The 56,491-nt window shown below is 68.8% G+C and carries 54 protein-coding genes and 1 tRNA gene (2 of these 55 only partly in view); 28 read left to right on the top strand and 27 right to left on the bottom strand.

Features of this window, described 5'->3' with window-relative positions; translation table 11 throughout:
- Positions 1–1,730 carry the end of a DEAD/DEAH box helicase gene (locus ACYVK3_RS07460; RefSeq protein ID WP_460496653.1) on the top strand. 3,145 nt of this gene lie to the left of the window's left edge, so the window shows 1,730 of its 4,875 coding nt (coding positions 3,146–4,875); the start codon falls outside the window, past its left edge; it ends in the stop codon at positions 1,728–1,730.
- Between the two features lie 50 nt (positions 1,731–1,780).
- Here the strand turns inward: ACYVK3_RS07460 and ACYVK3_RS07455 are convergent, their stop codons facing one another.
- From ACYVK3_RS07455 to ACYVK3_RS07445, 3 genes are read right to left on the bottom strand one after another with little or no spacing between them, the layout of a single operon-like run.
- On the bottom strand, positions 1,781–2,227 hold the full coding sequence (locus tag ACYVK3_RS07455; RefSeq protein WP_460496652.1) for a hypothetical protein: 447 nt from the start codon (positions 2,225–2,227) through the stop codon (positions 1,781–1,783).
- Positions 2,217–2,924 (bottom strand): hypothetical protein, encoded by a 708-nt coding sequence (locus ACYVK3_RS07450; RefSeq protein WP_460496651.1) that lies wholly within the window; start codon positions 2,922–2,924, stop codon positions 2,217–2,219. Before ACYVK3_RS07450 ends, ACYVK3_RS07455 begins: the two co-directional genes overlap by 11 nt.
- A 32-nt stretch (positions 2,925–2,956) precedes the next feature.
- Positions 2,957–3,214: a hypothetical protein gene (locus ACYVK3_RS07445; RefSeq protein WP_460496650.1), complete on the bottom strand. Its 258-nt coding sequence runs from the start codon at positions 3,212–3,214 to the stop codon at positions 2,957–2,959.
- Between the two features lie 477 nt (positions 3,215–3,691).
- Here ACYVK3_RS07445 and ACYVK3_RS07440 point away from each other — a divergent pair, with 477 nt between their 5' ends.
- The 7 genes from ACYVK3_RS07440 to ACYVK3_RS07410 all read left to right on the top strand — a co-directional run bounded on the left by ACYVK3_RS07440 (position 3,692) and on the right by ACYVK3_RS07410 (position 8,676).
- Positions 3,692–4,204, top strand: a complete 513-nt coding sequence (locus tag ACYVK3_RS07440; protein ID WP_460496649.1) for a hypothetical protein — start codon at positions 3,692–3,694, stop codon at positions 4,202–4,204.
- Complete coding sequence (locus ACYVK3_RS07435) at positions 4,201–4,578, top strand: hypothetical protein (RefSeq protein WP_460496648.1); 378 nt, start codon at positions 4,201–4,203, stop codon at positions 4,576–4,578. Before ACYVK3_RS07440 ends, ACYVK3_RS07435 begins: the two co-directional genes overlap by 4 nt.
- Before the next feature lie 4 nt (positions 4,579–4,582).
- Positions 4,583–5,092, top strand: a complete 510-nt coding sequence (locus tag ACYVK3_RS07430; RefSeq protein WP_460496646.1) for a hypothetical protein — start codon at positions 4,583–4,585, stop codon at positions 5,090–5,092.
- Positions 5,089–5,556, top strand: coding sequence for a hypothetical protein (locus ACYVK3_RS07425; protein ID WP_460496645.1), 468 nt, complete (start codon positions 5,089–5,091; stop codon positions 5,554–5,556). Before ACYVK3_RS07430 ends, ACYVK3_RS07425 begins: the two co-directional genes overlap by 4 nt.
- Before the next feature lie 127 nt (positions 5,557–5,683).
- Positions 5,684–6,481 (top strand): DNA primase, encoded by a 798-nt coding sequence (locus ACYVK3_RS07420; protein ID WP_460496644.1) that lies wholly within the window; start codon positions 5,684–5,686, stop codon positions 6,479–6,481.
- Between the two features lie 267 nt (positions 6,482–6,748).
- Positions 6,749–8,254 carry a hypothetical protein gene (locus ACYVK3_RS07415; protein WP_460496643.1) on the top strand — a complete coding sequence of 502 codons (1,506 nt, stop codon included), beginning with the start codon at positions 6,749–6,751 and terminating at the stop codon, positions 8,252–8,254.
- On the top strand, positions 8,251–8,676 hold the full coding sequence (locus ACYVK3_RS07410; protein WP_460496642.1) for a roadblock/LC7 domain-containing protein: 426 nt from the start codon (positions 8,251–8,253) through the stop codon (positions 8,674–8,676). The genes ACYVK3_RS07415 and ACYVK3_RS07410 overlap by 4 nt, the downstream gene beginning before the upstream one ends.
- A gap of 130 nt (positions 8,677–8,806) precedes the next feature.
- Here ACYVK3_RS07410 and ACYVK3_RS07405 read toward each other — a convergent pair whose 3' ends face one another.
- The 4 genes from ACYVK3_RS07405 to ACYVK3_RS07390 all read right to left on the bottom strand — a co-directional run bounded on the left by ACYVK3_RS07405 (position 8,807) and on the right by ACYVK3_RS07390 (position 13,543).
- Complete coding sequence (locus ACYVK3_RS07405) at positions 8,807–9,394, bottom strand: GTP-binding protein (RefSeq protein WP_241378919.1); 588 nt, start codon at positions 9,392–9,394, stop codon at positions 8,807–8,809.
- A 6-nt stretch (positions 9,395–9,400) separates the two neighbouring features.
- Entirely contained in the window at positions 9,401–9,781 is a 381-nt protein-coding gene (locus ACYVK3_RS07400) for a DUF742 domain-containing protein (RefSeq protein ID WP_460496641.1), read from the bottom strand.
- 228 nt (positions 9,782–10,009) lie between these two features.
- Positions 10,010–10,408 carry a roadblock/LC7 domain-containing protein gene (locus ACYVK3_RS07395; protein WP_199043577.1) on the bottom strand — a complete coding sequence of 133 codons (399 nt, stop codon included), beginning with the start codon at positions 10,406–10,408 and terminating at the stop codon, positions 10,010–10,012.
- A 42-nt stretch (positions 10,409–10,450) separates the two neighbouring features.
- Complete coding sequence (locus ACYVK3_RS07390) at positions 10,451–13,543, bottom strand: sensor histidine kinase (RefSeq protein WP_460496640.1); 3,093 nt, start codon at positions 13,541–13,543, stop codon at positions 10,451–10,453.
- 697 nt (positions 13,544–14,240) lie between these two features.
- Here ACYVK3_RS07390 and ACYVK3_RS07385 point away from each other — a divergent pair.
- The 3 genes from ACYVK3_RS07385 to ACYVK3_RS07375 all read left to right on the top strand — a co-directional run bounded on the left by ACYVK3_RS07385 (position 14,241) and on the right by ACYVK3_RS07375 (position 18,475).
- Entirely contained in the window at positions 14,241–14,855 is a 615-nt protein-coding gene (locus ACYVK3_RS07385) for an MHYT domain-containing protein (RefSeq protein WP_460496638.1), read from the top strand.
- Between the two features lie 81 nt (positions 14,856–14,936).
- Positions 14,937–15,911: an MHYT domain-containing protein gene (locus ACYVK3_RS07380; protein ID WP_460496637.1), complete on the top strand. Its 975-nt coding sequence runs from the start codon at positions 14,937–14,939 to the stop codon at positions 15,909–15,911.
- Between the two features lie 488 nt (positions 15,912–16,399).
- The gene (locus ACYVK3_RS07375) at positions 16,400–18,475 is read left to right on the top strand and encodes an HNH endonuclease (RefSeq protein ID WP_460496636.1); all 2,076 of its coding nucleotides are present in this window, start codon (positions 16,400–16,402) and stop codon (positions 18,473–18,475) included.
- Between the two features lie 151 nt (positions 18,476–18,626).
- Here ACYVK3_RS07375 and ACYVK3_RS07370 read toward each other — a convergent pair whose 3' ends face one another.
- The 8 genes from ACYVK3_RS07370 to ACYVK3_RS07335 form a co-directional block, all read right to left on the bottom strand.
- Positions 18,627–19,469, bottom strand: coding sequence for a class I SAM-dependent methyltransferase (locus ACYVK3_RS07370; protein ID WP_460496635.1), 843 nt, complete (start codon positions 19,467–19,469; stop codon positions 18,627–18,629).
- Positions 19,470–19,723: 254 nt separating this feature from the next.
- Complete coding sequence (gene ccsB / locus ACYVK3_RS07365) at positions 19,724–20,704, bottom strand: cytochrome C assembly family protein (protein ID WP_460496634.1); 981 nt, start codon at positions 20,702–20,704, stop codon at positions 19,724–19,726.
- The gene (gene resB / locus ACYVK3_RS07360) at positions 20,701–22,302 is read right to left on the bottom strand and encodes a cytochrome c biogenesis protein ResB (protein WP_460496633.1); all 1,602 of its coding nucleotides are present in this window, start codon (positions 22,300–22,302) and stop codon (positions 20,701–20,703) included. The genes ccsB and resB overlap by 4 nt, the downstream gene beginning before the upstream one ends.
- Complete coding sequence (locus ACYVK3_RS07355; RefSeq protein WP_460496632.1) at positions 22,299–23,054, bottom strand: cytochrome c biogenesis CcdA family protein; 756 nt, start codon at positions 23,052–23,054, stop codon at positions 22,299–22,301. The genes resB and ACYVK3_RS07355 overlap by 4 nt, the downstream gene beginning before the upstream one ends.
- Positions 23,051–23,650, bottom strand: coding sequence for a TlpA family protein disulfide reductase (locus ACYVK3_RS07350; protein ID WP_460496631.1), 600 nt, complete (start codon positions 23,648–23,650; stop codon positions 23,051–23,053). The genes ACYVK3_RS07355 and ACYVK3_RS07350 overlap by 4 nt, the downstream gene beginning before the upstream one ends.
- 2 nt (positions 23,651–23,652) lie before the next feature.
- Complete coding sequence (locus tag ACYVK3_RS07345; RefSeq protein ID WP_460496630.1) at positions 23,653–24,306, bottom strand: histidine phosphatase family protein; 654 nt, start codon at positions 24,304–24,306, stop codon at positions 23,653–23,655.
- Entirely contained in the window at positions 24,303–25,607 is a 1,305-nt protein-coding gene (hemL, locus tag ACYVK3_RS07340) for a glutamate-1-semialdehyde 2,1-aminomutase (protein WP_460496628.1), read from the bottom strand. The genes ACYVK3_RS07345 and hemL overlap by 4 nt, the downstream gene beginning before the upstream one ends.
- Before the next feature lie 12 nt (positions 25,608–25,619).
- On the bottom strand, positions 25,620–27,203 hold the full coding sequence (locus ACYVK3_RS07335; protein ID WP_460496627.1) for an adenylate/guanylate cyclase domain-containing protein: 1,584 nt from the start codon (positions 27,201–27,203) through the stop codon (positions 25,620–25,622).
- A 501-nt stretch (positions 27,204–27,704) separates the two neighbouring features.
- On the opposite strand from ACYVK3_RS07335, the gene ACYVK3_RS07330 reads away from it, so the two are divergent.
- The 5 genes from ACYVK3_RS07330 to ACYVK3_RS07310 all read left to right on the top strand — a co-directional run bounded on the left by ACYVK3_RS07330 (position 27,705) and on the right by ACYVK3_RS07310 (position 33,547).
- Positions 27,705–28,559, top strand: coding sequence for a lytic transglycosylase domain-containing protein (locus ACYVK3_RS07330; RefSeq protein WP_460496626.1), 855 nt, complete (start codon positions 27,705–27,707; stop codon positions 28,557–28,559).
- 144 nt (positions 28,560–28,703) lie between these two features.
- Positions 28,704–29,723 carry a GNAT family N-acetyltransferase gene (locus ACYVK3_RS07325; protein ID WP_460496625.1) on the top strand — a complete coding sequence of 340 codons (1,020 nt, stop codon included), beginning with the start codon at positions 28,704–28,706 and terminating at the stop codon, positions 29,721–29,723.
- A 97-nt stretch (positions 29,724–29,820) separates the two neighbouring features.
- A complete protein-coding gene (locus tag ACYVK3_RS07320; protein ID WP_460496624.1) occupies positions 29,821–31,605 on the top strand; it encodes a potassium channel family protein in 1,785 nt (594 codons plus the stop codon).
- A 161-nt stretch (positions 31,606–31,766) separates the two neighbouring features.
- On the top strand, positions 31,767–32,921 hold the full coding sequence (locus tag ACYVK3_RS07315) for a trypsin-like serine peptidase (protein ID WP_460496623.1): 1,155 nt from the start codon (positions 31,767–31,769) through the stop codon (positions 32,919–32,921).
- A 77-nt stretch (positions 32,922–32,998) separates the two neighbouring features.
- Complete coding sequence (locus tag ACYVK3_RS07310) at positions 32,999–33,547, top strand: hypothetical protein (protein WP_460496622.1); 549 nt, start codon at positions 32,999–33,001, stop codon at positions 33,545–33,547.
- A 60-nt stretch (positions 33,548–33,607) separates the two neighbouring features.
- On the opposite strand, the gene mqnC is transcribed toward ACYVK3_RS07310, so the two are convergent.
- The 6 genes from mqnC to ACYVK3_RS07280 all read right to left on the bottom strand — a co-directional run bounded on the left by mqnC (position 33,608) and on the right by ACYVK3_RS07280 (position 40,084).
- Entirely contained in the window at positions 33,608–34,759 is a 1,152-nt protein-coding gene (gene mqnC, locus ACYVK3_RS07305; protein WP_460496621.1) for a radical SAM protein, read from the bottom strand.
- An 18-nt stretch (positions 34,760–34,777) separates the two neighbouring features.
- Entirely contained in the window at positions 34,778–35,548 is a 771-nt protein-coding gene (locus tag ACYVK3_RS07300) for a ferredoxin reductase domain-containing protein (RefSeq protein ID WP_460496620.1), read from the bottom strand.
- A 37-nt stretch (positions 35,549–35,585) separates the two neighbouring features.
- Positions 35,586–36,446, bottom strand: a complete 861-nt coding sequence (locus ACYVK3_RS07295) for a menaquinone biosynthetic enzyme MqnA/MqnD family protein (protein WP_460496619.1) — start codon at positions 36,444–36,446, stop codon at positions 35,586–35,588.
- 45 nt (positions 36,447–36,491) lie between these two features.
- The gene (locus tag ACYVK3_RS07290; RefSeq protein WP_460496618.1) at positions 36,492–36,803 is read right to left on the bottom strand and encodes an HPr family phosphocarrier protein; all 312 of its coding nucleotides are present in this window, start codon (positions 36,801–36,803) and stop codon (positions 36,492–36,494) included.
- Between the two features lie 124 nt (positions 36,804–36,927).
- Positions 36,928–38,367 carry a hypothetical protein gene (locus ACYVK3_RS07285; protein WP_460496617.1) on the bottom strand — a complete coding sequence of 480 codons (1,440 nt, stop codon included), beginning with the start codon at positions 38,365–38,367 and terminating at the stop codon, positions 36,928–36,930.
- 235 nt (positions 38,368–38,602) lie between these two features.
- Entirely contained in the window at positions 38,603–40,084 is a 1,482-nt protein-coding gene (locus tag ACYVK3_RS07280) for a C40 family peptidase (RefSeq protein WP_460496616.1), read from the bottom strand.
- A 181-nt stretch (positions 40,085–40,265) separates the two neighbouring features.
- On the opposite strand from ACYVK3_RS07280, the gene mqnE reads away from it, so the two are divergent.
- The 3 genes from mqnE to ACYVK3_RS07265 are packed head-to-tail and all read left to right on the top strand — an operon-like array spanning position 40,266 to position 42,105.
- A complete protein-coding gene (gene mqnE / locus ACYVK3_RS07275; protein ID WP_460496615.1) occupies positions 40,266–41,441 on the top strand; it encodes an aminofutalosine synthase MqnE in 1,176 nt (391 codons plus the stop codon).
- Positions 41,441–41,854 carry a hypothetical protein gene (locus ACYVK3_RS07270; RefSeq protein ID WP_460496614.1) on the top strand — a complete coding sequence of 138 codons (414 nt, stop codon included), beginning with the start codon at positions 41,441–41,443 and terminating at the stop codon, positions 41,852–41,854. The genes mqnE and ACYVK3_RS07270 overlap by 1 nt, the downstream gene beginning before the upstream one ends.
- The gene (locus ACYVK3_RS07265; RefSeq protein ID WP_460496613.1) at positions 41,848–42,105 is read left to right on the top strand and encodes a DUF4229 domain-containing protein; all 258 of its coding nucleotides are present in this window, start codon (positions 41,848–41,850) and stop codon (positions 42,103–42,105) included. Before ACYVK3_RS07270 ends, ACYVK3_RS07265 begins: the two co-directional genes overlap by 7 nt.
- A gap of 39 nt (positions 42,106–42,144) precedes the next feature.
- Here ACYVK3_RS07265 and ACYVK3_RS07260 read toward each other — a convergent pair whose 3' ends face one another.
- Positions 42,145–42,894, bottom strand: a complete 750-nt coding sequence (locus ACYVK3_RS07260; RefSeq protein ID WP_460496612.1) for a Fic family protein — start codon at positions 42,892–42,894, stop codon at positions 42,145–42,147.
- Positions 42,895–43,180: 286 nt separating this feature from the next.
- On the opposite strand from ACYVK3_RS07260, the gene acs reads away from it, so the two are divergent.
- From acs to ACYVK3_RS07240, 4 genes are all read left to right on the top strand, one after another.
- Entirely contained in the window at positions 43,181–45,142 is a 1,962-nt protein-coding gene (acs, locus tag ACYVK3_RS07255; protein WP_460496611.1) for an acetate--CoA ligase, read from the top strand.
- 265 nt (positions 45,143–45,407) lie between these two features.
- The gene (nhaA, locus tag ACYVK3_RS07250; protein ID WP_460496610.1) at positions 45,408–46,688 is read left to right on the top strand and encodes a Na+/H+ antiporter NhaA; all 1,281 of its coding nucleotides are present in this window, start codon (positions 45,408–45,410) and stop codon (positions 46,686–46,688) included.
- A gap of 18 nt (positions 46,689–46,706) precedes the next feature.
- Positions 46,707–47,627 (top strand): alpha/beta fold hydrolase, encoded by a 921-nt coding sequence (locus tag ACYVK3_RS07245; protein ID WP_460496609.1) that lies wholly within the window; start codon positions 46,707–46,709, stop codon positions 47,625–47,627.
- Positions 47,628–47,686: 59 nt separating this feature from the next.
- Complete coding sequence (locus ACYVK3_RS07240; RefSeq protein ID WP_460496608.1) at positions 47,687–48,826, top strand: amidohydrolase; 1,140 nt, start codon at positions 47,687–47,689, stop codon at positions 48,824–48,826.
- 68 nt (positions 48,827–48,894) lie between these two features.
- Here ACYVK3_RS07240 and ACYVK3_RS07235 read toward each other — a convergent pair whose 3' ends face one another.
- Positions 48,895–49,092, bottom strand: coding sequence for a hypothetical protein (locus ACYVK3_RS07235; RefSeq protein WP_460496607.1), 198 nt, complete (start codon positions 49,090–49,092; stop codon positions 48,895–48,897).
- Between the two features lie 233 nt (positions 49,093–49,325).
- On the opposite strand from ACYVK3_RS07235, the gene ACYVK3_RS07230 reads away from it, so the two are divergent.
- A complete protein-coding gene (locus tag ACYVK3_RS07230; RefSeq protein ID WP_460496606.1) occupies positions 49,326–50,048 on the top strand; it encodes an SDR family oxidoreductase in 723 nt (240 codons plus the stop codon).
- A gap of 45 nt (positions 50,049–50,093) precedes the next feature.
- Here ACYVK3_RS07230 and ACYVK3_RS07225 read toward each other — a convergent pair whose 3' ends face one another.
- A complete protein-coding gene (locus ACYVK3_RS07225; protein ID WP_460496605.1) occupies positions 50,094–50,315 on the bottom strand; it encodes a CsbD family protein in 222 nt (73 codons plus the stop codon).
- Positions 50,316–50,773: 458 nt separating this feature from the next.
- Between ACYVK3_RS07225 and ACYVK3_RS07220 the strand changes: the two genes are divergently transcribed.
- Positions 50,774–50,971, top strand: a complete 198-nt coding sequence (locus ACYVK3_RS07220; RefSeq protein WP_460496604.1) for a hypothetical protein — start codon at positions 50,774–50,776, stop codon at positions 50,969–50,971.
- Between the two features lie 279 nt (positions 50,972–51,250).
- On the opposite strand, the gene ACYVK3_RS07215 is transcribed toward ACYVK3_RS07220, so the two are convergent.
- Positions 51,251–51,326, bottom strand: a tRNA-Lys gene (locus ACYVK3_RS07215).
- Positions 51,327–51,613: 287 nt separating this feature from the next.
- Between ACYVK3_RS07215 and ACYVK3_RS07210 the strand changes: the two genes are divergently transcribed.
- Positions 51,614–52,351 carry a YaaA family protein gene (locus ACYVK3_RS07210; protein WP_460496977.1) on the top strand — a complete coding sequence of 246 codons (738 nt, stop codon included), beginning with the start codon at positions 51,614–51,616 and terminating at the stop codon, positions 52,349–52,351.
- A 50-nt stretch (positions 52,352–52,401) separates the two neighbouring features.
- On the opposite strand, the gene ACYVK3_RS07205 is transcribed toward ACYVK3_RS07210, so the two are convergent.
- Positions 52,402–52,899 (bottom strand): inorganic diphosphatase, encoded by a 498-nt coding sequence (locus ACYVK3_RS07205; protein WP_460496603.1) that lies wholly within the window; start codon positions 52,897–52,899, stop codon positions 52,402–52,404.
- A gap of 56 nt (positions 52,900–52,955) precedes the next feature.
- Here ACYVK3_RS07205 and dacB point away from each other — a divergent pair, with 56 nt between their 5' ends.
- On the top strand, positions 52,956–54,383 hold the full coding sequence (gene dacB, locus ACYVK3_RS07200) for a D-alanyl-D-alanine carboxypeptidase/D-alanyl-D-alanine-endopeptidase (protein WP_460496602.1): 1,428 nt from the start codon (positions 52,956–52,958) through the stop codon (positions 54,381–54,383).
- 1 nt (position 54,384) lies between these two features.
- On the opposite strand, the gene ACYVK3_RS07195 is transcribed toward dacB, so the two are convergent.
- Positions 54,385–56,145, bottom strand: coding sequence for a carbohydrate-binding module family 20 domain-containing protein (locus ACYVK3_RS07195; protein ID WP_460496601.1), 1,761 nt, complete (start codon positions 56,143–56,145; stop codon positions 54,385–54,387).
- A 194-nt stretch (positions 56,146–56,339) separates the two neighbouring features.
- On the opposite strand from ACYVK3_RS07195, the gene ACYVK3_RS07190 reads away from it, so the two are divergent.
- On the top strand, positions 56,340–56,491 hold the 5' portion of the coding sequence (locus ACYVK3_RS07190) for a zinc-dependent metalloprotease (protein WP_460496600.1). The gene runs 955 nt beyond the window's last position; 152 of the gene's 1,107 nt are visible here — the first part of the coding sequence; it begins with the start codon at positions 56,340–56,342; its stop codon lies off the right edge, out of view.

Here is a 56,491-nt window from a genome sequence, read left to right as displayed (position 1 = left end):
ATATTGCCAACGCTGGTCCCGGAAACAAGACAAAGCTTTACGACTCCTACATCCGAGCAATTCGTTGGGCGTCTGATCGAATTAAGGACGAGGGCATAGTGTGTTTCGTCAGCAACAACGGATATATTGACGGAATTAGTACAGATGGCCTTCGAAAGTCCCTGATGGAGGAATTTGATGCCATCTACTGCTATGACTTGCGGGGTAACCAGAGGTCGTCGGGCGAACTTTCCCGACGCGAAGGAGGAAAGGTATTTGAGGGAGGAAGTCGAACAGGCGTAGCGATCCTCCTGCTTGTGAAAGGCGGCAAGGCACCGCGCAGTACGGGCGAATCTAAACTCCACTATCGCGACATCGGAAGCTATCTCACAGTGAGTCAAAAACTCGACGAGCTCTCCCGTCGAGACCTGGATACTATCGAATGGCGTCTGATCACACCCAGCGCCGAAGGCGACTGGATTAACCATCGAGACGACCGGTTTTCCACATTTCGACCCCTAGGGTCTAAGAATAACGCACTCAAAGACCGAGTCATATTCGCAGCGTATTCGAGCGGTCTAAACACGGCGCGAGATGCGTGGGTGTATAACTTTTCGCCTACAAAAATTCGGGCTAACATGAAGGCCATGATCGACTTCTACAATAAGCAAGTCGACTCGCTTCAAGCCCGCTTCAAGTCAGAGGGCATCACCAAACCCAGCGCGAAAGACGTCGAACGATTCGCCGACATGGATCTGAAGAAGATCAAATGGAATCGTGCGGATAAGACTCGGGCCGCAAAGCAAGAGAAGTATCAATTCTCAGCAAGCAGAATATTCGAATCGGCATACCGCCCCTTCACGAAGGAATGGGTCTACTTCGACTCGAAGCTCAACGACATGACATATCAGCTGCCGCAGATGTTCCCTACCACTGAGCAGAGGAACCTCGGATTCTATATTACAGGCACTGGCTCCAACGAACCATTCTCACTTCTCATGTTTGACGAAATACCGAATCTTCATGCCGTGGGCACCAGAAGTATGGGGCCATACTTCTCCAGGTACACCTATCGCGAGACTGCGGCCGACGGCATGCTTTTGAGAGAGCTCGGCAATGCTTACGAGCGCGTCGACAATGTTACTGATTCGGCGCTCCGAGACTACCGCCAGACTTACGAGGACTCGTCCATCGTCAAGGACGATATTTTCTACTATGCATATGGTCTCCTGCACTCCCCCGAGTACAGATCCGAGTTCGAAGCCGACTTGAAGAAGTCCCTGCCCCACATCCCCAAAGTGGTGGGATTCCATGAGTTTGCAGATGCCGGTCGGCGGCTAGCTGAGTTGCACCTCAACTATGAAAGTGTCCAACCGTATGCCGGTATCAACGAAAAGATCCACGCTCCGGACGATACTCCTCTCGCCGAGCTGTATCGTGTCGAGAAGAAGATGCGATTCGTCACCAAACAGGACAAGTCTGCGATCATCTACAACGCCTATGTCTCTCTGACGGATATTCCTATCGAAGCTTACCGGTATGAGCTCGGCGGGCGATCAGCCGTCGAATGGATCACCGATCGATACTACGTCAAGTCGGACGACAATAGTGGCATCGTCAACGATCCCAATGACTGGTCCGAAGATCCGCGCTACATCGTTGATCTGCTCAAGCGGGTCGTCACGGTGAGTCTGGAGACGATGAAGATCGTAGATTCCCTGCCGCCGCTCGACATTCTGCCGGAGCAGTAGCGGCTTCACTACAAAGGCGACAGGCAAACCCGCCGCCCCAACCAATGGACTTACCGGCCCTCCCGTTCCCACTGTTCCACCAGCTCCTCGGCGTCATCGAGGAACTGGTCAATATCAGACCTCACCAATGGATCTTCAGCGGAGATCTTCGCGACTGCGAGGACTTGGGTGCCGATGATGTCCTCGGCTACGATGCCTTCAAGTAGGTGTGTTTCCCCCGCGCTCCCCCTCAGAATGCCTTCAACGGTCAACGCCTTCAGCTGTACTCCAGTGTTCTCGTAGTTGCGGCACAACTCGATGGCAAAGGCGGCGAGCGAGTCTCTGCTGAGGTTGTCCTTGAACCTGCGTTCCATGAGCACAGCGAACACGGCGGAGACGAACTGGTTGAACTCAGCTCGCTCCTCGGCGGGCAGCGCCTCATTCATGGAGCTCGCAGCCTGGGTGTTGCCGGTCGCCAGCGCCTTGACCTGTTCACGATGTTTGCCCTTAACGGCCATCCTTGTCCTCCTTTGGTTTTGTAAGTTTCACGACGACAGCCGCCGCGCCGACAGCCCACACAAGGCTATTCCCGACGACATCGCCGACGTTGAGTCCCTGGCCCGGGACTTCGAGGAAGGACTCTGGCTGAGGAAGGTGCCCGTTCTCAGGCACCAACTGGACTGGCTTGGCATCAGAGATGTGGGTGGCGTTCCAGTGCATCTGAGCAGTCGTCTTTCCAGCATCCTTGATATCGCTGACCGCACGGGCAGCGTGACGGGTAGCAGCACGGAAGGAGTTTAGCTTTCCTGGCTCTTCCTCACGGTCTTCAAGCAGCTCCATGCCGGTAGGTTCATGCTCGAGTTCAGGCGGCACACTGGTGATCTCGACCTTGAAACCGTCTCGCCTGCCGCGCCACGTTATGGATCCATCCGGGTTGCGTTGAACGAAGCTGGCGTGTTCGCGTGAGCCTGGCCCCATCTTGCCGTGAACCGCGGACATCAGCTGCCAATGCGCCTTCACCAAGGTGCCTTCGAGCGCTTGACGAATGCTCTCTGCGTCTTCGAGTCGTTCGCTGACATCCTTGAATGACTTCGCTCGCTTCCCGAAGCCCCTGCCTCCCAATGACGCGGCGATCTGCTCGGTGTCGGCCTGGTCCTTCGTGATCGGCCCAGACAGCTCGGCCGCGCGCTCGATGGTGGCGGTGATCTGGTTCACCAGTTCGGGGAAACCACTCACAAGCGCGGGATCTAGGTGTGCTTGGCGGCTACAGCGGCGCTTGCCGCTTGCTCTAACTGGTTCGACAGTGCGGCGTTCTGTACCGCTGCCTGCTCCAAGGTTTCCTTCACGGTTGCGACCGCGCTGGCGAGCGCCTCGGCTCCCATTGACTGAACGATATTGAGGACTTCATCGTTCTGAGCCTTGCTCGCCTCGATCTGGGCGGCGAGCTGGTCAGCGGCTTCCTTGTTCGCCTGGATGCTTGAGATGACTTCGTCGATGGAGCCCACGGGGCGTGATCCGTTCTACTGCGCTTCGGTCGGGAATGGGTTACGCGGAGCACACTATCGCACTACGGCGAATCGGTGGGTTCCGGCCGCCACCAACCACACTCATCATTTTGAGGCAGCGCGCGTTTTGCTGGACAGTTTCGCACTACCTGTGTGCGAAGATGTCCGCACGCGCAGTGCGCGTATCCCAGATGAGAACTGAATATGGTCCGGTGGGCCGCCCCACTAGCTACCAACTTGTTCGGCGGCCCACCTTCACACCCTGAGAGGAAACCTCCCATGGTTGGTGTCAGCCTACGCCAGAAACCTGCGGGCGCGACAGAGCAAAACGCCCCCGCCATTCGACCCGTCTCCGGTACACCCGTCTGGGCGAGGGACGATCTCGCTCCCGGCACGCGGCGTCCGGCCTCGCCGTGGGACGCCTGGACAATCCCGCCGAAACTGGCACTGGCTACCAGCGCCCGCGCGTCTGCTCGCATGTCCGATGCTCACTCGTCCGGTGGACTCTCGTCTGGCACCAGCACAGCCGCCGCCGTCCGCAAGCCGAGCCCAGTCCCGTACCCGCAACCGGTCGAGCCCTCGCCTTCGCCGCCGTTCCAGCCTTGGCGCGTCGACTTCTCGCACCCCGAAGTGGTCGAGTATCCGGTGGCCGGACCGCCCGAAGCATCCGAGCCATCGACGGTCGCCAAGCGGCTGCTCCTGCTGCTCGGCCTCGCCTATCTCTTCCTCGCCGCGCTCGCCTCCGGGCTGGCCTACACCGGCTACTTCACCGCCACCGAAAGCGACGGAGCGGCGGACGACCGCGACGACCGGCCCAACCAGTTGCCGCCGTGTCCCCGCCCGCCGGTACGCGATCCGCACGCTCCCGGCCTCCACACCAGACCGGACGGCTCCCGATACCTGGTCATGCCGCTCCCGGCAGACCCACCCGACCGCTACCGGGCCACCGCCTCGGCCGCACCGGCGATGAGCGGCGGTGGTGTCCTGTGAGCCTCGCCCGCTACGCACCGCACCACATCCGCGCCGCCTACCAGCGGTCACTCGCCGCCCTACCGATCCCAGCACTCTTGCCCGAGCCGATCGACCCGAACGAGCTGACCATCCTGGGCCGCGCCTTGATCTCCGGTCGCCCGGCCGCCTTCGGCACGCTCGCCGACGCCCCGCGCCTGTGGGTTGCCTTCAAGAGCGCCGAGACCGGTCTGTCCCTGCTGGGTTACATGACCGGCCTGGTCACCGGCGAACCCGAGCTGTGGGTCTGCGACGAGGCGCACCGCGCCTGGACGCTCGACGGGGACAACACCGCGAACCTGAAACGGGCCGCCGCCCGCGTCTGGTTCGACTGCCAGCGCACTTGCGAGGGCTGAACCGATGGCGTCCATGGACTACCACGAGCGCCACGCGCTCTTCCGCGCCCACGCCACCGGGGTCTTCCGCGGTGACGCCGCCGAGACCGCCCGCGTCCAGCGGTTGATCTGGCCCGATCACCTCATGGCCCACCAGGTGTTCGCCTTCGCGCTGTTCACCACCTGCGTCACCGACCATTTCGGCGACGACCTCGACTGGGCAGCCTTGCATGTCCTCATCGAACGCGTGCGCCACACCGCTCCCGGTGTCTCGCCGCTGAATACCGAGGCGCTCATCCGGGTCTGCTACGACGAGCCCGAACTGCTCATGGAGATCCCGCAGTCCGAGCACGCCGCGTCCATCTGGGCCGTCTGCCCATTGATCGTCGGCCCAGACAGGACCGACCGGGAACTGGACGGACTCTTCGCGCGCGCCGACGAGTTCGGTAGGGAGATCGTGCGCGGCGTCTTCGCCTCGTCGCAGTTGCACACCTGGCGGGACGATGCGACGGCGGACGCGGAGGAGGCCCTGTGACGCCCGAGGAACTGCACCGGGCGGTGCTGGGCGCCACCGCGTTCGGGGATGACGAGCGGTACGCGCGGCTGCGCCGCAGCTTCGGCCCGTACGACGCCCGCAGCGAGTTCGAGCACCTCGAAGGCGCTGCGGCCGTCTGCCTCGCCTACCGGCTCGGCGATGCAGGTCCTTCCGTGACGCGCGAGCGTGCGGCCCTGGGGCGGTTCATGGCCGAGCTGCGCGGTGCCGAGCCGGGGTACTGGTCCGACCACGGCCCGCCGGGCAACTTCCTGGAGGTCGAGGCCGTGATCCGAGGGCTACGCGGCGAAGGGCTCCTCATCGCCGAGATCGGCGGCGACCGGCTCCGCCACACGCTGCGTTTCCTGGTGCGCTACCTGACCGGCACCGTCCCCGAGATCCGCGACGACTTCGACACCGTGATCGACCGGGCGCGCGAACACGTCCTGCGCCGCCTCATCGGATGAGGCGGGCACCGGCCGGCGAGTGGCACCTCGCCGGTCTCTCCGGCCGCTCTACAGGGGGCGACTGGGGAGTCATGTGACCTGTGGTCGTAGGCTGATGCACAGCTGACGACTACGGGAGGAACGCGACATGGCTGCCGCATCCGACGAACGGACTCGGAGCGCCGAGGCCGACAAGCTCTGGGACGAGACCAATGTCGACCCGGTGGAGATCCACCTCGGTAAGGATTCGGGGTTCACCCTGCGCGCCTACCGCATGTCGGACACGCTCCCCGGCCCGGCCGAGGCGAATGAGCGTGCCGATGCCGAAGAGGACGCCCGGAGCGCCGACCGCCCCGACATCGCCGACAATCCTGAGGACGAGGCCAACCCGGCGCCGGACGAGACCGACTTCCTCGACGAGGACGAGGTCGACGTGCTCGACGCCGAGCCCGAAGAAGTCCCGGTATTCCTCACTCGCAAAGGCAAGCTGTTGCTCTTTCGCGACCGCGAGTCACTGGCGCGCTATGTCAAGGAATCGGACGACAATGATCTTGCGGCGATCGACGAATACGCCGATCTCCAGAAAAGGGTCACCGCCGATGCCATTGTGTGTGACGAAGCCGACACTTATGAATTGGACCTGGTCACCGCGAATCTGCGCGGTGGTCACGATTCGTGGGAACCGGAACTGCTCATCAAGGCCGCGGAGATCGGCCGGGACCTCGGTTACGCGCTGAGGAAGCAGGCGGTGATCGACGCGCTCGCGCCCGGATCGCCGCTGGACGACATGGACGAAGCGTTCCGCGTCATCACGGATGGCGGCGTGCGGGCCATGTTCGCCAAGCGGCGGCTGCGCAAGACCGGCGCCGAGCAGGCCGCGATCGCCTGGCGCGGCGTGATCGGCAAGATCAGCGACGCCGTGGAGTGGCGCGGCAGCGCCCAATAGCATCCCTGGCTCGGGCGCCGCCGCACCGTGATCGGTCCGGCGGCGCTGCGTTATTCCTGAAAGGAATAACGCCATTTCACGGCCCGGGCGATTGACGGATTTGCGTGCTATACCCGCAATAACGATGATGACCCACACTCGCCTCTGGCTTGCGGATCGGAGTATTCTGCGGAAAACTGATAACGGACTTATAAACGGGCCGGGCGAAAGTCCACGCCGACAGGGTCGGCGTCTTGATGGGCGCGCCCTACGAGAGGAGCTCTGCGGGTGCAAGTTTTCTGCGGCATCACCACGGACCACAGGTCCGACGGATCCCCTTCGGGACACGGCGACGTCACCTGTGCTGTCGCGCTCGTCGTCGCCGGAGGCGGCCTGCTCGCCACCGACACCTTCGCCGACGATCCGCGCGGCTGGGTCCGATTCACCGGTCTGCTCGCCCGTCAGACGCCCGGATCGATGCCCCTCTCCATCGCCGTCGACGGCGAGGTGGGCCAGCTCCCCGAGTTCGCCGCCGCCGCCGGGCACCTCGTGGTCCGGGCCTCCAGCCCCGCCTCCCGCTCCAAGGACGCCCTCGACGACGCCATCGCCCTCGCCCGCGGCCTGGCCACCGGCGAGATCCAGTGCACCGAGCCCTTCGCTCCGCGCCCCGAGGTCGCGTCCCTGCGGCCCATCCTCGACACGGTCTCGGCGGCGTCCCGCGCCCGGCACGACGCCGCCGAAGCTCTCACCTGCCTGCTGCGCGCGGTCTTCCCCGCAGCGCTGGCGGCCTGGGACGACCCGAGCGAGGCCAGCGCCGTCGCGATCCTCACCCGGCTCCCGCAGCCGGGCGCGATCCAGTCGATCTCGACCGAGGATCTCGCCGCCGACCTCGCGACCGTCGCCGATCCCGGCCAGGTCGCGGCGATGGCCGGCGCGCTGACCGAGGCGATCCGCGAGATCGGCGGTGGCGACGACCCGTCGGTCGCGCCGTCCGTATCGGCCACCGCCGAGGCCGTCTCGGCCTGGGACCGGTCATTGGAGGGCCTCATCGGCCTGCTGCAGGCCAAGCGGCCCCGTCCCGAACCCGCGGCACCCCCCGCGCCCGAACCGACCGAGAGCAGGCGCAGGAGGCGTGCCGTGGAGACGCACCAGACGGTGCGGCTCCCCGGCGACCTCCCCGACCGCGAGAGCCTGCGGGCGCTCGACCCGGCTTCGCAGCTGCACTCGATCGTCCAGCCCGACCTCGAGGCCACCCAGGTGCTGCCCGACGACTCCCTCGAAGGCGAGCACTCGACGACCCGCAGCCTCCGGCGCCGGCGCGCCGAGCCGGCCGAGCTGCCGCAGCCCGACCTCCAGGAGGGCCGCCGCCACCCGTGGCAGCCCAAGGAGGAGACCTTCGACGACCTGGCCTCTCTGGCCGGCGACGACGACGGGCTGCTGATCTTCGGGCAGGCCAGGAGCGCCTGGTTCAAGCGCCCCGAGACCGAAGAGCCCGAACCGGAGACGTGGACGCTGCCGGGCGACGACGGCTGGCGCACCGCCCGCCACGTCACCGAGGCGCCCGAGGCCGAGGAGGCCACCACCCCGGCCGGGCTCCCGCGCCGCAAGCCGCAGGCGAACCTCGTGCCCGGCTCGGTCACCGATGATCTGCCGCGCTCGAACGAGCCGATCGAGCGCGACGCCGAACTGCTGGCGCAGAACACCTCCGGATACTTCAAGGGATGGGGCCGGGCGCGCGGCGGCGGCCGCAGCACGATGGCGGCCCGTCAGGCTGAGAGGATGGCGAGTCGATGAGCGCGAACCTCGGCGTCTACGAGCGCTCGCTCAGCATGCTGCTGGGCTCGCTCGTGGCGCGCACCCCGGGGCTCTCGCACGCCGTACTGGTGAGCGTGGACGGACTGCCGCTGGCGGTCTCGGCCGGGCTCCCGAAGGAACGCGCCGACCAGCTGGCCGGCATCGGTTCGGGCCTGCTGTCGATGGGCGAGGGCGCCGGACGGGCGATGAACCACGGCCCGACTCAGCAGGTCATCGTCGAGATGGCCGAGGGCGTCCTGCTGGCGGCCCCGGTGGGCCCGCAGATCTGCCTGACGCTGCTGGCGGTGTCCCAGTGCGACCGCGAGCAGCTCGGCTACGAGCTCGGCCAGTTCACCATGCAGGTCGGCCCGCTGTTGAACGAGGCGCTGACCAACACCGGCTCGATTCCGAGGGTCGTCTAGCCACGAGCACGGAGCAGGCCCCGAGGCTTCGCCTCGGGGCCTGCTCGCTGGTCCAGGTAGTTCGGGTCAGCCTAGACGTTCGGTTCGGCTAGTTCACGACTCGCGGGCGGCGCCGCGGACGCTGTGGGCTCTAGCCGACGCCGACGGTGCGAGTACGACGCATCGACAGCACGTACTCGACGAGTTTGATGAGGACCTGCTTGGTGGACTCCCGGTTGCGCGCGTCGGTGTACATCAGCGGCACGTCCTGCGACACCTGCAGGGCGTCGCGGATGTCCTGCAGGTCGTGGAGCTGCTTGCCGTCGAAGCAGTTGACCGCGACCAGGTACGGGAGCTTGCGGTGCTCGAAGAAGTCGATGACCGAGAAGCAGTCGGCCAGCCGCCGGGTGTCGACCAGGACGATGGCGCCGATCGCGCCGCGCACCAGTTCGTCCCACATGAACCAGAACCTGGTCTGGCCGGGCGTGCCGAACAGGTACAGGATCAGGTCCTGGTCGATGGTGATCCGGCCGAAGTCCATCGCCACGGTCGTCGTGGACTTGTCGGGCACGAGGTTGTTGTCGTCGACGCCCTCCGAGGCGGACGTCATGATCGCCTCGGTCGTCAACGGTGTGATCTCGGAGACCGATCCGACCAAGGTCGTCTTGCCGACGCCGAAGCCGCCGGCGATGACGATCTTGGCAGAGGTCACACGAGAGGTGTCTGCGGGTGAGTTCATTAGGGTCTATAGCCTCCTGAGTCCACTGAGAACGCGCTCGAGGAGTTCGGTTCCGACGGATTCATCGGCGCCGTCGTCATCGCTGAATCCAGTAGGTTCATGCACTGCCAACAAGCCATCGGCCGCCATGTCGGCGACCAGCACGCGAGCCACGCCCAAGGGCACTTCCATGCGGGCGGCGATTTCCGCCAGCGATTGCAATCTGCCGCCACAGAGATCGACGATCACCTTCTGCTCGCGACCGCCGAGGAACTGCCCCGAGCGGCCGCGCGCGGTGGTCTCCACCAGCGCTTCGAGGGCGATCTCCAATTGGGGTCGCGTGCGGCCGCGAGTGACCGCATACGGCCTGACGAGTGAGCCTGTCGGCTCATCACCACCGAGGACCATTTCCACCTCCAACCGCCGCACCGGGATCCCACAATCCCGACCCGACAGTCATGTCAGTTTTTCCGTAAACCGCCGCCTGGGGCGACAGCGGTCCCGTCGCCTTGGGAGGCGACGGAGGGGTTTGTTCAATTCGTCCCACTCGCGCTGCTAACCACATCGAGTGGAGCCTACCGTGCCAGCGTCCCATGCGACAAACTGCTGTCGGTCGCACAGGCCGTCCGGACTTCGTCAGCTTCGCGCCGACGGAGTCAGGGCCTGGCCGACCCTGTCCACCAACAGGGCCATCTCATAACCGACCTGGCCGACGTCGCAATTCTTCGAGGCCAGGACGGCGAACGACGATCCGTCGCTGATGGACATCAAAAACAGGAATCCGTGATCCATCTCCACGACCGTCTGGAGCACCGCGCCGCCTTCGAAGCAGCGCGAGGCCCCTTGGGTGAGGCTCACCAGTCCGGACGTCACCGCCGACAACTGGTCGGCCCGGTCCCGCGGGAGGTCCCGCGAGGACGCCAGCAGCAGACCGTCGGCGCTGACCGCCACGGCGTGCGCCACTCCCGGCACGCGTTCGGCGAATCCCGCCAGCAGCCAGCCCAAGTCCTGGACTGTAGTTCCACCAGTGCTCATCGTATGCGCTCCTTAGCGTCTGCCGTGTTGTAGCTCGGCGAGTCAGTTACCGTCATTGCCACGTCCTCGCTGGACCCCACGGTGATAGGCCGACAGCAGGCCCCGAATGCCTTCGGGGTTGCGCTTCTGCGCGCTGACAGTCTCCTGTGATTCCTCCACGCCGCCGGGAACGAGCCGTTCCATGGGGCGCCGCTTGGGAAGTCCCGCCGAGGTGGTCTCATCGGCCGTCTCGGCGAAGGCGTTGTCGACCCGCTGCCAACCGTCGTCGGCGGCGGTCCGCCAGGCGTAGGAGGGGTCGGTGTCGGGATCGGCCTGGAGGCGGCGGCGCTCCAGTCCGGACTCGGCCGGGCTGTGGGTCTCGGCCGTGCCGATCGAGGAGTTCCGGGCATCGCCGAAGCTCGGCTCGGACCGCTCGGGGGGCGGCGAGGGCGAGGTGTACATGTTCGCGCCTTCCGTGGGCTGCGGAGGGGACTGCGGGGCCGCTTCTTCCCAAGCGGGGGCGGAGGATTCGACCGGACCCTGGTCCTCACCGTAGCTCGCTTCGGTCTCTCCTGTCACCTTCGCGGTGTCGTCGACGGCCTTCGGCGCGGGCGTGACCGCCTTGAACCAGGCCGACTCGACCTCGCGGAAGATCGGGAGCTCCGTGGTGGCGTCCACGGCGGAGACCCGGTCCGAGCGCATCGACTTTCGCGGCGCCTCGGTGCCCGATTCTGCCGCGGTGTCCGGCCACGACGGCGGCGCGGGCTCCTCGGCCGACGGCGCGGCCTCCAGCTGGATCTTCGGGAGGGCCACGTGCTCGGAGGACACGATCTCGCCGGTGACCTCCATGACCTTGCCGTTCGAGCGGCGCTCGTCGGCGAGGCCCCCGGGCCGGAACATGAATCCCGGATCGGCGTCCTGCACGGCGTGCTCGCCGGTGAACGGCTCGGAGTGGGACTGCTGCTGCGGCGCGGGCGGAGCCGTCGGCTCGGGCGCGCGGTACGGCGGCGCGCTCGGCTGCGGCGGCGAGGCGACGTTCGGGGGCGCGACCGTGTCGAACAGCCCGGCGGGGCTCTCGGGGACGCGCGGCAAGGTGCCGGTGTCGGCGTTCATGCCGGACAGCAGCTCACCCCTCGGACCCGCGTCGCGGTCGCCCAGGGAGCCCCCCGCGCCGCCGTCCATGCGCGAGCGCTCCGGGAGCTTCGGCTCGGATAGGACCGACTCGCCGAGGATGACCTCGGCGACGGTGCCACGGCGCTCGCCGGGCCGCAGCTCGACGCGGACGTTGTGGCGCTTGCCCAGGCGCGCGACCACGACCAGGCCCATCATGCGCGAGGAGGCGAGGTCGATGACGTCGGCCGACTCGGACAGCTGCCGGTTGATGTCCTCGATCTGGGCCTCGGGCATTCCGATGCCGGAGTCGGTGATGCGGACGCGGATGGCGCCCATCGGGCTCTCGGCGGTGCGCATCTGCTCGGCCTCGACCAGGACCGGCGACTCGGGCGGGGAGAACGCCGTGGCGTTGTCCATGAGCTCGGCGACGAGGTGGACGAGGTCGTTGACGGCCGCGGGCTTGATCTCGCGGTCGGCGTCCAAACGCCCGAACTCGATGCGGGTGTACTGCTCGACCTCGGACTGGGCGGCCTGGAGGATGTCGCCGATCGGCGCCGGGTGGCGCTCCTGGCGGGTCGAGTCGGCGCCGGCGAGAACCAGCAGGTTCTCGTCGTTGCGGCGCATTCGGGTGGCCAGGTGGTCGAGCTGGAACAGCTCGGCCAGGCGGTCGGGGTTCTCCTCGCCGCGCTCCAGGTGGTCGAGGTGGCCGATGAGCCGGTCGACCAGGTTCTGGGAGCGGCGCGCCAGGTTGATGAACATCTGAGAGACGTTGGCGCGCAGGGCCGCCTGCTCGGCGGCGATGCGGATCGCCTCGGTGTGGACGATGTTGAACGAGTGCGCCACGTTGCCGATCTCGTCGCGCTGGTCGATGTCGATGACCGCGCCGCTCTCGGCGGCGACCTCGTCCGGGGTCCGGTTGCCGATGCTCTCCGCGTCGCGCATCTGCGCCACCGCCTGCGGCAGGCTCACGTGGGCGACGTCGAGCGCGCCCTCGCGCAGTCGGCGCAGACCGTGGTTCATGTTGCGGGCGATGATCAGGGCGATCACCGTCGCGACGACGAACGCAGCGAGAATGAGGATGGCCTCGAGCAGCAGCTGGAAGATCTGGGCGTCCCGGTCGGAACGGGCCTGCGAGAGGACCTCGGACGACTCGGCGTCGATGAACGACAGGCCGTTCTCGAGGATCGCGTCGTAGGAGGCGATGGTCTCGGCGTCGACCACCAGGTCCGAGGAGGTGCTGGCGGCGACCGTCTGCGTCTCGAAGGTGAGCGCCGTCTGCGCCTCCTCCGTGCTCAGGCCGCCCGGGCGGTAGAACATCGCGAGCTGCTCGTCGCGGTTGGCGACGGTCTTGAACTCGCTCTCGGCCCTGGCGCGCATCTCGGCGTAGGCGACGAATTCCTTCCACCGCGTGGTGTTGAGGAAGTTGTGCCCGTCGCCGACCTTGATGGCGATGGCCCGCTCCTCCTCGAACTGCTCCAGGATGACCGTGGCCGAGGAGATGACCTGCAGTTGGCGGGCGATCTCAGGGTCGTTGACGATACGGGCGGAGACGTCGGTGATCGTGACCAGCTCGGAGACGAGGCGCTGGTAGGTGCGGGAGGTCGCGTCGATCGACGTCTTGACGGGGTCGTCTTCGGCGGCGGCGCGGATCTGCAGCAGGCCCTCGTACTGGGTGTCGACCGCGCTGATCCGGTTGTCGATGTCGTCGGAGATGTTCGACAGCGTATCGGCCTTCTCGCTGAAGGCCTCGAGCGCCGCATCGGTGCGGGCCGCCTGCTCGTTGACGGCATCGATGTCGTACTGCTCCAGGTCGATGCCGCTGACGTGCCCGTCGTCCTTGCGCAGATAGGTGACGAGCAGGCTGCGCTCTCGCTGGAGCTCGTAGCGGAGTTCGGCGGTGACCGTGTTGAACTCGACCAGCGTCACCATGTCGTCCGACTCGAACACGTCGTTGGCCAGGTCGTAGAGGCGGAGACCTGCCACGGCTACGAGGACGAGGAGCGGCACCAGGAGAATCAGTCCCAGCTTGGACCTGATTCGCATGTCGGCGATGCGGGGCAGACCCAACGGACCTCGTCGAGCCGCTGAACCCGCTCGGTTCGAGCTGCGCTTGCTCACCTTGTCTAGCCTCCTGGGGTGGTCCTCTATGTCAGACCGGACCGCGTGTTGGGACCGGTTCTGTCTCGGGCCGGCGGCGCACACCGTCGGCTGCCGTTCCGACCGCCCGCGGCGGTGGGAGTGGCATGTGAAGCCCAGCAGATTCCATCATGACGAATGCGGGCGCTGAAATCCAGGGGCGTACTGGAGTTCTCAAGTCGACTCCGTAACCCACTGACCTACGGGGCGATTCACAAAATATCACATAATTTCGGACACACGCCTATCGAGTATTCAGCTAATCAGGCGACAAATCAACCCGCACAGACGAGCCCCGGGAACCGTTCGGCGGCGTCCCGTGCGCTATTGGACCTCGCCGCCCCGCGCGCCAATGCGCGACGCCACGGCCCCCGCCCGACGAGGACGAGCGTGCGACCGCCCTGGCCGCGGCTTCGCGAGCAGGCCGATGTCCTCAGTGGATACCGCCGCGACGGCATCGCCCACCGCCTCGCCGGTTCACAGATCGAGGCCTCATCACGTTACGCGCATCATCGGCCGATCCGAACTTCGCACAAATTGTCCGACGCGGCCGAGCGCTACGTGCGGCAACGTAGTCCGCACGCATTGAGAAGAGGTCCACCCCATGGAGACGCACTACCTGGCAGCGGTGCTCGACCACCACCACCTCACTTACGGCTGGCTCAATCCGGCGATGGGCCTCGCCTTTGCAGCGGCGGGATCGTTCCTCGGCCTGTCCGCCGCCCACTACGCCCGCGCCGCCACCACCGCCATCAGCCGGATCCGCTGGGCTCTGCTCGCCTCCTTGGCCATCGGCGGCATCGGTATTTGGATGATGCACTTCGTCGCGATGATCGGATTCACCGTCACCGGCTCCGACATCGCCTACGACGCCTGGCTGACCGTGGTGTCGTTCGCACTGGCCGTCCTGGCCGTCGGAATCGGAGTGTTCCTCTCTGGGACCGAGAGCGCTGGCTGGCCGCGCTTGGTCCTGGGAGGACTGGTGTGCGGCGCGGGCGTGGTCGGCGCCGGGGTGGCCGCGATGACCGTCCGCGGCGGCGGCGCGGTCGCGGGCATCGACCCGCTCGTGCTCATGGTGCCGATCCTCCTGCCGGCGATCGTCACGATCGCCGGTCTGGTGTTCGGAGTCCTCAGCGTCCCCAACCTCGACTATCGCGCGAAAGGGCCCGATGACCTGGGCAAATCAACTGTGCGTCTGGCAGATGCCAGCAGACCGTAGTCGTATAACGTTTCGAATCGCACACATCGCAGAAGTGAAACATTCCAGTAACGGGCGTCGACCTGGGGAGGAAGACCGCGGATGGAACACCTTAGTCATTTCACCTACGGGTGGATCAATCCCTTCATGGGATTCGGGTTCGCATTCGCCGGATCGCTCTTGGCGCTGATGTGCATGTCGCACGCGCGCAGGCAAAGCGGCTCGGTCAAGGCGACGGCGAAACGCATCAGGTGGATCGCGCTGGCGGCACTCGCCCTGGGCGGCACGGCGATCTGGATGATGCACTTCACCGCGATGATCGGCTTCAAGGTGACCGAATCGGACATCGCCTACGACCCCGGCATCACCGCGGTGAGCCTGGCGGTGTCGATCGCATCGGTCTTCTTCGGACTCACCGTCGCCGGCATGGGCCGGCGCAACACGGGCGCGAAGATCCTCATGGCGGGCCCGCTGACCGGGCTCGGAGTCGTCTCCATGCACTACTCCGGCATGGCGGCGATCAACATCTCGGGCGAGATCTCGCACGACCGCAACTACTTCTGGGCCTCGGTGGTCATCGCCGTCGTGGCCGCTACGGCGGCGCTGGCGTGCGGCATGTACCTGGACGGATGGAAGTGGCAGACGGCCGCCGCGGTCGTGATGGCCACGGCGATCTCGGGCATGCACTACACGGGCATGGCCGGAGTGCGCGTCACGGTGTACGACCAGGGGCGCAATACGGTGAGCGGGATCGATCCGATCATGCTCATCCTGCCGATCCTGGGCGTCGCGACAGTGGGCATCATCGTGCTGCTGTTCGCGCTCATGGGCGCGACGCCGAAGACGGTGTCAAGGCGAGAGCAGTTGGGCATCGACATCGACGACGACCCCGACTCGGGAGTGATTCCGGTGTCGCCGCAGGTGGGGCAGGCGCGGAGGGACGCGGCTGCCGCCCAGGCGTACAGGACCGGGCAGCGGCCGGAGGATCGAGAGCCGAGGGCGTACTCGTCCGTAGACCTGAACCGGGAGCCGGAGAGGCTGAACCCGGGCAACCGGCGGAGGCCCCCGCTCCGCTAGAGCCGTAAGACGTCAGCGGCCCCCGCCGAGAGGTGGGGGCCGCTTTGGTTATGCCTTATATATAGGGTCGGCTACGCTCCGCGAGCGGGCGAGGTGTAGGTGGGATGCACGCGATGTGGTTGGGCTGGGCGTGAGTGGCGCCTGGGGAGACCGGCAATGGAAGGTGGGGCGCTGGCGGGAACGGTGTGGGATTGATGGTCGGGCTGCCCTAAAGGCGTCAGCGACGACGAGGTGTGTGCTTTGTGGAGGTCGGGTCGGCGGGCGTGCCGGTGGGGTGTGAGCGCTGGCCTCTGCGCGGGCGGGCCGTGTGGTGTCCGGTTTGCCTTGCGGGGCAGGGCTTCTCGTGGCTCCGGGCGGCGGAAACGTGAGTGTTTTCCCACCCTAATGGGTGATGACAGGGCGTCTGTGACCTGGGAGAATAGAGGTATAGCACGAACCGGCGGAAACAGCAGGTTCGTACGAGACCTCAATGACCGAGGGGGTGTCAGATGGCCAAAGCGAGCATGAAGCCCAGCAGGACCGAGCGGACCGAGCGGGCAGCGGCCATCCACACCGATCTCGATGAGGCGGCTGCCGCCATCAACGCCCTCCACGCGGACATCCTCGCCCGGGTGATCGAGGCGAAAGCCTGGAATATCCACCGCGACTGTGATGGCTTCTCCGCCCTCCGCGAATGGCTGGTGTCGACCTTCGACTTCCACCTCCGCACCGCTGCTGATCTGGCCGCGATCGCCCGCACCGCCGGGAAATTCCAGGTGTTGACTGAGACGGCGACTTCGGCTCGGGCGCGGATCGACCGGGTCGCGGCGGCCGTGCGCCGCCTGGACGCGACCAAGGCCCTCCGCGTGTACGCCCGGACCCCCTACAAGGAACCGGTGCCTTCCCCGTTCGACGCGGACACCCGCTGCCCCACCCCGGAGCATTTGATCGCGCAGTACTGCATCCACGCCACCGTCAAAGACGTCCACGCCCAGCTCGACGAACTTCAGGCCGCGCTCGACAACGGTCAGGAGCTGTTGGACGGGCTCGGGCAGCAGTCCCTCCAACGCCTGGATCTAGTCGAGACCGAGAACGGCATGTTCGTCCTCTCCGGGCTCCTGTCGGCCGACACCGGGAAGCTGTTCGCCAAGCTCCTGACCACCGCCGTGCCGCCTCCGCGTCAGGACGAGGTCGACCAGGACGGGTGCCTGCCGCCTGCGGCGAATCGGCGGGCCGAGGCGTTCCACCAGGTGCTCGCGGCCCACGGGGCCGACCCGAACGCGGCGAAGCGGCACGGGCACACCGCCATCCTGCACCTGTCGGTCGGCATCGAAACGTTGGCCGGGGAAGACACCGGCCGGGTGCCGACGCTGGAAGGCGACCCCATCTCCCTCGGTAAGGCCCGCCTGCTCGCGTGTGAGGGTCTCGTGATCCCCAACGTGTTCAACTACCGGACAGGGGAAGCGATCGAACTCGGCCGCGCCCTGCGCCTGCCGAACTCGGCGCTGCGCAGGAAGCTGGAACTCGAGCAGCCCGGCGGGTGCGCCTGGACCGGCTGCCTCGCACCCGTGCAGTGGACCGAAGCCCACCACATCCGCCACTGGGCGAATGGCGGACCGACAGTAGCCGAGAACCTGATCCTGTTGTGCCGGTTCCACCACGGCCGCATCCACACCCCCGGCTGGACCATGCAGAAGACCGGACCGGGCAAGGCCCTGATCGTCCACCACGACGGGCACGAGGACACCGACCCCGACCTCACATGCGGGTGCTCGGACTGGCGCACCGACACGGACTTGGATGCCGACTTCGCCGACGACATCGCGAACGCCTTCCCCACCGGCCTGTATCCCGAGGAATGGTCCGAGACACTCAAACCCGACCTCGAAGCCGCTGCCGAACAGGCTGACTTGGAGGACGCGCTGGCTGCCGCGAAAGCCGCCCGCGCGAAACTGCGAGCACGCTTCACCACACCGACACCCCGTCCTGAACCCGCGACCGAACCCGAACCGGCTTCAGCACCGGAACCGGGGCAGGGCCAGCGGCGGGAATACGAGACTGCCACACCATTTGGCGAACCGAGGCGGACTCGCGACCTTGCCAGCGCCATACCGGCACCGGACTACGGACCACCGCCCTTCTTAATCCGCCCGCTGCGGGATGCCGTGGCGGGGAAGGCACCTCATAGGGCGCCAGCTCGAAGCCGACAACGGCTTCGAGCCCATTCCCATGCCCGGAGCCCGAACCGGACCACCAGCAACGCGAATACCCGCCACCAGGCCAGCCCCAGCCCCACCCGGCACGGCACCACCGACCACCCCCGCGCCGCCAGACCGCCCCAGCCCAGCCGCCACTTGCTTTTGTCGCTGCCCATAGTGCAGGGCGACCATCACGTCCGCCCGTTCCCGCCAACGCCCCCGCGGCCATTGCCGGGCCCAGCAGGCCCCCGCCCGACCACAACGACGCCCATGACGGCTACCGATCCCGGTGCGCCCGGCCCCCTCATCGTCGCTGCTTTGGCGCAGAACGACCATCACGCTCACCCGTTCCAGCCAACGCCCCCGCAGCCATTTCAGGCCTCCTGACGCCACCTCCGCACACACAGAAATTGGCGGCGGACCTGGGCACCGGCTAAGCCGCTACCCCGACCGCCACCCCAGCCGACGACAGACCGACGACAGACCAACGATCGACCAACGATCGACCGACGGCTGAAGGGCGAACGATCGGGATCGACTATTCCTTGTAGCCGAGTCCGGCCATCATGATCCTGTTGTGCGGCTCGAGGTCTTCGACGGCCGGGACCTCGCGGTCCGGCTCGCCCGGGAACCAGCGCGGGACCCACTCGAGCCCCGGAGGGACGAGCGGCAGGCCGTGGAAGTGCTCGAGGATCTTCTCCGGCTTGCGCACCCATCCGTTGCCGAGGCTTTCCAGGCCGGCCTTCTCGATGGCCTTCTGCTGGGGCTCACCGGTGTCGGCGAAGTCGGTCATGAGCAGGTAGGACCCGCTCGGGCAGGCGTCGAGCAGCACCTTGACCCAGTCGCCGGGGCGCTCCTCGTCGTGGAAGTGCATGAACAGGCCGACGACCATCAGACCGATGGGGCGCGTGAAGTCGATCACCTTCTTGACGTCGGGATGGTCCAGGATGCCCTGGGGCTCCCGGAGGTCGGCGGTGACGATCGTGGTCGAGTCGTTGCTCGCCAGCAGCGCCCGGCCATGGGCGAGCACGATCGGGTCATTGTCGACGTAGACGACTTTCGCGTCCGGGTTGATCTCCTGGGCGACTTCGTGCGTGTTCCGCATCGTCGGCAATCCGGCGCCGATGTCGAGGAACTGGTCGATACCGTGCTTCGCCATGTACGAGACGCCCTTTTCAAGGCCTTGGCGGTTGTCGATGGCGACTTCACGGGAGCTGGGCACGAACTTCATGTATGCGGCCGCTCCCTCTCGGTCGACCGCGAAGTTGTCCTTGCCACCGAGGATCGCGTCGTAGACGCGCGCGATGGTGGGCCTGCTGACGTCGAACTCGGGGATGTACGGCGGGTCTTCGCCGGAAACGGTGACAGATTCTTCACTCATCGGCAGAACCTCTTCGTCGAAGGAACGTTCCCCTCATGGTACGACCGCCTGACCTCCTGCTGCAGTTCGGGATAGGTCCTTTTAGTCCCGTCAATCGCATGCGAGCGAACGCAGATCACAAGGCACAGCAATAACACCTGGTGCACTTGTTTCCTTGTGGACAGGGCTGCGCCGCCTCCCAGTGCGGCAGTGCCTCGCTCTGCCACGCTCTGCCCCGCTCCGTCTCGCTCTGCCGCGCTCCGTCTCGAGCTCGGTCAGACTCCCGCATAGGAGTGCAGGCCCGAGAAGATCAGGTTCACGGCGGTCAGATTGAACAGCATGACCGCGTAGCCGAGGATCGCGATCCAGGGCGCGTTGGCCCGCGCGGAGCGGCCCGAGACGCGCGCGTGCAGGTAGGCCGCGTAGACGACCCAGGCGATGAACGCCCAGACCTCCTTGGGGTCCCAGGCCCAGTAGCGGCCCCACGCGAAGTGGGCCCAGACCGCGCCGGCGAAGATGCCGAAGGTCAGCAGGGGGAAGGCGAACACGTGGATCTTGAATGTCAGACGCTCCAGGAGCGTCGCGTCGGGCAGTCGCTCGGCCACGTTCAGCGGGAAGCGCACCGCCTTGCCGTCGGAGAGCCGACGGTCGTAGCGGCGCCTGAGCAGGTGCAGGATCGCGAAGATGCATCCGATGAGGAGCGCGCCGGAGGCCGCGATGGCGGCCGTGACGTGGATGATGATCCAGTACGAGTCCAGCGCCGGCACGAGCGGCCCCGCCTCGGTGTAGACGCGCACGGACGTGCCGAGCACCATCGTCACCGCGAAGGTCGCGAACAGGCCCAACCGCCTGGGCACGTGCCTGCCGGAGACGAGTACCAGCCAGGTGATCATGCCCGCGAGCGCGACCCCGACGGTGTACTCGAACATGTTGCCCCACGGCCACCGTCCGGTGTAGACGACTCGAGTGACGATCGAGGCGGCCAGCGCGGCGGTGCCGATGTAGGTGAGGATCAGGCCGAGGCGTCCGGCCCCGCGCGCGGCGGCCGGGGTGATGGGGGCGTCCTGCTCGGCGTTCGCGCGCTCCTCGGAGTCGTCGTCCAGCACGGCCCTACCCGCGGCGACGAGCTCTTTCTCGCTGACGCGCTTGGGGGCGCGCTTGTCGAAGGCGTATTCGAGCGCGTAGGCGAACATCGCCGCGGCGTATACGAGGATGGTCGCGACGAACAGCGCGTTCGCCGCTTCGGCACCGGTCATGATGTACTCCCGATCGGTTCTTCGGAATCGGTTCGAGGCTGAGTCGGCTCGGCGTCGGGGGCGATGTCGGCGGTGAGGGCATCGCACTCCTCCTCCAGGCCGTCGTAGTCGTTGCGGTTGAGACCGGCGACCTCGACGCTGCCGTCGGGGTTCCACCGGATCCAGTACCGCCTTCGCCGCACGGTGAGCGTGGGCAGCAGCGCCCCGAGGAGGATCACCGCGCCGCCGAGGACGATGGGGCCGCCGGGGTCGTGGCGGACCTGGATGACGGCGTACTGCTCGACGCCGTCGAAGGTGAGGGTGGAGCCGTCGTCGAGTTCCATGGAGTCGCCGACGCCGATGACCTCGACGGTGTCGTTGAGCTGCTCGAGCTCGCCGGAGGCGATCTGCTCGTCGTTGACGCTGTAGACGGACTCGGGGAGGCCGTCGCCCATGCCGAGGTCGCCGCGGTAGGCGGTGAGGGCGAGGACGGGGTTGTGCAGCTCGGGCTCGGCGCCGAGCAGCATCGCGGTCGAGTCGTCATAGGTGGGCACGAGGATCGCGTCGAAGCCGACCTCGGCGTCGCGGTCGACCTCGCCGGTCTCGGGGTTGAAGTTCGCGTCGGGGAACTTGAAGGCGCCCTCGGAGTTGAGGGCGGCGTCCATCGCCAGGAACGGCTGGTGCCGCGATTCGGTGTTGCCGTAGCGGTCGGTGTAGGTGACCACGGCGGTGTAGCCGTGCCCGATGAGGAAGACGTTGGCGCCGTCGATGTTCAGGGGGTGGTTGACGCGCAGGTCGTAGGTGTCCTCGGTGCCGTCGAAGGTGTAGGAGACCTCGGCGTCGTAGGCCGTGGGGCCGCCGTCGGTGAACTCGGCGTCGAAGTCGTCGAGTTGGACGCAGAACCTGGGGAGGCTGGTCTCGTCGACGTAGGCGCCGAGCCCGTACTCGTCGTACTGCTGGAGGTTGTTGCAGAAGGCCTGGTCCTCGCCCTCGGAGAGGATGCGGTTGCCGTACCAGCTGAACAGGCTTCCGGCGGCGACGCCGACGAGGATGAAGATGATGCTGACGTGGAACAGCAGGTTGCCGCTCTCGCGCAGGTAGCCCTTCTCGGCGGCGAGGATGACCGTGCCGTCCTCGCCCTCGCCGCTGCGGCTGTACTTCTCAACGCGGAAACGGTGCTGCTTGAGCGCGGCCCTGGCCCTGGTCTCGTTGACCTCGCCGTCGAGGCGGCGGTGGTAGGGCAGGATCTCCATGCGCTTGGGGGCCTCGGGCGGAGCGGAGCGCAGGGACTTCAGGTGCACGCCGAGCCTGGGGATGATGCAGCCGATGAGGCTGACCATGAGCAGCAGGTAGATCGCGGAGAACCACGGCGAGGTGTAGACGTCGAAGGCCCACAGGCGGTCGAGGACGGGCGCGAGCTCGGGGTGCTGCTCGTAGTAGGCGGTGACGTCCGGGGGACTGATGGAGCGCTGCGGGAAGGCTGAGCCGGGGATGGCGGCGAGCGCGAGGGCGAGCAGGAGCAGCAGCGCGGTCCGCATGGAGGTGAGCTGGTGCCACCAGCGGCGGCCGAAGGAGCGGAGCCGTTTGACGGGGGCGGCGGTCGCCGGTTTGGAAGTCACAGCCAGATCTCCCCGGAACCGACGGTGGCGCGCAGCCAGTTGGTGAATTCGGTCCAGGCGCCGGTGGCGAGCATGAGGCCGACGGCGACGAGCATGACGCCGCCGGTAATGGCGATGGCCCGGCTGTGCCGCTTCATGAAGTCGAGCGCCCCTGCGAGGCGGTGCATGCCGACGGCGAAGGCGATGAAGGGCAGCCCGAGACCGAGGCAGTAGGCGATCATGAGGCCGACGCCGCGGGCGGCGCCGTCCTGGATGACCGCGAGGCTGGTGATGGCCGCCAGCACCGGCGAGGTGCAGGGGATCCATGAGAGCGCGAAGACCGCGCCGAACAGGGGCGCCCCGGCGAGGCCGACGGCGGGCCGCCAGCGGGGGGAGAAGCCGCGGCCTTCGGGGATGAGCCCGATGAACATCAGGCCCATGGCGATCATGAAGATGCCGACGACGAGTTCGACGGTGCCGCTGTTGGTGAGCAGGGCGCGCCCGGCGGTCTGGAGGGCGAAGACCACGGTCGTGTAGACGGCGGTGAATCCGGCGACGAAGAGCAGCGCGCCGGCGAGGACGCGCCCGCGCTTGCCGCCTTCGGCGAGGTCGGTGCCGGACATCCCGGTCACGTAGGACACGTAGCCGGGCATGAGCGGGAGGGTGCAGGGGGAGGCGAAGGACACCAGGCCGGCGAGCGCGGCGATGCCGAAGGCCACCAGGAGCGGGCCCGAGGCGGCGGTCTGCGCGAGGTCGGGGGCGGCGAGGCTCACTGTTCCAGCACCTTGCCGATGTCGGCGATGAGGGTCTCGGCGTCTTCGAACGCCTCGCGCCAGACGCTGAAGACGCGGTTCTCGGCGTCGATGACGAAGGTGGCGGGGATGTTGGTCGGCGAGATGTCGTATTCGACGAACTGGAGGGCGATCTCGCCGCCGGCGTCGTTGAAGGACGGGTAGTCGACGCCGTAGCGCTGTTCGAAGGCCTCGGCGGCGTCGACGGTGTCGCGGATGTTGACGCCCACGAACCGGACCCCTTCGCCATGCAGTTCCGCGAAGTGCTCGGCGGCCTCGACGAGGTACTCGGCCTCGGCGCGGCACGGCGGGCACCACGAGCCCCAGAAGTTCATGACGATGACCGATCCGGCCCAGTCCGCGGTGCTGAGCGGGTCGCCGGTGAGGCTCTCGCCGGTGATGACGGGGGCCTCGGGCCGCTCGTCGGGGTCCTCCCACCGGTAGTTGGCGCCGTCGCCGGAGACGAAGCGGTCGCGGTTGATCTCGTTGACGCGGTTGGGGTCGGCACCGTCGTCGGAGCAGGCGGCGAGTGCCGCCAGCGGCACGGCCGCGAGCAGTGTCCGTCGCCGGAGTGCCATCGTCAGGCTCCCTTGGCCCGCTTGGCCGCGTCGGACTTGAGGACCAGGTGCGCGGCCGGCTCGGAGTACTCGACCCGGACGATGCCGGTGCCTTCGAAGACGATGCTGGTGAGCGACGCGAGCCCGCATTCGCGGTTGCGCGGGTCGTGCCACAGGCGCTTGCGCTCGGCGAAGCGGCGGACGGTCCAGATCGGCAGCTGGTGGCTGACGAGGACCGCCTCGGAGCCCTCGGCGGAGGCACGCGCCTCCTCGACGGCGTCCATCATGCGCCGGGCGATGTCGACGTAGGCCTCGCCCCAGGAGGGCCTGAAGGGGTCGCGCAGCCGCCACCAGTACCTGGGGTGGCGCAGGGCGCCGTCGCCGACGCCGATCCTCATGCCTTCGAAGGAGTTCCCGGCCTCGATGAGGCCTTTGTGGGTGACGGTGTCGATCCGGTGGGAGGCCGCGATGGGCTCGGCGGTCTCCTGGGCGCGCTGGAGCGGCGAGGCGCCGACGTGGACGATGTCGTGCCCGGACAGTTCCTCGGCGGCGGCGACGGCCATCTCACGCCCGAGATCGGAGAGCCCGAAGCCCGGGATGCGGCCGTAGAGGATGCCGTCCGGGTTGTGGACCTCTCCGTGCCGCAGCAGGTGAACGATGGTCTTCGCGCCACTCATGTTCGCACCCTAGCCGCCGCTTCGGCCGCGCGTGGCAAGACCTGTTCGATGTGTGACAGGGCCGCCTCGTCGATCGCGGCGGAGGTGAACCAGCATTCGAAGGCGCTCGGGGGCAGGTAGACGCCGCCTTCGAGCATGGCGTGGAAGAACGCGCCGTACGCATCGAGGTCCTGGGCGGAGGCGTCGTCGAAGTCGCGGACCTCGGTGCCGGTGAAGAACACACTGAACAGGTTCGACGGGGCCGAGACGTAGTGGGGCACGCCGGCCTTGGTGAGCGCCTCGCCGGCCATGCGCTGGATTTCGGCGGCGGTCTCGTCGAGCCTGCGGTAGACGGCGTCGTCGCAGGCGCGCAGGGTGGCGAGCCCGGCGGCGACGGCGAGCGGGTTCCCCGAGAGGGTCCCGGCCTGGTAGACGGGCCCGGCGGGGCTGATGAGGTCGAGCAGGTCCGAGCGGCCGCCGAACGCGGCGGCGGGGAGTCCGCCGCCCATGACCTTGCCGTAGGTGTACAGGTCGGCGGGGGCGGCGAGGCCGCCGGGTCCGACGCGGAAGCCGGTCATGACCTCGTCGGAGATCAAGAGCGCGCCGTGGGCGCGGGTGAGGTCGTAGAGCCGCTCGTTGAAGCCGTCGCGCGGGGCGACGGCGCCCATGTTGCCGGGGATGGCTTCGGTGATGACCGCGCCGATGAGGCCGGGGTGCGCGGCGAAGGCGGCCTCGACGGCGTCGAGGTCGTTGTACGGCACGACAATGGTGTCGGCGGCGGCGGAGGCGGGCACGCCCGGCGAGTCGGGGTGGCCGAGCGTGGCGACGCCGCTGCCGGCGGCGGCGAGGAAGTAGTCGGCGTGGCCGTGGTAGCAACCGGCGAACTTGACGATCTTGTCGCGGCCGGTGGCGGCGCGGGCGAGGCGCACGGCGCTCATGGTGGCCTCGGTACCCGAGGAGACGAGGCGGACCTTCTCGCACGGGGTGCGGGCGACGATCTCCTCGGCGAGCTCGATCTCCCCGAGGGTCGGCGCGCCGTAGGAGGTGCCGCCCGCGGCGGCGCGGGCGAGCGCGTCGACGACCTCGGGGTGGGCGTGTCCGAGGATGAGCGGCCCCCAGGACCCGACCAGGTCGATGTAGGTGTTGCCGTCGACGTCGCGCATGCGGGCGCCGTGGGCGTCGGCGATGAACACGGGATCCCCGCCGACGCCCCGGAAGGCGCGGACCGGCGAGTTCACGCCGCCGGGGATCACCCGGGCGGCGCGTTCGGCGTAGGCGGCTGAGGTCGTGGTGTCGAGCGGCGACGCTTGCCTGTCAGTCACGGCCTCAGCCTCTCACATTCGTAACCGGGTTCTCACGAGTGCCGTGTCGATCTTGACCCCGTTCACGAGGCGGCGCGCCAGGCTCGGCGGCACCGTCGCCCGCCCGGTCTCCGGAGGCGCCGAGGTGCCCGACAGCAGCCACCGCAGCGGCGTCGGCACCCGGTAGAGGGCCTGCTCCATCGCGGGCCGCTCGATGACGACGAGGGCGACGTCGACGAGCTCGACGAGCGCCTGGAGGCTGCCGTCGCGCTGCCGGCACAGGTCGAGGACCTCGTCGACGGTGGCGCCGTCGCCGCGGGCGGCCAGCTCCAGCAGCACCGCACGTGCCGGGCCGGAGATGAGGGCGATCGCGTCGTCGATGGCGGCCCGGAACCGGCCGCCGGCGTCGAGCGTCGCGACCGGGTCGTCGCGCAGGCGGCGCAGCGCCGCCTGCGGGGAGCCGAACGCCGTGACGTCGGCGAGCGCCCGCAGCGCCGGCACGAAGCCTTCGACCGAGGCCGCCAGTCCTCGGCAGTCAGCGGCGGTCCAGGCCGCGCCGCGGTCCTCGCAGAACCCGGCGAGCATCGCCGCGGCCACGTCCACCGGCGGCAGCTGGAGGGCGCGCTTGGCCTCCCCGGGCAGTTCGAGGGGGCGCACGCCCGCGGCGAGGATCGCGATGTCGGGGCATTCGCGCAGGAGCCGCTCGACGGCCGCGGCGTGCGAGCGGTCGACGTCGTCGAGCACCAGGAGCGCCTCGCGGTCCCGCAGCTGCGCGATCGCGGTCTCCAACGCCCGCCCGAGCGAGTCGTGCGGCTTGCCCAGTGCTTGGAGGAGCGAGGCGCCGAGGTCCTGGCCGGGCCGGCAGTACCAGACGCCGTCGGCCTGGACCTGGATGCGCCGTCTCGCCCAGGATCTGACCAAGGTGGTCTTGCCGCAGCCGTCGAGGCCGGTGACGGTCACCAAGCGGTAAGAGGCGAAGGCCCGGTCCAGTTCGCGCAGCTCGTCGGGCCGCTCCACCGGGGCCTTGATGTCGGCCGGCAGGTTGTGCCGGTGCGGCCGAATGGGCGGCGGGGGGAACTCCCTGGGCAAGCCGGGAGCGTGCAGTTGGACCAGTTCGGTGGTGCCCGGCAGGCCTCGCAGCTCGAAGTGCCCGAGGCGTTCCAATGACCGGGAGCCGAGTCCGGCCGCGGCGGCGAGCTGCGCCGAGGCGAGGATCTGGTCGCCGTGGGCGGCGGAGCAGATGCGCGCGGTGCGGTGGACCTCGGGCGTGGCGTAGCCGCCGGCGGACGGCCAGGCCTCGCCGGTGTGCAGGCCCATGCGCACTCGGGGCCGGATCGGCCCGTTGCCGAGCCCGAGATCGGGCCAGTCGGCCTCGCGCAGCGCGGTCTGGATGTCCACCGCCGCCGAGGCCGCGTCGCGCGCGTCGTCGAAGACGACGAAGAACGAGTCGCCCTCGGTCTCGATCTCGGTGCCGCGGTGGCGCCTGAGGGCCTCTCTGATCAGCGCGCGGTGCCGGTGCAGGACGACCCGGTACGGTTCGGCGCCGAGCCCGGCGGCGAGCCGGGTGGATCCTTCGATGTCGGTGAACATGAACGTCACGTCGCCGGCGGGGAGCACGACGTTGGAGGTCGTCCCCTGGCGAGTGGCAATCGGGTCGCAATTGATGGGCAGAGAATAGGCTGTTTTTGTCGCGTGCAATGCCGTAGTCGTATCCACGTGTCGATCAACTTTCGTTCAGCCCCCGTATGCCGGGCTGCGGCGCGCTGGCGCGGCAGCCCTGCGGCCTCACAGTGTCTCCCCCATCTCAGTCGGTTACCGGATGTGATGGGCATTCAGACGCCGAACGACTGGCTCGATCGCGCGCAGCGTCGGCTGTGAGGCGGATTCGCCCTCGGGGTTGCTCGTGGCAACTATGGATCCCATATGAGAACGATCATGGGGGCACCTGGTAGCGGGCTGGACGGTCCGGAAACAGAATTGTTCGCACACAGGCGTTGCCCGCGCAAGCGAACATAGGGAATACTCGTCTTCAGCAGAACGACCGCCCCTCTCCCCCGCCGCCGACTTTCCCGGGGGCGCCCATTCCATCAGACGAGAAGGGAAGGGATACTCGCTTCCGTGTGGTTCACCCTCCTGCTCCGAAAACTCGCTCTGCTGCCGTGGAAGGCCCTCAAGGCTCTCGGACGCGCCGTCCGCGCCGGTTATCGGGCACTTCGTTCGCCGGCGGGACGCCTCGCCATCCAATGCTGCGTGACGGCGCTGTCGCTCGTCGGCGCGCTCGCGGCCGGCTACTACCTCGTGCCCTCGGCCGGGCCGGCCTGGTCGTTCGGCACCGAGCCCGAGCCGACGCCCGAGGAGCGCCCGCTCGTCCTCACCCCCGAGGACGCCCCGGCGGCGGGCCTGCCCGCCGAGACCGACACCGCCAGCGACGAGGAGACGGACCTGGACGCGAGCGACTCGCCCGCCGCCCCCCAGAACGTCGCCAACGACCTCAACTCCTGGGCGCAGGGCCTCGCCCACCTCGGCATCCCCGAGCGGGTCCTGGTGGCTTACGGCCGCGCCGAGCTCATCTCCGGCATCCAGAACCCCGGCTGCAACCTGTCATGGACCACGCTCGCCGGCATCGGCGCCACCGAGACCAACCACGGCTCCACCGACGGCAACCGCATCACCTCCGACGGCACCACGCTGACGCCGATCGTCGGACCGGAATACAACGAACAGGGCCCGATGCAGTTCCTCCCGTCCACGTGGGAGAACTGGGCCGCAGACGGCAACGGCGACGGGGTCGCGGACCCGCACAACATCGACGACGCGACCACCGCCGCCGCGAACTACCTGTGCCATGCCGACCGCGATCTGACCGATCCGGCGGACTGGTACGCGGCCGTCCACAGCTACAACCCGGTCGAGACGTACGTGCAAAAGGTCTACGACCGCGCCGATGACTACGGCAGGCAGAGCATGGCGTAGCCGCCCGGGCGCACCGCGGCTGTTCCGCAGAGGAATCCGCAGAGTAATCTGAGGGTTTCGCGCGGTGACAGTGCCGCCAGAACGCGGAGCCCGACCGAGAAATGAGGGTTCCTCGCGGCAACGAACTCGGGTAAGGATATAGAGATGCCCCTGAAGCAGCTCGCTCCCAGCGAGATGACGGCCGATGACATTCGCGACTGGTGCTCGGTGCTCAACGACATGACCGCGGCCGACATGCCCGCCGAACCGCGGTGGAGGACCGAGCGGCTCCACGACTACCTGGTCGGCACCTTGCCCGACGACCGGCGGTTCGTCTTCCTCTACCGCGACGACGACGGCGACCTGATCGGCCACGCCAGCCTCATCATGTTCGGCGGCGACCAGGCCGGCACCGGGGTCGCCGAGCTGTCCACCCGGCCGAGCGCCCGCGGCAAGGGCATCGGCAAGAGCCTCCTGCGCGCCGTCGCCCAGTGCGCGAAGACCCACGGCTGCCGGTCCCTGGCCGTCGAGGTCATCGCCACCACGCCCGCCGTGGGCTTCTACGACCGGCTCGGCTTCGAGCGGGCCGTGGTCGAGCAGCGCCACCTGCTGCGGTGGACCGAGATCGACTGGGAGAAGATCGAGCACGCCGCCGGGCGGCTCGCCGCCGGCTACCGGCTCGAATACCACGCCGGGACCGTGCCCGACCGCCTGCTGGACTCCTACGCGAACGTCAAGGCGAACCTGCGCACCCCGACCGACTCGTACGCGGTCGTGCCCGAATGGCGCGGCTCGGCCCAGGCCGACCGGCTCCGCGACTCACTGGCGACCCTGGACCGGCGCGGCATGCGCTCCCACATCGTCGTCGCGATCGCCGAGCCGTACGGCAACGTCGTCGGGCTCACCGAGCTCGTCGTCTCGGCGCAGCGGCCCACCCGCGCCGACCAGTACGACACCGTCGTCGACCCCGAGCACCGCTCGTACGGGCTCGCGATGTCCATGAAGGCCCGCCTGCTCACCGAGCTGCGCCGAGCCGAGCCGCAGCTGGTCGACGTCCAGACGTGGACGATCGAGTCCGCCGACGACGTCCGCTGGATCAACTCCGAGCTCGGCTTCGTCCACGACGTCGACTGGTACGACTACGAGGCCGACGTGGACCGACTCCTGAAACGCATCGGCCCCTAGCGTATTCGGCCGAGGGCCGGGTGTTCGCCGGAGCGCGGAGAGGCGCAGCGCATTCCGCTGGAGCCCAGCGTTTGCCCGAGCTCAATAGACTGCTTTCATGTACCCCAGTATCGCGCCCCCCGACGCGATGGGAGGCGAGTCCGGCCACGAGCGGCTCGTCATCGTCGTCGGCGACAACGGCCTCACCCTCAGGTTCATCAAGAACCTCACCGAGCGCTTCTCGTACCGCGTGATCGCGCTCATCAGGCCCGGACCGGGAGCGCAGCGCGACGACATCCGCAGGGAGGCCGAGACCAACGCGCGCCTGCGACTCATCGAGCGCCCCCGCATCACCACCGAGACCATCACCGACGCGGGGCTGGTCGAGGCCTACGCCATCGCGCTCATGGCCCAGGACGATGTCGGGAACCTCCACCTCGCACTGGAGATCCGCGAGATGTCCCACGCCCTGTGGGACAAGACCCCGCCGCGCCTGGTCATCCGCATGTACAACCGCGGGCTGCGCGACCACATCCAGAACCTGCTGGGCGAGCGGGGCGTCTTCGTCGAATCGGACGCCGACATGGTCGCCCGCACCTACGCCGCCACGGCGCTCCAGCAGATTCCGCCCGGCGACATCGAGATCTGGGGCCGCCGGCTCTACCTCAGGCGCGCGCCGCACGACCGCGCCGAGTCGCAGTGGGTCGTCGCCAGCGGCAACGTCGTCGGCGGACCGGTCGAGATGATCACCGAGAACCCCGAGGAGTCGGTGCGGATGCTGTGCCTGGAGGCCGAGCGCGGACGGGACTGGCTCAAACCGGCGCTCGAGCGCGGCGTCCTGGTGGCGCGGCAGGTGATGCACACCATGCGCAAGACCGTCCAAAAAGGCCTGGTGATCGCCGCGCTCCTGCTCGTCGGCATCATGACGCTCGGCATGTGGACACTGACGACGTACTCCAACGCGACGAACCCGGTCGAGAACAGCTGGGACGCCCTCTACATCCTGACGCTGCTCGCCGGCGGCGGCATCGACCCCGACATGGGCGCGAACCCGTGGATCAGGCTCACCCACTCCGTGGTGGTCCTCTCCGGCTCGCTCCTCATCCCCGTCGTGACCGGCGCGATCGTCCAGGCCGTCGTGCAACGGCGCTTCGCGCTGTCCGAGGGCCGCATCGTGAACGCGGTGCGCGACCACGTCATCGTCGTCGGCCTCGGCAACATGGGCACCCGCGTGGTCGAGACGCTCCGCAAACGCAAGATCCCGGTCGTGGCGATCGAGAAGGACCGCAACGCGGTCGGCATCCAGGCCGCCCGCGCGGCGGGCGCGCAGGTGCTGCTCGGCGACGCGAGCCGGCCCGAGACGCTCCAGGAGGCCGAGATCAAGTACTGCCGCTCGCTGGTCGCCATGGCCAAGCAGGACTCGGCGAACCTCGAGACCGTCCTGACCGGCATCGAGTGCCGCGACGACCTGCGCACGGTCTCACGGATCTACAACCCCGAGTTCGCCAAGCTCGTACGCCGGAACCTCAACAACGCCACATCCCCGCGCGAGGCCTCACGGCACTCGTCCTACAGCGCCCCGCAGGTCGCCGCGGCCTCGTTCGCCAGCGCCCTCACCGAGGACGAGATCCTGGAGACCATCCCGGTCCGCGGCCGGGTCGCCTACATCGCCGAGGTCGTCGTGGGCGCGTCCTCGCCGCTGGACGACGCGCCCGCGCACGAGGCCACCGTGATCGGCTCCCACCGGCTGCTCGCCGTCAAGCGCGCCAGCGGCGGCATCCGCTGGAATCCCGACGCGGCCTTCAGGGTCAAGGCCGGGGACAAGCTCCTGGTGCTGGCGATCAGGACCGGCATGGAGCAGATCCTCGACCGCTGCCGGGCGGCGGCCGTCCTGTCGTCGTGATTGGACCGGCCTCACCCGAACGGGTGGCGCAACTTCTCCCACTCTCGCTCGTTGAACCTCCGACACATCTCTCGTGAAAGGGGCCGGCGTTGGCGGCAGGAACGCGGAATCAGGATCCAGGACGAACGCCGGACGGCAGCCGCAGACGCCGCAGGATCATCGTGGCGGCGGGTGCCGGCGCGATCGCCATCGCCGCGGCGGCCGTGGTCGTCCCGAACGCGTTCGCCGATGACGAGCCTCTGACCGTCGACGAGTCCCTGCTCGGCCTCGTCGAGGTCGGCGAGGTCGTCGAGCGGACCCGGTCGCTCACCTACGCGGACGCCGAGGAGACCACCGTCCTCGAGTTCTCCGAACCGGACGCCAGCTACGTCAAGGTCCACTTCGAGCGGCTGCTGCTCGCCGGCGGCGACTATGTGACCGTCTCCAGCCCCGACGGCGCCGAATCCTACCGCTACGACGAGAACACGGTCGGCGAGTGGGCCACCTCGATCACCGGCGACACCGCCGTCGTCGAGCTCCACCGCACCGGTGAGCGCGCCGCTTCGCGGGCGCTCGGCGCGATCGTCGACAAGGCCGCCTACGGCTTCCCCGAGGGCGTCCTGGACGAGATCATCGACGACAAGAACGACCGATCCCGCCGCACCGAGAGCATCTGCGAAACCGACGACAAGAAGCCGTCGCCGTGCTACGCGACCTCATATCCGGACGTCGTGGCGAACGTGGACCCGGTGGCGCGCCTGCTGATCGACGGCACGGTCCTGTGCACCGCGTTCCGCGTCGGCGAGCAGAACCGGCTGCTCACCAACAACCACTGCCTCTCCGAGACCTGGGAGGCCGAGCGCACCGAGGTCTGGTTCGGCTACCGGTGCACCAGCTGCGACGGCACCGAGAAGACCAATCCGATCAAGGTCGAGGGCGGGCGGGTGCTGGCCACCTCCGGGGACTTGGACTACACGCTGTTCACCGTCGACGACTTCGAGGCGATCAAGCGATTCGGCTCGCTGACGCTGTCCACCGACCGGGTCAGCCGCGGCGAGGCGATCTACATCCCGCAGCACCCCGCCGGGCGCCCCACGGAGATCGCCATGGAGTCCTCGGTCGACGGCGGCAACTGCGTGGTCTCCAACCCCGTCTACGACGGCTACGTGCCCAACAGCGACATCGCGTACCACTGCGACACCGAGTTCGGCTCCTCGGGCTCGCCGGTGCTGTCGCGCGATACGCACGAGGTCATCGCCCTGCACCACTTCGGCGGTTGCCCGAACTCGGGCGTGAACGCCGCGCTCGTCGAGCGGCAGATCGGGCACCTGATCTAGCGTTGCCGCCCGGGTTTGGGGCCGAGTTAGAGGGTTCTTAGCGTCGTCTTAGGGCTCGAGGCGCGACAGTGGTGCCCATGAACAGGAAACTGGTACTGGCAAGCACGGGCGCCGCGGTGATCGCCGCGGCGGGGTTCGGATCGATCGCGCTGGCACAGGACGACATGCCGTCCGCTCCCGCGGAGGAGCACACCACCGCTCCGACCGGGGAGCTCCACGCCTCGCCCGAGGACATTGCCCCCCGAGAGGGCGAGACGGTGTTCCCGAGCGACGGCGGCACGGTCCTCGCCCGGTGCACCGACGAGGGAGTCGAGCTCGTCTGGTGGGCCGCCGCGGAGGGCTACGCCGTCGACGACGTCGAGGCCACGGCCGGCGATGACGACGACGAGCGCGGAGACGACGACGGCCGAGACGATGACGGCCGCGACGACAATGGCCGGGACGATGACGGCCGCGACGACGACGCGGAGGTCGAGTTCGAGAACGGCTCGACTGACGTCGACTACAGCATCACCTGCGTCGACGGGCAGCCGCGGGCGGACATCACCGTCGAGGACGACCGGGACGACGACTCCGATGATGACGACGACTCGGACGACCGGGACGATGACGGCCGCGACGACTGACGAGCGGTGAAGCGAGCGGGCGGGGCGCGGACCGTTCAGTTCGCGCCCCCCCCGCTCGCGTCAGCCGGCCTGCAGCTGCGTCACGATCGTCGAGAAGTGCGAGCGGACCCGGTCGTCGGTGGGGTCGTCCTCGGGCGTCCAGTGGATCGCCATGCGCTCATACCGCGTGTCGCGCTGCGCCGGGATGCGGTCGGCGGTGCGGATCAGTTCGATCAGCTCCGACAGCCGCGAGCGGTGGCGGGCGCCGGCCGAGGAGATGACGTTCTCCTCCAGCATGATCGAGCCCAGGTCGTCCACACCGAGGTGGAGGCTGAGCTGACCGGCGGCCTTGCCGGTGGTCAGCCACGACGACTGGAGGTGCTTGACGTTGTGGAAGTACAGCCGGGCGACGGCCAGCAGCCGCAGGTACTCCATCGCGGTGGCCTGCGTGCGGCCCTTCAGGTGGTTGTTCTCCGGCTGGTAGGTCCAGGGGATGAACGAGCGGAAGCCGCCGGTGCGGTCCTGGACGTCGCGGATCATGCGCAGGTGCTCGATGCGCTCGTGGGCGGTCTCGCCGGTGCCCATCATCATCGTCGCGGTGGATTCGAGGCCGAGGTTGTGGGCGGTCTCCATGATCTCGAGCCAGCGCTCACCGGACTCCTTGAGCGGCGCGAGGGCCTTGCGGGGGCGTTCGGGAAGCATCTCCGCTCCCGCGCCGGCGATGGAGTCGAGGCCGGCGGCCTTGATCCGCTTGACGGCCTCCTCGATCTCGACGCCGGAGACCTTCGCCATGTGCGCGATCTCGGAGGGGCCGATCGAGTGGATGACCAGCCGCGGGTACTCGCGCTTGACGGCGCCGAACAGCGTTTCGTAGTACTCGACGCCGAATTCGGGGTGGTGCCCGCCCTGGAGCATCACCTGGGTGGCGCCGAGGTCGACCGCTTCGCCGCAGCGGCGCAGGATCTCCTCGAGCGAGTGGTCCCAGCCCTCTTCGTGCTTGGGGGCGCGGTAGAAGGCGCAGAACTTGCAGGCCGTCACGCACACGTTGGTGTAGTTGACGTTGCGGTCGATGATGTAGGTGACGATGTTGTCGCCGATGAGGCGTCTGCGGACGGTGTCGGCGGCTTCGGCCAGCTCGTGGAACGGTGCTTCGGTGTAGAGCAGCTCGGCTTCCTCGGCGCTGATGCGGCCGCCGTCGGCGGCGCGGGCGAGGGCTTCGTCAATCTCGGCCATGCACGAAGCGTATCCGGGCTAGTCGACGTAGTACAGCTCGGTGTGAATCGCTGATGCCCCGGTCTCCTCGAGGACCTCCTTGACCCCTAGGACCATCTCGTAAGGCCCGCAGAGGAACCACTCGTCGACCTCGCGCGGGTCCACGAGCTCCTCGAAGACCCGGCGGAGGCGGTCGGGGGTGAGGCGGCCGGTCAACAGCGGGCGGTCGCCCTCGGAGCGGGTGCGGACGTGGTGCAGGCGCAGGCGGTCGCCGTGGCGGTCCTGGAGTTCGCGCAGCTCCGGTCCGAACATGGTGGACGCCTCGGTGCGGTTGGAGTACAGGAGCGTGACGGTGGCGCCGGCGTCGAGCGCGGCGGTGGCGATCGACAGGATCGGGGTGATGCCCGAGCCGGCGACGATCGAGCCGTAGTGGCGGTCCGGTTCGGGCTCGGTGCAGAAGACGCCGAGCGGCGGGAGCACTTCGAGCACGTCGCCGGGCGTGAGGCTGCTCTTGGCGTAGGCCGAGAAGCTGCCTTCCGGGATGAACTTGATGCCGAGGCGGAGCGTGCCGTGCTCGGCGAGTTCGCGAGGCGTGGAGGCGAGCGAGTAGGAGCGGCGCACCTCGCTGCCGTCGGCCTCGACGCGCTGGAACGTGATGTGCTGACCGGGCTTGAAGTCGAAGGTCTCGCGCAGGTGCGGCGGGACGCTCAGGGTGACCTCGAGGGCGTCGTCGGTCAGGGGCCTGACTTTGCTGACGGTGAGCTTGTGCCACGCGGGGCGGCGACGGCGCTTGTTGAGCTCGATGGTCATGCGGTTCCCTCTCCTGCCGCGAAGACGTTCTCGATGGTCACGGAGTTGCCTCTCCTGCCGCGAAGAATGCCGGTCCGCCGCCAGAGAAGGCGGCCACTCCGGTATAACCGGCTGCTCGGGCGGCGAATTCCCGCAGCCCCGCGAGGTGCCGCTCATTGAGCGTGAACTGGAGGCGCTCGAAATATTCGGCGAGCGCGGCCGGCTCGAAGGGCTCCCAGCGGGCGGCGGAGGCGACGACCTCGTCGATCTCCTCGCGGCAGCGCCGCACCGACTCGCAGAACGCCAGGTGGACGTCCTTGACCAGCCCCGGGTGGGCGTCGGCGTAGTCGCGGCGGACCGCCCAGACGGCGAAGACCATCGGCAGGCCGGTCCAGTCCTTCCAGGCGGCGGCGAGGTCGAGCACATGGTGGCCGCGCGGGTCGTGGTGGACCCTCAGGGCTTCGTCGCCGATGAGGACGGCGGCGTCGGCGCCGTCGAGCGCGGTGTCGAGCTCGGGAGGGGTGGTGGTGAACTCGGGGGTGCGGCCGTAGCGCTGTTCGAGCAGCATGCGGGCGAGCAGGACGCCGGTGCGCGAGGTGGAGGCGAGCGCGACCTTCGGGGCGGCCGGGAGCTCATCGAGCGGGGCCTTGGAGACGAGGTTGACACTGAGGACCGGCCCGTCGGCGGCGACGGCGATGTCCGGCACCAGCAGCAGCTCGTCGGCGTGACGCAGGTATTCGACGAGGCTGATCGGCCCGATGTCGAGATCGCCCTCGACGAGGCGTCGGCTGAGTTCGTCGGGCGGGGCGCGGTGCAGGTCGACGTCGAGCAGCGCGCCCGACCTGGCCAGCCCCCAGTAGATGGGCAGGCAGTTGATGAAGGCGATGTGGCCGACCCTGGGGCGCCGTGCGATGTTCACAACCTCGACCGTAGCCGGTCGACCGGTAGGCGTGCCGAGTCCCGGTCATGCCTCGTCGTCATCGTCGCCGGTGTCGACGATCGGGGTCTTCGACTCGCCGATGAGGTCGCCGCTGCCGGTGACGAGGGCGGCGAGGCGGTCGAGGACGTCCTCCTCGTCACCGGTGAGAATGACGTCGTCACCAGCGCGGACGTCGAGCGTCAGCACCTGGAGAATCGACTTCGCGTCGTGCGGTTCACCGCCGGGCTTGGCGATCGTGACGTCGGCGGCGGACTCGGCGGCGGTGTCGACGAAGACGGTGGCGGGCCGGGCCTGGATCCCGACCTCCGTGGTCACTTTCACACGGCGTTCTGCCATGCTGCTCACCCCCAATGGCGAAGCTTGCGAACCGAACGGCTCGATGAACAGCATGAACCGTCGCGCAGCGCTACGGGAGTGTTTTCTGCCTATTCGAGGGCATTACCCCGTTTGGAGTGATGAGTCAGGACGCGGGTTCCTCTTCACCGGGCTTCGCGCCGCCGTAGACGGTCGGGCGCGGCAGCGGCATGTGCTCGGGCAGGTCGCCCTCGACGACGAGGTTCTTGACCCTGGCGCGGCCCGCCCTGAAGCCCTCCGGGTCGCCTTCGGGCGGCGGCCATGCGGCGGGCGCCGGCTTCTTGACGGCCTGCCGCTTCGAGGAAGGCTCCTCGAACAGGCTGATGTCGGGCGCGTCGACGATCTTCTTGGACGCGACCGAGTCGGATATGGGCTTGGCCTCCGGGCCGTGCTCGGCTCCGGCCTCGACGGCCGCCGGGACCGGCTCGGGCTCCACCTTCGGTTCGGACTTCGGCTCCGGCTCCGGCTCGTAGTCGGGCGGCGCCGCCTCAGCGATCGGCGAGATCGGCTCGATCTCGGCCACCGAAGGGAACGGCGGGCCCGGCTCGGGGTTCGGCAGCGGTTCGGGCGGCGGCGCCGGGTGCGGATCCGGCGTCGGCATCGGCGGCGCGGGCTCCGGCGAGGGGAGCGGCTCGGGCGGCGGCGCCGGGTGCGGATCCGGCGTCGGGTCCGGGCGTTCGGGCTCGGGCGCGGGCTCCGGTTCCGGGCGCGGTTCAGGCGCCGGATCGGGCTGCGGGTCCACGGCCACGGGCTTTTCGTGGACCGTCTCCTCGGATTCCACGCTGCCGGCCGGCTCGGGCTGCGCCGAGACCGCCGCTGCCGCGGGCTCGGCGGCTTCGGACGCGGCATCGACCGGTTCGGCCCCAGGCTCGGCGGCTTCGACCACGTCGTGCTCGTCGGTCTCCGGCTCTTCAGAGTCCGCGGCCGCCTCCGACTCGTCATCGGTCGCCGCGTCGTCTTCGGTGGCAGGCGTCGCGGGCGGCAGGGATTCACCGGGAACATCGGCGCCGAGAGCGGCCATCGCCGATTCGTCCTCGTCGGAGAGCTCGACGTCCGCATCGGCCGACTCGGGGTCGGGCACGTCGCCGTCCCACAGCGGAGCGTCCTCGTCCGCCTGGGCTGGGGCCGGGGCGGGAGCGGGAGCCTGTACGGCAGCGGGCGCGGCGGCAGGTGCGGCGACCGGTTCCGGCGCCGACACGGATTCGAGCTCGACTTCCGGCATCGGCGGCGGACTCGACCACGCGGGCGAGACCGTCGGCGGCGGCGACGGCGCGGCCCCCATCGGCGGCGGGCCGTACGGCGACGCCTGCGGCGGGGAGGAGGGGACCGGCGGAGTCACCGGCGGCAGCGATTGCGGCACCGGCGGCCTGACCGTCGCCGAACCCGACGCCATCGGCGGCGCGACCTGCGGCGCTCGCTGGGGCGCGGGTGGCGGAGCCGCCGGCGGCGCGGGCGGCGGCTGGCGGTACTGCTGCTGCGGGTTCACCCGCGGCGGAGGCGGCGGGACCTGTGCCGACCCGGCGGCGGGCGGACGCGGCGGCGCCATCGGCGGAGCGACCCCCGGCGGCGCGGGAGGCGGCGGCTGCTGCGCGTACGGCGAGGGCGCGGGCGCCCCGTACGACGGCGGCGGATACTGCGGTTCCGGCGGGAATCCCCCGATCGGCGGCGGAAGCGGCGCGCCGCACTGCGGACAGCGGCGAAGCCTGGACGTCAGGCGCTGGCCGCAAGAGCTACAGCTGTTGTCGTCCACGGAAGCCTCCTCGGGGATGGAGCGTCGTCATTCACGGGCTAGCTAGCACCATCGTGCCACTACCGGGTGGTACCCGGTATCCGCCTTCCGGTAACCCGCCGGATGTCTCGCTCGGATCAGGCTCACCCGACAGCGTGCCCGAGACCGTGCCCGAGCCGCTCGGACTCGGACTGTCGGGAGAGTCGTCCTCAGTGGGCGTCGGCTCGTCGGGGGACGGGGACGGCGTCGGCGAGGGTGAAGGCGACGGAGACGGCGAGGGCGTCGGGCTGGGCTCCGGGCTGGGGCTGGGGCTGGGGCTGGGGCTCGGCTCCAGCGGCTCGCTCGGCGAAGGGGAGGGGGAAGGCGAAGGTGAGGGCCGCTCGGGCGCCTCGGGTTCGTCGCCGTCGTTGCCGCCGCTCGGCGGAGCGGCGTTCGGGTCGGTCTTGATCGCGTCGACGACCCGGTGCGCACCCGCGAAATTCTCGAACCAGATGCCGCTGATCTTGACGACATCACCCGAACGGGGGGCCTGGACCATCTTGCCGTCGCCCAGGTACATGCCCGTGTGGTAGACCGACGTCCAGTCGCCCGGCACGTCCCACCAGAACAGCAGGTCGCCCGGCAGCAGCATCTCCACGTCCACCGGCTTGTGGCGGGTGGCGTAGAACTGGTCCGCCGCCACGCGCGGAATCGAGACGCCCGCGTAGGCGTAAGCCGACTGGGTCAGGCCCGAGCAGTCGAAGGTGTGCGGCCCTTCCGCGCCCCACACGTACGGTTTGCCCAGCTGCGCGAGCGCGTACTCGACGGCCTTCTCGGCCTCGGGCGCGGGCTTCCAGCCGTCGACCTCGGAGGAGAATTCCCCCGAGTAGTCCTCGGCGGCCTCCTCGCGCGCCTGCTCGATCGACTCGAGCTCCTCGCGGTTGTCCTCGACGAGGCGGTCGAGCTCGTCCTGAGCCTTCTCGAACTCCTCGTCCAGAGCGGCGTAGCGGCCCTCGGCACGGGCGGCCGACTCGGCGGCCGCGTCATGGGCGGCGTGGGCGACCGCCTCGGCGGTCGCGGCGTCCTCGAGCGCGGACGACAGCGACGGCAGACCCCATTCCTCGCCGAGCGGCGTCAGCCCCGTCAAGTCCGGCAACTCGGTGTCGGGCACCCCGGACACGTCCGTGTAGGCCTCGCCGACGGCGCTGTCGAGCGCGGCCTGCGCGGCCTCGAACTCCTCGATCGCCGCGGCCCAGTCGGCGGCGGCCTCGCTGAAGCGCTCGCTGCGCGAGAGCCACTCCTCCTCGGCCGCGGTGGTCTCCTCGGCCAACTGCGCCACATCGACGGTGAGGTCGTTGATCCGATCGGCCAGCGGGCCCTCGACAGTGTCCGGATTGGTCACAGGAGCGTCGTCGGTGGACTCGCCGAGCGGCCGCGTGCCGTCCTCGGGAACCGTCACACCTGGCTGAGCGAACGCCGGCATCGCGCCGCCGAACAGCGCCGCCGCTGCCCCCGCGACGACGAGCACGCGGACGCCGAACCGATTAACGCGCATATGAGGTGTCCTTCTGTGGGGGATGCCACCGATACTCTACCGAAGTCGGGCGAACTTGACGAAGCCTCCAGGCCAACTTTCGGTACCGCCCGCGTTCGCGGCGGTCACACGGAACTCGAGCCCCGACCGTCTCCCGTGGCGGCGGCGTTACGCTCGTGGAGACCCGAGGGATGGAGGCGTCATGGACGACACCGCAGCGTTCAAGGCCGGTATCGAAGCGAAGCTCGCCGCCGGAGAACGACTGAGCTTCGACGACGGCGTGGGGCTCTACGAGATCGACGACCTCGCGTGGCTCGGCCGCCTCGCGCACGGCGTGCGGACCGCCAAGAACGGCGACCGGACGATGTTCAACGTCAACCGGCACTTGAACCTCACCAACGTCTGCTCCGCCTCCTGCGCCTACTGCTCCTTCCAGCGCAAGCCCGGCGAAGCCGACGCCTACACCATGCGCGTCGAGCAGGCCGTGGCCCTCGCCGAGCAGATGAAGGACGACGCGCCCACCGAACTGCACATCGTCAACGGCCTCCACCCCACGCTCCCGTGGCGCTACTACCCGCGCGTGCTCAAGGCGCTCAAGGAGACCCTGCCTCAGGTCAACCTCAAGGCGTTCACCGCCACCGAAGTCCAGTGGTTCGAGAAGATCTCCGGCTTGGACGCCTCCGAGATCCTCGACGAGCTCATCGAGGCCGGCCTCGAATCGCTCACCGGCGGCGGCGCCGAGATCTTCGACTGGGAGGTCCGCCAGCACATCGTCGACCACGACTGCCACTGGGAAGACTGGTCGCGCATCCACCGCATCGCCCACTCCAAAGGCCTGCGCACCCCCGCGACCATGCTCTACGGCCACATCGAGGAGCCCAGGCACCGCGTCGACCACGTGCTCCGGCTGCGCGAACTCCAGGACGAGACCGGCGGCTTCGCCGTGTTCATCCCGCTGCGCTACCAGCACGACTTCGTCGACTCCAAAGACGGCAAGATCCGCAACAAACTCCAGGCGCGCACCACGATGGCCAGCTCCGCCGAATCGCTGAAGGTCTTCGCCGTCTCCCGCCTCCTGCTCGACAACTTCGACCACGTCAAATGCTTCTGGGTCATGCACGGCCTCGACGTCGCGCAGCTGTCGCTCTCGTTCGGCGCCGACGACCTCGACGGCTCCGTCGTGGAGTACAAGATCACCCACGACGCCGACAACTACGGCACGCCCGACAAGATGAGCCGCGACGACCTGCTCGAACTCATCCGCGACGCCGGATACCGGCCCGTCGAACGCAACACCCGCTACGACGTCGTGCGCGAGTACGACGCCCCGCAGTCGCTCGCCGACCGGCGGTCCGAACCCCAATCGGTGAAGTTCTAGTGCCCGAGCAGCAGACCGCCGGCGGCAAACCGCGGATCGAGACCCTCGGACAGCTCCTCGGCACCGTGCTCGCCTACGTCGTCATGGGCGCGATCGCGCTCGTCGTCATCGACCTGCTGTTCATCGCCGTCGGCGGCGGCCGGTTCGGACGCGTCTCCGGCTGGATCGCCGCCGTCCCGAGCGTGTTCGTGTTCACCGAGCAGTTCCGCCGCTACGAGGGCGCCTCGCGCTGGGCCGTCGCCCTGCTCGGATTCCTGCTCGCCATCGGCGCCGGGATCGGCGCCACCGTCCTGCTGCCGCCGACATGGCCGGCACTGGCGAGCGGCGGCGTCGGCGGGCTGGTGACCGCGCTGGTGTACTCGGCGCTGTGGTACGCAGGGATCAAGATCTACGGAGAGGAGCGGCCATGCTGAACTCTGTGAAGCATCCGGTGGCCAAGTACTTCCTGGCCCGGCTGGGCCTGTTCGTCGCGATCGCCGCGCCGCTGAGTTTCTTCATCAACTTCCTGCTGGCGCTCGCGATCGGGCTGCTCGGGTCGCTGGTGCTGTCGGTGGTGCTGCTCAAGGGCATGCGTCACGAGATGGTCGACCACATCGACGCGGGCGTCAAACGGCGCAAGGAGGAGAAGGAGCGGCTGCGCGCCGAGCTCAAGGGCGAAGGCTAGGCCGCGTTCAATGATCCCGGGCGAGGCCGCGTCCGGGATCTAGCTGCGCATCAGCTCCGTGCAGATCTGGAGCGTCTCGGCCGCGCCCGCCTCAAGCGCCTTGCCGTAGTGCTTCAGCCACGACCGGACGCCGTCGGGCGTGCCGGTCGACCAGGCGCGCTGCGCGCCGACGTATTCGGGGTGCCGGTCGAGGTGCCCGGCGTTCACCGTGATGAGGAGCTTCGGGTCGAGCCCCTTGCTGGCCAGCGCGAGGCGCGCCGCGCCGCGGGCGACGAGGTTGTTGGCGACCGGGAACGGCTGGACGGCGAGGAGCTCGCCGTGGACGACCGCGGCGGTCAGCGCCGCTGGGATCTCCGTGGTGGGGCTGGCCACCAGCGCGCACATCGCGTCGATGCGGGCCGAGCCCCGCTTGTCGACGTCGATGCGGCCGGGCTCGAAGTCGTGCCCGGAGTCGGGGAAGTCCCGCGAGGCGAGCAGGTGGAGCTTGGCGAGGACGTAGCGCGGCGAGATCGCCCACACGTCCACGAGGGACGGGAGGGCCTCGACCACGCGCAGGGCGCCCGAGACGATCGGGTCGCTGAAGTCGCCGGCGCGCAGGCGTTCGACGTCGCAGTCGTAGCCCTCGAGCGCCAGCGTCGCCGAGACGTCGTGCAGGGCCACTTCGTCGGCGACGTGGGCGTTGTCGCTTCGAAGGGCCTCGTGCCAGAGCATGCGGTCGACGTTGGCTCTGGCGTTCTCAAGGGCGTCGGCGACCTCGGAAAGCTCGAGGAGAGGCGCGAGAGGATCCACGGGCGGAACCTTACCGGTTGTAGGTGAGGCTGATACGCCGCACCGGGCTGGCTAGAGGGCGGCCACAAATGGTACAGGCGGGGGCGCTTGGGCGCTCGCCTCGATCATGACGCCCGTTCGCGGGCGTTCCGGCCGTTCGCCGCCCGCCCGGCGCGCGCTCGCCGCCCGCTGGTCGATGTCCGCGAGGTCATCGGTTGTGAAGGGCGCGTTTCGCGGTAGTGTGGCGGAACATAGACCCGCCTCACAGTCGCGCATTGGCGCGCCGATCTGTAAGGAGCTAATACCCGTGGCACATACCCCGCAGGAGACTCTTGCCAACCTCCTCACGGAGCATCGCACGTTTCCCCCCTCTCCCGAATTCACCCGATCGGCGAACGTCTCGGAGGACGCCTACGACGAGGCGGCGTCCGATCGGCTGGCGTTCTGGGAGCGCCAGGCTCGGCGTCTGGAGTGGGCGAAGGAGTGGGATCAGACCCTCGACTGGTCGAACCCGCCGTTCGCGAAGTGGTTCGTCGGCGGCGAACTGAACGTCGCCGCCAACTGTCTTGACCGGCACGTGGAGGCGGGCCTGGGCGACCGGGTGGCGATCCACTTCGAGGGCGAGCCCGGGGACACCCGGACGGTCACGTACGCCGAGATGCTCGACGAGGTCAAGCGGGCCGCGAACGCCCTGACCGAGCTCGGCGTCCGGGCCGGGGACCGGGTCGTGATCTACATGCCGATGATCCCCGAGGCGGCCGTGGCGATGCTGGCGTGCGCGCGCATCGGCGCGCCCCACTCGGTCGTGTTCGGCGGCTTCAGTGTGGACGCGCTGTCGAGCCGCATCGACGACGCCGGGGCGAAGCTGGTCATCACCGCCGACGGCGGGTTCCGCAAGGGCAAGGCCAGTGCCTTGAAGCCCACTGTGGACGAGTCCGTCGAGCGCTGCCCGTCGGTCGAGAAGGTCCTGGTGGTGCGCCGCACCGAGCAGGAGGTCGACTGGAACGAGGGGCGCGACCTGTGGTGGCACGAGAGCGTCGCGCGGGCCTCGAACGAGCACGAGGCGACGCCGTTCGACGCCGAGCACCCGCTGTTCATCCTGTACACCTCGGGCACCACGGGGCGGCCGAAGGGCATCCTGCACACCTCGGGCGGGTATCTGACGCAGACGTCGTACACCCATCACGCCGTGTTCGACCTCAAGCCGAAGACGGACGTGTACTGGTGCACGGCCGATATCGGCTGGGTCACGGGGCACTCCTACATCGTTTACGGCCCCATGGCGAACGGGGCGACGCAGGTGATGTACGAGGGGACTCCCGACACCCCGCACAAGGGCCGGCTGTGGGAGCTGGTCGAGAAGTACAAGGTGTCGATTCTGTACACCGCTCCGACGGCGATCCGCACGTTCATGAAGTGGGGCGACGACGTCCCGGCGGGGTACGACCTGTCGAGCCTGCGCGTGCTCGGCAGCGTCGGCGAGCCGATCAACCCCGAGGCGTGGATGTGGTACCGCGAGCACATCGGGGGCGACCGCTGCCCGGTGGTGGACACGTGGTGGCAGACGGAGACGGGCGCGATCATGGTCTCACCGCTGCCTGGTGTCACCGCCGCGAAACCGGGGTCGGCGCAGCGGCCGCTGCCGGGCATCACGGTGGACGTGGTCGACGACGAGGGGAAGTCGGTGCCGAACGGGGGCGGCGGGTTCTTGACGATCCGCGATCCGTGGCCGTCGATGCTGCGCACGATCTGGGGTGACGACGAGCGGTTCATCGAGACGTACTGGTCGCGGTACGAGCACATGTACTTCGCCGGCGACGGCGCCAAGCGCGACGATGCCGGCGACATCTGGCTGCTGGGCCGGGTGGACGACGTCATGCTCGTGTCGGGCCACAACATCTCGACGACCGAGGTCGAGTCGGCGCTGGTGAGCCACGAGACGGTGGCCGAGGCGGCGGTCGTGGGGGCGTCGGATCCGCTGACCGGCCAGGGCATCGTGGCGTTCGTGATCCTGCGCGGCGTGGCCGAGTCGGGCCCCGAGCACCTGGCGGAGCTGCGCAATCACGTGGCGAACACCTTGGGGCCCATCGCGAAGCCGCGGCAGGTCATGGTCGTCTCGGAGCTGCCGAAGACCCGTTCGGGCAAGATCATGCGCCGGCTGCTGCGCGACATCGCCGAGGACCGGCAGCTCGGCGACGTGACCACGCTTCAGGACAGCTCGGTGATGGCCCGCATCAAGGAGGGCCTGCAGCGCGGCGCCGACGACTGATCGGCGCGGTCGCTGACACGACGTCGGCGCGGTCGGAGCGGCTTATGGCACGGCGTGGTGCCGACGAGTGATCGCGTGATCTCTGACACGACATCGCCGCAGTGGGAATGACTCATAGAAACTAGTGCGCCCGTGGCGGAACGGCCGGTAGTCGTTCCGTCACGGGCTAGCGTCGAGCGCTTTCTTTCCGATAGGGTTTCGTCACCCCCGTCGGCGGCGATGCCGAGCCGTACTGCAGCCCTGCGCCCGAACCGAGAGGAGCCTCATGCCCGAGACGCCGGAGACGCCCGAGACGCCGGAACCGAGGCGGATGCCGCAGATGCCGAGGCGGCGCATGCCGCAGCGGCGGATCGTCCGCAAGGCCCGCCGGGCGCCGCAGGAGATCGCCCGGTTCCTCCGGATCGAGACCACCGGCGGCGTGCTGCTGCTCATCGGGGCGGCGCTCGCGCTCATCGCCGCGAATTCGCCGCTGTCGGAGCTCTACGAGGACGTCCGGCACACCTATATCGGCATCGACGGCGTGTTCATGCTGACCGTGCAGCACTGGGCGGCCGACTTCCTCCTGGCGTTCTTCTTCCTCGTCGTGGGGCTGGAGCTCAAGCGGGAGCTCGTCGTCGGGGAGCTGCGCGAGATCAAGAAGGCGATGCTGCCGGTCATCGCCGCCGCCGGCGGTGTGATCGTGCCCGCGGCCATCGCCATCGCGGTGGCGTGGGGCGAGCCCGGCGGCATCGACGTGTGGCCGGTGCCGGTCGCGACCGACATCGCCTTCGCGCTCGCGGTCCTGGCGCTGTGCGCCAGGAGCCTGCCGTCGAGCCTGCGGATCTTCCTGCTGACGCTCGCGATCGCCGACGACATCGGCGCGATCGCGATGATCGCGGTCCTGTACTCGCAGCCGCAGTTCATTCCGCTGCTGGTGTTCGTCGTTGTCATCGCGTTGTGGGTGTTCTTGCAGTCGAGGCGCGTCAAGACGCTGTGGGTCTACATTCCGCTCGGCCTGGCCGGCTGGGTGGCGCTGTACGAGGCGGACGTCCACGCGACCATCGCCGGGGTCGCACTCGGCTTGGCGACCCGGATCAAGCGCGACAAGGGCGAACACGAGGCTCCGGCGCTGGCGACCGAGCACGCGCTCCAGCCGTTCAGCGCCGGCGTGGCCGTCCCGATCTTCGCGTTCTTCTCCGCGGGCGTCGCGCTCAACGGCGAGGCGCTGAGCGCCTTCGCGGCGGACCGGGTCGCGCTCGCGGTCGTCGCCGGGCTGTTCCTCGGCAAGACCGTCGGCGTGACGCTCGGGGCCTATGTCGCGCACCGGTTCGGGTGGGGGCGCCTCGCACCGGACCTGAAATGGGCCGACATCGTCGGAGTGGCGATCCTGTGCGGCTGCGGGTTCACCGTCAGCCTCCTCATCGCCGAGCTCGCGTTCACCGATGTGGCGCAACAGGATCTGGTCAAGACCGGGGTTCTGGCCGGCTCGACGCTGTCGGCGCTCGTGGGGGCCGTGGTGCTCAACCTCCGCTCGCGTGCCGTCCGGCGTCAGCACAGCCCCGCGTGACCTCGTACGCTGTGGTTCGTGAACCGTAGGACTTTCGCCGACAGCGCCGCGATCAAGGCCGGGCCGTGGACCCACCGGCACATCGACGCCAACGGCTCGCGATTTCACATCGTCGAGGCCGGAGAAGGCCCCCTGATCCTCATGCTGCACGGCTTCCCGGAGTTCTGGTGGGCCTGGCGCCACCAGATTCCGGCGCTCGCGGACGCGGGTTTCCGCGTGGTGGCGGCGGACCTGCGCGGTTACGGCGCCTCGGACAAGCCGCCGCGCGGCTACGACGCTTACACGATGGCCGCGGACGTAGTCGGGCTCGTCCGCGCGCTCGGCGAGCGCGATGCCACCGTGGTCGGGCACGACCTCGGCGGCATTCTCGGTTTCGCCGCGGCCGCGTTCCATCCGCAGCAGTTCAGGTCGCTGGTGGTCATGGGGGCCGCGCATCCGCTGCGGCAGCGGGCGGCGCTGGCGGTGGACCCGAAGGGTCAGCTGTCGGCCTCGAAGCACCTGTTCGCGTTCCAGATGCCGCGCTATGAGCACAAGCTGACGGCTTGGGACGCGCGGAAGGTCGCCGATCTCATGTACTGGTGGTCGGGGCCGCGGTGGCGCAACACGAAGGATTTCCAGGCGTATGTGCGGGCGTGCCGGGACGTCATTCAGATCCCGCAGGCGGCGTTCTGCGCCCTGGAGGCGTTCCGGTGGCCGTTCCGCACGGCGATGGGCCTGGCGGGGCGGCGCTTCGTCAAGCTGCTTCAGCGCACGACGCCGGTGCCGACGCTCCAGTTGCACGGGGCTATGGATACGTGCGTGCTGCCGCGCACGGCGCAGGGTTCGGGCCGGTACATCCACGGCCGCTACGAGTGGAAGCTCCTCGACGGCATCGGTCACTTCCCGCAGCAGGAGGCCGCCGAGACGGTGACGAAGGAGATCATCCGCTGGGCCGACTAGCCGACCGGCTAGCGTTTGGTGCAAGATGGTGTCCGACGCTCCTACCGGAAGGCGATCACATGACCGAGCCCTCCTTCGCCCTGCGCGGGGCCACCGTCCTGCCCGTCACCGCCGCTGCCATCGAAGACGGCGTCATCGTCGTCGAGAACGGCCGCATCAGCGCCGTCGGCGGCCCCGATCTGCCGGTGCCCGACGGCGTGCCGGTCTCGGACGCCGCCGGCAAATGGATCGTGCCCGGACTGGTCGACGCCCACACCCACCTGGGGGTCCACGAGGTCGCCGAGGGCTGGGCAGGCAACGACACCAACGAGATGACCGACCCCAACACCGCGTTCGTGCGTGCCCTCGACGGCATCAACCCCGCCGAACCGGGCTTCGCCGAGGCGCTGGAGGGCGGGGTGCTGGCCGCATGCGTCAACCCCGGCTCGGGCAACGTCATCGGCGGCGAAGCCGTCGCGATCAAGACCGTGGGCCGCTACGTCGACGAGATGGTGCTGCGCTCCCCCGCCGGGGTCAAGTCGGCGCTCGGCGAGAACCCCAAGCGGGTCTACGGCGAGCAGAAGAAGACGCCGTCGACGCGCCTGGGGACGGCCGGGGTGCTGCGCCAGGCGTTCGTCGAGGCCGAGAACTACCGCAGCGCCGAAGCGCCCGGCCGCGACCTCAAGCTCGAGACGATCGTGAAGGTCCTCAACCGGGAGATCCCCTGGCGCCAGCACTGCCACCGCGCCGACGACATCGCCACGGCGCTGCGCGTCGCCGACGAGTTCGGCTACGACCTGGTCCTCGACCACGGCACCGAGGCGCACCTGCTGGCCGACGTCATCGCGGAGCGCGGCGTGCCGGTCATCTTCGGACCGCTGCTGTGCTCGCGCTCGAAGGTCGAGACGGTCAACCGCTGGCCCGAGAACGCCGCGAAGCTCGCCGCCGCGGGCGTGAAGGTCGCGATCACCACCGACCACCCGGTCGTCCCGATCGAGCACCTGATCATCCAGGTGATGCTCGCCGTCAAGGCCGGGCTCGACCGCGATACCGCGCTGCGGGCCGTGACCATCCACCCCGCCGAGATCATGGGCGTCGAGGACCGGATCGGCTCGCTCGAAGCGGGCAAGGACGCCGACTTCTGCGTCTGGTCGGGCGATCCCCTCGACATCTACTCGAAGGTCGAGCGGGCCTACATCGAAGGCCGGCCCGTCGGATAGACCAACCCCCGGATGGAGGAGGGGCCCGGAACCTCGCGGTTCCGGGCCCTTCGTCTGTCCTCGCGGCCTTAAGCGGCTCGGCGAACGTCCGCCCGCTTCGGGAGCGCGGCTGGGACCGACTCCCGCAGGCGGCGGCCCGCGGCGGCGACGGTGCCGGCCAGGCGGCCGAGCCGCGAGGGCCGGTCGTCGACGACCGGGGCGTCCGGCAGGGCCGAGCGCGCTTCGTCGTTCATGAGCTGCAGGGCCAGGATCGCGTATGACTCCATGGTGGTGTTCCTTCCGGGCGGTGATGCGAGGTGCGTGCCGCGCCGGTGCGGCGGTGAGGCCGGCGGTGGTGATCCGGCCTCGGGTCCAACGATGCGCCCGAATTGTCTCGCGCTCATTACGCCCGAAGAAACCGCCGACAACTCGCGGTAAAAACCTGGTGCGCCATCATGGCCCCGCTCACAGGCCCGGTGCGAAACTGAAGACATGTCACCACTGTCGGAGGGGGGCGGTCATGCGATTGAGCGACTACCGGGTCGTGATCACCGGCGCCGGCCGCGGTTTCGGCAGGAGCCTGGCGATCAGCCTCGCGGAGCGGGGAGCGGAGGTCTACGCCTCGGCCCGGAGCTTCGACGCCGCCGAGCGGGTCTGCGAGGAGATCCGCCACCGCAAGGCGGGGCGGGCCCACGCCTTCGCCTGCGACCTGGCCGAGGCCGACTCGATCGCGGACTTCGTCGATGCGGTCGCCGGCCGCACCGACCGCATCGACGTGCTGGTCAACAACGGCGCCCCTTACTTGGACGCCGGCGAGTTCACCGAGGCCGAGGACGAGCGGATCGTCGAGACGCTCGCGGCCGGGGCGACGGGAACGGTCCTGGCCACGAAGCACTTCCTGCCGCTGCTCTTGGCCTCAGACAAACCGGACATCGTGACGATGGTGTCGGCCTGCGCGGAGAAGGGTCATGACCGCTCGGAGGCGCACGAGGCGTTCTACGCCGCGAAAAGCGCCCAGGCCGGGTTCACGGAGATCCTGTCGAAACGCCTGCGGCCCAAGGGCGTTCGCGTGATATCGCTGTACACGCCCGACTTCGCCAACCCCGAGCCTTCGAGCGCCGAGTGGGAAGCGGCGTCGTGCGACGGCGAGCTGAGCGCGCGGTCGCTGGTGGACTGCGTCCTGTTCGCCGTCGGCCAGCCCCGCGACTGCTTCATCAAGTCGTTCCACTTCGAACAGCGTTGACCTCCGGGCGGCGGGAAGCCCACCGTCCGGAGACAAGGGCAAGCACTACCTGCGGTCGTCGTCGTCCCGGTGGCGCTCCTTGGCGTCATGGAGCGAGCCGGCGGCCTTGTCGCGGGTGTCGTGGAACTTCTCCTTGGCCTCGCCGGAGAGCTGGTCGCGTTTGCCTTCCGCTTCCAGGCTCTCGTTGTCGGTGGCCTTGCCGGTGCGTTCCTTCGCCTCACCCATGGCCTGCTTGGCCTTGTCCTTCGCCTTGTCGAAACTGCTCATCTGCGTGGCCCTCTCATTGAGCTGTGGTGGCCAGAGAGGGATACCCCTTCGCACCACGGCCATGCACCCGAGGTGATCGGCCGTTCACCACCGACGCGACCGGTCGCCGCGCATGAGTCGCCGGTCACAGCGAAGGTCACGGCCGCCCGCGGCGAGGGCGAAGCAAGCGAACGACGAGCGCATCCGCTCGAGCCTGCGTAGGCGGAAGCCCCGGGGGTCCGGTACGCCTGCGTGATCCACATGTGCGACGCGGCATGCGGCCGGGTGCCGGCCGCGCTCGACACTGCCGGACAGACCGCCGAAGACCGTTGCGACCCTCCCTTGCCATGTTCTTGTGGTTCACTTGTCTTATCTTGTGCCCCTTGATGATCCGTGGCACGGTGCTATTGAGCAGTTCTTCCCGACCTTGTCGTCCGCTTCCCTCAGGGCAGTGGCCGCAGCACAACCATGGAGGTTGCATGATCGCGAACAAGTTCCTCATCCGTGCGGGAGTCACGGTGGCGGCCGGCGCCTTGGCCATGTTCGGCTTCGCCGCGACGGCCTCGGCCTCGGAGTCCGACGGCTGGTCCTGGCAGCGAGCAGACGAGGCCAGCGGCACCGACAGCTGGGCCTACATCTGGTCGGACGACGGCACGGACGGCTGGTCTTGGCTGTAGGTCGACGAGGGCCCGGTCGACCCTCGCGGTAACCGGTCCACGTCCAGAGCGAACCCGCGGCGGGTTGTCGTCCCGCCGCGGGTCACTCGTTTCCGAGCCCAGTCGGAGCAGATCCGGCCCGTCTTTGCGCGACATGGGCCGCGACCGGCCCGATCGGAGCGGCACGGGACCGGCAGTGACGCTTTGGCAGGATGGCGAAGAGCGGGAGCGGCCGCTGCACTCGTCGCCGTGCCGGGCGGGACGATCGGACCCGCCCGGTTGCTCGCCGCCCTGGAATGGTGGTGGGTCGTGTGGGACTCGAACCCACAACCTACGGATTAAAAGTCCGCAGCTCTGCCAATTGAGCTAACGACCCACGCGCGACCTTACCGTATTCGGGCAGGTGCGGTGCGGTGAGGCGTGCCGCGATGGCCTGCGGCACTCCGACTGTCGGCGGCGGGTGGCATGCTGGACGAATGCAGTCGTGGACGGCGCGGCGGCGTGCTGCGGAGGTGCCGCCGCCGCGCCTATTCGAACCGCGTCACACGTGGCCCTCGGTGGGATTCGGGTCCGCTCCCGCTGGTTCGAACATACGTACTATAAACCATCCGCGCGCCGCTGTGAAGCCGGGAGTCGAAGCAGGTAGACTCGCCTGCTGTGCTTATGCTGCTGCCTCCGTCAGAAGGGAAGGCCGTTCATGGAGACGGACCTCCCCTCGACCTCGGGCGACTCTCCTCCCCGGCGCTCAACCCCGTCCGCGAGATCCTCGTCGACCGGCTCGTCGAGCTCTGCGCCGACGAGGACGCCGCCGCCGAGGCCCTCAAACTCACCGCCCGCCAACGGCATTACGTCAAGCTGAACCGCGAGCTGCGCACCGCCCCGACCCTCGCGGCATGGGAGCTCTACACCGGAGTCCTCTACGACCGCCTCGGCCTCGGGGACCTCCCCGACTGCAACCAGGTCCTCATCGCCTCGCCGCTGTGGGGCCTGCTGCGCCCCTCCGATCGCGTCCCGCCATACCGGATGCCCATGTCGGCGCTCCTGCCCGGCACGGAGCGGCTCGCGAAGCTCTGGCGGCCCGCCGTCGCCGAGGCGCTCGGCTCCCGCGACGAGCTCATCGTCGACATGCGCTCGGGCGCCTACACCCAGGTGTGGGGCCCGAAGGGTCGCGGCGTCGCCGTACACGTGTACAAAGAGGACACCGCTGGGAAGCGCACCGTCGTCACCCACATGGCCAAGGCCACCCGCGGCGAGGTCGCCCACGCGCTCCTGGCCAGTTCCGTCCAGCCGACCACACCGGCCGAACTGGGCGACTTCCTCGCCTCGCACGGCTGGAAGGTCGAGCTCTCCGAGCCCGCCACGCGCTCGAAGCCGTGGCGGCTCGACGTCGTCGGGGGATAGCAGAGCGGCCCGGGCGAGAGCGTCGCCCGAGCCGCCGTGAACGCGTGTGCTCAGTGCTTGTCGTAGTAGCCGGCGGACTTGGCGCGCTCGAACGAGCGGCGCACCTCCTCCTCGGCCTCGGCCCGGCCGGTCCACGTGGCGCCCTCGACGCTCTTGCCCGGTTCCAAGTCCTTGTAGACCGTGAAGAAGTGCTGGATCTCCAGGCGGTCGAACTCGGGCACGTCCGCGATGTCCTTGAACATGTCCTTGCGGGGATCATCGGTCGGCACGCACAGGACCTTGTCGTCGACGCCCTTCTCATCGCGCATGCGGAACATGCCGATGGCGCGCGAGCGGATCACACAGCCCGGGAACGTCGGCTCCACCATCACCAAAGCGTCGAGCGGGTCGCCGTCCTGGCCGAGGGTGTCGTCGATGAAACCGTAGTCGGCCGGGTACACCGTCGCGGTGAACAGCGTCCGGTCCAAGCGGATCCGTCCGGTCTTGTGGTCGATTTCGTACTTGTTGGCGCTCCCTTTCGGGATCTCCACCGTTACGTCGAACTCCATCGGCCGACACTCCTCCAGGCTTAATTCCAGTGCTCTCAATGGCCTAGTCTCTGTGCATGGCCCTCAGTGACAACGCCGACCCCAAAGACGCGAGTAGTACGCCACACGCACGACCTGAGGGTTCACCCTCCAGTCCGGGTTCCAAACGCGGACGGAGCGGACTGGCATGGGTCTTCTCGATCCTCGCCGCCGTCGTCACGGTGGCCGCCGCCGGCGGCCTGGTCTGGCAGATCAAGGCCGCGGCCGTCCCCGAGACCGGCACCTTCACCCCGCCCGAGGCCTACCCGCCGGACGAACCGCCGGAGGTCGTGGCCGCGCTCGACCAGGGCGCACCGGTCCCCGACCTCGCCTCCCTCCTCCCCCGGCTGCTCGACGATCGGCGCTTCTCGGGCGATCTGTCCGCCGCGTTCGCGGACGCGACCACCGGCGAGGTCCTGTTCGAACAGGACGGCTCGACGCCGATGACGCCGGCGTCCTCGATGAAGGTCGTCACGGGCGTCGCCGCGTTCGAGCACCTCGGCCCCGAGTTCCGCATCCCGACGACCGTGGTCGAGGGCCCCGACGACGACTCCGTGGTCCTCGTCGCCGGCGGCGACGTGGCCATGACCGTCGACGGGCAGGGCTACTACGGGGAGGGCGCGAGCCTCACCGAACTGGCCGAGGCGGTCCTGGAGGCGAGGGACGGCGTCGCGCCGAGCACCGTCTACCTGGACACGGGCATCTTCGACGACAAGGTCAACGCCGACGGCGTCCCGATGTCGGACCTGAACCTCTACACGGCCCCGGCGGCCCCGATCATGATCGACGGCGGCCGCATCGACAACTCCGAGCAATACACTCCGCACCACCGGGACCCGGCGATGCACGCCGCGGAGGTGTTCGCCGGCCTCGTCGGCGCCGCCACCGCGGTCGAGGGCACCGCCGCCGACGGCGCCGCCGAGCTGGCCACGGTCCACTCCGAGCCGCTCACGGCCCTGGTGGACTCGCTGATCCTCTCCTCGGACAACGAGCTGGCGGACGCGGTCGGATTCCAGACGGCGCTGGCCGTCGAGGGCGAGATGACGTGGGACGCCCTCGGCCGCGCCCACATGGCGACGCTCGAGTCGCTCGGCGTGGACACCACCGGTCTGGTGCTCAACGACGGCTCGGGCATGTCGCCGACGAACCGCCTGACGGCGAACGCGTTCACGCAGCTGCTCATGGGCGCGGCGGCCTCGGAGGCGAGCATGGTGTTCGAGTCGCTGCCGGTCGCGGGCTATTCGGGTTCGCTCCTCCAGCGGTTCGGCACCGCCACCGAGGGCAACGGTGTGGTGCGCGCGAAGACCGGGACGCTCAGCGGGGTGTCGTCGCTGACCGGATCGGTGATGACCGACGACGGGCGCCTCATCGTGTTCTCCATGATCAGCAACGACCACACGAACGCGCAGGCGGTCGAGACCGCGATGGACGAGGTGACCGCCGCGGTCTCGCAATGCGGCTGCTGAGCTAGCGCCAGGTGTCGGCGACGGTCGCGCAGCCCTCCTCGGGGACGGCCACGGTCCGGTTCGCGCCCGATTCCCAGGCGACGTCGCCCGATTCGTCGACCTTCGCGTACTTGTACTCGACGGTCGTGCCGGCGGGCGCCCGCACCGTGCCGGTCCATTGGGGGTAGCCCTGGGACGACAGCCCGGGACCGGCGGCGGCGTTCCACGCACCGAGTTCGCCCGGCGCACCGGTGATGTGGACCGTCTGGCCCCAGTCGGTGTGGGCGGTGACGGTGACATCGATGCAGCCGGACTCCGTGCCGCCGCCGGCACCGCCGACGTGGAGGGCCAGCGCGCTCTTGGCGGCGACGGTCGCGGTGAAGGTCCCGCCGGAGACGGTCACGGTGGTCCCGGAGATGACGTCGACGTACCGGCCGTCGGTCAGCGAGGTCGCGAAGGTGCGCGTGATCGCCGAATCAGCGGCGTTGAAGACGGCGAAGCCGCGTTCGCCCCGTCCGAACGCGAAGGCGTCGCCTGAACCCCACGTGTCGGTGACGGCCGCGCCGGCGGTGGCGGCGCGGAAGCCGGCCATGCCGCTCAGGTACGGGGAGCGGTGGATGCAGGTGAAGGCGCCGGCGCCGCATCTGACGTCGGCGACGGTGCCGTCGGCGTTCAGCGGCGGCGGCTGGTGGAAGGCATCGAATTCGTAGCCGGTGTAGGACGAGGGCGTCCCGAACGGATGGGCGAGCATGAACGCCTCGGCGAGGAGGTAGTCGGCGCCCCAGGTGTGGTTCATGGTCTCGCCGCCGCGCTCGGTGTCGTGGTTGGCGACGAATGTGCCGGCCTGGGGGAGGTAGCCCCAGCTCGTGCCGAGGCCGGGCAGGTGCCGGGAGTCGGCGGAGCCGTTGATGTGGTTCTTGAGGTCGACGGGGTAGGCGAATTCGTGGACGTCGCCGTTGCCGGCGTATTCCTCGGCGGTGATGGGCTCGCCGGCGCCTTCGATGACCTCTTGGACGATGTAGGGCTCGCCTTCGACGCGGGAGAGGATCGCGCCGAGTTCGCCGGCGTCGATGTGCTTGGCGGCGTCGATGCGGAAGCCGGCGACGCCGAGGCTCATGAGGTCGTTGAGGTAGCCGGCGATGCGGCCTTGGACGTAGGCCGAGCCGGTGTCGAGGTCGTTGAGGCCCACGAGGTGGCACCGCTGGACTTCGGTGCGATCGCGGTAGTCGTCGATCTCGCAGTAGTCCGAGCCGGTGTTGTGGAAGTCGTTCGGGCCGTAGCCGGCGTCAGGGTAGTTGAACTGGGAGTACGTGCTCCCGGCCCAGCCGGTGCGGGTCTCGCTCGCGCCGGCGGCCATGTGGTTGATGACCGCGTCGGCGATGACGCCGATGCCGTTGTCCCGGCAGGTGGCGACCATGTCGGCGAATTCGGCCCGGGTGCCGAGGCGCGATTCGATCTTGTAGCTGACGGGCTGGTAGTGGATGTACCAGGCGTGTTCTTCGCCGCCGGTGGTGTGGGTGCCGAGGATGTGTTCTTGGGGTGGCGAGGTCTGGATGTGGGTGTAGCCGGTGTCGGCGAGGGGCCCGGCGCATTCGGCGGCGATGGAGTTCCAGTTCCACTCGAACATGTTGAGGATGGCGTCGCCGCCGGCGAGTGCGGCGGCGTTCCGGAGTGCCGGTTCGGCTTCGTCGGACGGTGCGGCGGGCGGGGTGAGGGCGGCGGCGAGGAGGGCGGCGACGCCGGCGGCGATCGCCGCCGTTCGTCCGCGCTTGAGCTGAGGCATCGTTGCTCCCTTTGAAATACTTGCGCGCAGATCTGCAAGATGTTGCCAGATTCACAAGAATTTACCATCGAAGCGTGACTAGTTTCAAGATCTTCGATGTATGAATTTGTCGTTCATTTCCGGAACGGGACGATTGGCAAGGGTTATAGCGCGTGACGGTGGCGAGCCGACTGCGCTCTGGATAGGCTGGACCGATGGCACCGCCCGCGAGCAACCCGATGCTGCCGTCCATCGACTGGCGCACCGCGGCGTCGTGTTCACGAGCCTTCAGCCGCGGCGGCCCCCGCATGAGCCCCGAAGGGGCCCTCGACGTCGTCGCCGACCTGCATCGCCACGCGCGCAACGC

Source organism: Glycomyces tarimensis (assembly GCF_054776215.1).
Note: the sequence above shows the minus strand (reverse complement) of the source record. Positions and strands in the feature narration are given on the sequence as shown.

Bases quoted from the DNA above. Each gene is read 5' to 3' on its own strand.
- dacB (WP_460496602.1), top strand. From the start codon at position 52,956: ATGGCCCTCAGTGACAACGCCGACCCCAAAGACGCGAGTAGTACGCCA.
- ACYVK3_RS07395 (WP_199043577.1), bottom strand. From the start codon at position 10,408: ATGAGCACTGGTGGAACTACAGTCCAGGACTTGGGCTGGCTGCTGGCG.
- ACYVK3_RS07265 (WP_460496613.1), top strand. From the start codon at position 41,848: ATGCTGAACTCTGTGAAGCATCCGGTGGCCAAGTACTTCCTGGCCCGG.
- ACYVK3_RS07455 (WP_460496652.1), bottom strand. From the start codon at position 2,227: ATGGCCGTTAAGGGCAAACATCGTGAACAGGTCAAGGCGCTGGCGACC.
- ACYVK3_RS07205 (WP_460496603.1), bottom strand. From the start codon at position 52,899: ATGGAGTTCGACGTAACGGTGGAGATCCCGAAAGGGAGCGCCAACAAG.
- ACYVK3_RS07345 (WP_460496630.1), bottom strand. From the start codon at position 24,306: ATGAGTGGCGCGAAGACCATCGTTCACCTGCTGCGGCACGGAGAGGTC.
- ACYVK3_RS07410 (WP_460496642.1), top strand. From the start codon at position 8,251: ATGAGCGCGAACCTCGGCGTCTACGAGCGCTCGCTCAGCATGCTGCTG.
- ACYVK3_RS07210 (WP_460496977.1), top strand. From the start codon at position 51,614: ATGCTGCTGCCTCCGTCAGAAGGGAAGGCCGTTCATGGAGACGGACCT.
- ACYVK3_RS07285 (WP_460496617.1), bottom strand. From the start codon at position 38,367: ATGGCGCCGCCGCGTCCGCCCGCCGCCGGGTCGGCACAGGTCCCGCCG.
- ACYVK3_RS07235 (WP_460496607.1), bottom strand. From the start codon at position 49,092: ATGGAGTCATACGCGATCCTGGCCCTGCAGCTCATGAACGACGAAGCG.
- ACYVK3_RS07375 (WP_460496636.1), top strand. From the start codon at position 16,400: ATGGCCAAAGCGAGCATGAAGCCCAGCAGGACCGAGCGGACCGAGCGG.
- ACYVK3_RS07370 (WP_460496635.1), bottom strand. From the start codon at position 19,469: ATGAGTGAAGAATCTGTCACCGTTTCCGGCGAAGACCCGCCGTACATC.
- mqnC (WP_460496621.1), bottom strand. From the start codon at position 34,759: ATGGCCGAGATTGACGAAGCCCTCGCCCGCGCCGCCGACGGCGGCCGC.
- ACYVK3_RS07325 (WP_460496625.1), top strand. From the start codon at position 28,704: ATGCCCCTGAAGCAGCTCGCTCCCAGCGAGATGACGGCCGATGACATT.
- ACYVK3_RS07240 (WP_460496608.1), top strand. From the start codon at position 47,687: ATGACCGAGCCCTCCTTCGCCCTGCGCGGGGCCACCGTCCTGCCCGTC.
- mqnE (WP_460496615.1), top strand. From the start codon at position 40,266: ATGGACGACACCGCAGCGTTCAAGGCCGGTATCGAAGCGAAGCTCGCC.
- ACYVK3_RS07405 (WP_241378919.1), bottom strand. From the start codon at position 9,394: ATGAACTCACCCGCAGACACCTCTCGTGTGACCTCTGCCAAGATCGTC.
- ACYVK3_RS07310 (WP_460496622.1), top strand. From the start codon at position 32,999: ATGAACAGGAAACTGGTACTGGCAAGCACGGGCGCCGCGGTGATCGCC.
- ACYVK3_RS07430 (WP_460496646.1), top strand. From the start codon at position 4,583: ATGGCGTCCATGGACTACCACGAGCGCCACGCGCTCTTCCGCGCCCAC.
- ACYVK3_RS07380 (WP_460496637.1), top strand. From the start codon at position 14,937: ATGGAACACCTTAGTCATTTCACCTACGGGTGGATCAATCCCTTCATG.
- nhaA (WP_460496610.1), top strand. From the start codon at position 45,408: ATGCCCGAGACGCCGGAGACGCCCGAGACGCCGGAACCGAGGCGGATG.
- ACYVK3_RS07320 (WP_460496624.1), top strand. From the start codon at position 29,821: ATGTACCCCAGTATCGCGCCCCCCGACGCGATGGGAGGCGAGTCCGGC.
- ACYVK3_RS07390 (WP_460496640.1), bottom strand. From the start codon at position 13,543: ATGCGAATCAGGTCCAAGCTGGGACTGATTCTCCTGGTGCCGCTCCTC.
- ACYVK3_RS07195 (WP_460496601.1), bottom strand. From the start codon at position 56,145: ATGCCTCAGCTCAAGCGCGGACGAACGGCGGCGATCGCCGCCGGCGTC.
- ACYVK3_RS07220 (WP_460496604.1), top strand. From the start codon at position 50,774: ATGATCGCGAACAAGTTCCTCATCCGTGCGGGAGTCACGGTGGCGGCC.
- ACYVK3_RS07230 (WP_460496606.1), top strand. From the start codon at position 49,326: ATGCGATTGAGCGACTACCGGGTCGTGATCACCGGCGCCGGCCGCGGT.
- ACYVK3_RS07350 (WP_460496631.1), bottom strand. From the start codon at position 23,650: ATGGCACTCCGGCGACGGACACTGCTCGCGGCCGTGCCGCTGGCGGCA.
- ACYVK3_RS07420 (WP_460496644.1), top strand. From the start codon at position 5,684: ATGGCTGCCGCATCCGACGAACGGACTCGGAGCGCCGAGGCCGACAAG.
- ACYVK3_RS07300 (WP_460496620.1), bottom strand. From the start codon at position 35,548: ATGACCATCGAGCTCAACAAGCGCCGTCGCCGCCCCGCGTGGCACAAG.
- ACYVK3_RS07400 (WP_460496641.1), bottom strand. From the start codon at position 9,781: ATGGTCCTCGGTGGTGATGAGCCGACAGGCTCACTCGTCAGGCCGTAT.
- ACYVK3_RS07225 (WP_460496605.1), bottom strand. From the start codon at position 50,315: ATGAGCAGTTTCGACAAGGCGAAGGACAAGGCCAAGCAGGCCATGGGT.
- ACYVK3_RS07280 (WP_460496616.1), bottom strand. From the start codon at position 40,084: ATGCGCGTTAATCGGTTCGGCGTCCGCGTGCTCGTCGTCGCGGGGGCA.
- ACYVK3_RS07290 (WP_460496618.1), bottom strand. From the start codon at position 36,803: ATGGCAGAACGCCGTGTGAAAGTGACCACGGAGGTCGGGATCCAGGCC.
- ACYVK3_RS07385 (WP_460496638.1), top strand. From the start codon at position 14,241: ATGGAGACGCACTACCTGGCAGCGGTGCTCGACCACCACCACCTCACT.
- ccsB (WP_460496634.1), bottom strand. From the start codon at position 20,704: ATGACCGGTGCCGAAGCGGCGAACGCGCTGTTCGTCGCGACCATCCTC.
- ACYVK3_RS07440 (WP_460496649.1), top strand. From the start codon at position 3,692: ATGTCCGATGCTCACTCGTCCGGTGGACTCTCGTCTGGCACCAGCACA.